This is a genomic window from Nocardia sp. NPDC057272 (assembly GCF_042668615.1).
Classification (GTDB): domain Bacteria; phylum Actinomycetota; class Actinomycetes; order Mycobacteriales; family Mycobacteriaceae; genus Nocardia.
In genome coordinates, this window is sequence record NZ_JBHUYK010000012.1 from 1 (window position 1) to 57,671 (window position 57,671).

Genomic DNA, 57,671 nt, shown 5'->3' on the forward strand with positions numbered 1-57,671 from the left:
GCCCCGAACGACATTCGTTCGGGGCCGGTCGCGCGAAAACCTCAGTGATCGAGTTCGCGAGCCACGGCCCGCACGACCTCGGAAATACGCTGGGACATCTTGCGATCCGGGTACTTGCCCCGCCGCAGATCCGGCTGCACAGTGCTCTCCAGCAGCGTGATCATGTCCTCGACCAGGCCGTGCAGTTCGTCGGGCGACTTGCGCGGCCCGGCGTCCTTGCGCGCGGGCGCCTGCCCACGGTCACGATCGCGGGCGACGGTCGGCGGCGCCTCGAGCACCGTCACGCTGAGCGCCTGCGGCCCACGGCGACCGGCGGCCATGCCGAATTCGACACGCTGTCCGGGCTTGAGTCCCTCGACGCCCTCGGGCAGCGCGGACGAGCGGACATAGACGTCCTCGCCCTCGTCTTGAGACAGGAAGCCGAAGCCCTTCTCGACGTCGTACCACTTCACCCGGCCGGTCGGCACTGCGCTCACCCGTTCATCATTCGGCACCCGAACCCTTGTGGCCCGGGTTACACAATCTTGCTTGTCGCGAAAAGAACGCGCCCCCCAACAAGGCGGGACGCGATGTGCTGCGAGTCTACCCCGGTGGCTATATCGCGAGCACATCAGTTTTACGGTTCATCGGTGACGAACTCACCAGATCCGGCCTCGCCCGGTCCGCGACGCTCCGGCGATCGCCTGCTGCACGTGGCCCTCGTCCTGTTCGGTATCGGAATTCTGGCGGTGGTCGCGATCTTCGTGACGCCGATCGTGTCCGACAGCGATCCGGGGCTGTGGCTCTACGGCCTGGCGATGCTCGCACCCGTCGGCTTCCTGCTCGCGCTGGTTTTCGCGCTGTGGTCGGGCCGACGCGCGCGTTGACGCGTCAACCGAATACCCCACCGAATGTCATCCAGCCAAACATGTGACCTTCGTCACATAACGGCGCGGTCACGAAGTGAGCGCACAGCTGTCGCGCACATTCGGCACCGCGACTACCTGCGCGGACACATCAGGGATCACCCTGAGACGACCCCGAGACCCACCGGGACCCGCCGGTTACCAAATAGTGACATTCGCCGCTGACCGTCGTACCGTTTCTCTCAGCCGGGGTAACCCCCGGAACCACCGGCCCGCCGCACCGAACCTCACCCCGCGGGTACCGGACCCCGATTGGAAACAAGGGATGAGGGCGGACCGGGAGACCTCTCAGTCCGGGCCACATGCAGGTGCGAACGAGAGGAAGAAACCCGATATGAGTGGACGCCACCGCAAGCCGACTTCCACCGGGCGCACTGCTGCCAAGGTCGCCGTCACCGGCGCGATCTTCGGCACCGCAGCCGCTGCCCTCGCAGGAAACGCCAGCGCGGCCCCTGACTCCGACTGGGATCGCCTCGCACAGTGTGAAGCCGGCGGCAACTGGGGCATCAACACCGGCAACGGTTTTCAGGGTGGGCTGCAGTTCTCGCCCTCCACCTGGACCGCACACGGCGGTGGCGAGTACGCCGCCTCCGCCAACCAGGCCACCCGCGAACAGCAGATCGTGGTCGCCGAAAAGGTTCTCGCTTCCCAGGGTTGGGGCGCTTGGCCGTCCTGCTCCTCGCAGCTGGGTCTGAGCAGCGGACCGTCCGAGCGTGTCGCTCCCTCGGCGCCGAGCTGGGCTCCGCAGGTCAACGTGCCGCAGGTCCAGGATCCGAGCCAGGAAGTGTTCTCGGCCGTCGACCGCGCACTCACCGTCGTGCAGCAGCAGGGCATCGCCGTGCCGCAGCAGGCTCTCGACTTCGTCAACTCCGCCAAGGGTTCTCAGCTGGACCCGGCCGTGATCGACTTCTTCCAGGCGAACAAGGGTCTGCTGCCCTCCTGATCGCCCGCATACACAACAAGAGCCCGCATCCTCGAGGATGCGGGCTCTTGTTTTTCTCGTCCGAATTACACCCGGTTGATGGTGGTCTGAGGGTGTACGTACGGCAGCGTCGCGGCCGGGACGGGAAACTCGGTGTCCTCACCGAAAGGCGAGAGATTACCGGCGCGGGTCGACGACAGTTCGGTCACGGCGTGCTCGCCGTCGGCCACCTCGGGCCAGCCGTTGTCGACGTAGGGTTTCTTCGATTTGTTCACCACCGGCTCATTCTGGCATACCCAACCACGTAGGCTCGATCGGTGATCGCGACAGACTCTCTCGCCGATTGGCTCGGTGCGCGCACCGATGCCCAGCTGGTGAAATTGCTGCAGTTGCGGCCGGACCTGGCGGTACCGCTGCCCGCGTCGATGTCGGTGCTCGCCGTGCGCGCTCAGCAGCGCGCATCGGTGTTGCGTGCCGCCGACGATCTGGACACCCTCGAGTTCGCGATCATCGAGGCGCTGACGGCCAATGAGGACGCCCGCACGATCGGCGCCGAACTCACGCCGCTGACTCGCACCACCCTGCACGCGCAGCTCAAGGATCGCGTCACCAAGACCGCGTTCACCGCCGCGCTGACCCGCCTGCTCGACCGCGCCCTCGTGTGGCAGGTCGGCGACCACCTCGACCTGACACCCAGCGCCGCCGAAGCCCTGCCCTGGCCGCTGGGCGCGACGACAGCGCTCCCCGACGCGCTCACCGAGCCCGAGGTATCGGCCGCGCTGGCCAGGGTGAGCCCGCCCGAACGCGCGCTGCTGGACAAACTCGCCACCACCGGGCCCCGAGGCCGTACCAGGGACGCCGCCCCCGGCACCGATCCCGACCGGCCCGTGCCGCGCCTGCTCGCCGCCCGGCTGCTGCATCGGATCGACGACGAGACCGTGGAGTTGCCCGTCACCGTGGGCCAGATCCTGCGCGGCGAACCCGTCACCGACCCGCACGCGCTCGCCCCGCCCAAACCCGCCCTCGTCAAGAACGCCGCCACCGAGGTGAACGCGGTCGGCGCGGGGGAGGTCGGCGAACTGCTGCGCGACGCGGGCGACCTGATCGACGCGCTCGGCGCGCTGCCCGCCCCCGCCCTGCGCGCGGGCGGACTCGGCGTGCGCGAACTGCGCAGGCTGGCCAAGCAGACCGGCATCGACGAACAACGCACCGGCCTGCTGCTCGAATTGCTGGCCGCCGCGAAACTCGTCGAGAAGGGCCTGCCCGAACCGACCCCCGACCTCGACTCCACCGACGACTTCTGGGCCCCGACGCCCGCCGCGGATTCCTGGCTCGACGCCCCGCCCGCGACCCGCTGGGTGACACTCGCGCAGGCGTGGCTGGAGCTGGATCGGATGCCGTGGATGATCGGCCTGCGCGATGCCGCGGACAAGCCGATCGCGGCCCTGTCGGCGGAGCTGCGCGTGCCCCACGCGGTGCGCGATCGTGCGGCGATCCTCGGCCTGCTCGCCGAGTATCCGACCGGCACCGCGGTGACTCCCGCCGATATCGGCAAACTGCTGGCTTGGCGAATGCCGCGTCGGCGCAGGCACTTCCGCCTCGATGCCGTCACCGCGACCCTCGCCGAGGCGGCGGTCGTCGGCCTGCTCGGCCGTGGTGCCCTCGACTCGGCGGGCCGGGCCCTGCTGCACGGTTCTGTCGCCGACGCCGAATCGGAAATGGCCGCGGCGCTGCCGAAACCGGTCGACCATGTCCTGGTCCAAGCCGACCTCACGGTGATCGCCCCCGGCCCGCTGGTATCGGAACTGCGCGCCAAGATCGGCCTGGTCGCCGATGTCGAATCAGCGGGCGCGGCAACGGTGTACCGGGTCAGCGACGCGACGGTCCGCCGCGCGCTCGACGCCGGCCTCACCGCCGCCGAACTGCACGCGTTGTTCGCCACCCACTCCCGCACCCCCGTGCCACAGTCGCTGACCTACCTCATCGACGACGTGGCCCGCCGCCACGGCCAGCTCCGGGTCGGCATGGCCCAGTCGTTCCTGCGCAGCGACGACCCGGCGCTGCTGGCCCAGGTCCTCGCCGCTCCCGTGGCCGAAACCCTGGCGCTGCGCGCTATCGCCCCCACCGTGGCGATTGCGCTGGCGCCCCTGGCCGAGATGCTCGACCAGCTCCGCAAAGCGGGCTTCGCCCCCGCGGGCGAGGATTCCGGCGGCGCCATCGTCGACCTGCGTCCTCGCGGCGCGCGGATTTCGGTCCGTCCGCTGGCCCGCAGGCCCTACCGCCCCACCCCGCCGAACGACGACCAGCTCTCCCAGCTGGTCACCGAACTCCGCGCGGGCGAACGCGCCGCGGGTGCCCGCACCGGTCGCTCGGTGCGCACCGACGGCACCCGCACCGGCACCGCGGCCACCCTCGCGCTGCTCCAGCTGGCGGCGAGAGTCGGCCGCCCGGTGAACATCGGCTACGTGGACGCCCAGGGCGTGGCCACCCAGCGGGTGGTCGAGCCGCTGCGGGTCGGCAACGGCCAACTGGACGCGGTGGACCCGGTGAGCGGGGCAACCCGCCATTTCACCCTCCACCGCATCGCGTCGGTGGCCCTGCTCGATTAGGGCTTGGCCATGCAGAAGGTCGTCTTCGGGTCGGGAACCGTCCGGAACTGCGTGGCGTCCGCGCCACACAGCAGTTCGTCGGTCTGCCCGTCGATCCGCTTGACCACCTTGAACGAAGCCTCGGCCGCCGTACAGTCGACCGACTCCGCGGGCCGCTTCCCCGCCTCCGCGTAGCAGCTGCCCTCGGCGAAATTCGGCGCCAAGCACAGCGTGCTCTTCGCGTCCCCGACCGTGCCGTTGAACGCGGCGTTGTCGGCGGCGCAGTCCGCCCCGACCTTCACGATCCGGTAGTTCGACTTCGCCGACGAGCAGTCACCGACCGTCGCCTTCATCGCGTCGGCAGCGTTGTCACTGACCTCCACGCACGACCCCACCGCGACAGCACCGGCCGACGACGAATCATCGGAGGAGCACGAAACCACCGCTCCGACCAGGGCCATCGCGGCCACCGGCCCGAGCACGATCCGCGCCAACAGCCGCTTCTCCGGGAAAATCACTGAAAACCTCACTCACCGAACGGTTCAGGGTGAACACAACCGCCGGTGACGATACCCAAGTGCCCCGCGCCCGCGCTCCCCCCTAGCGCAACCTGTCTACCATCACAAAGATGACCCTCGACGACGTCGCAGGCGAGCTGTACACCCTCGACCCCGGCGACTTCGTGTCGACCCGCGCCGAACGCGCCGCCCAGGCCCGCGCCGACGGTGACCGCGACCTGGCCAAGGCCATCACCGCCCTGCGCAAACCCACGGTCGCGGCCTGGACGGTCAACCTGCTGGCCCGGCACGCACCGCAGGAGATCGCCGCCCTGCTCGATCTGGGCGACGCCCTGCGGTCGGCCCAGCGTCAGCTCTCCGCCGACAAGCTGCGCGCGCTGGGCACCCAGCGTCAACAGGTCGTGAACGCGATGACCAAGCGCGCCGCCGAACTGGCCGCCGAGCACGATCGCCCGGCGAGTGAGCAGGTGCTGCGCGAGGTCGGTCAAACTCTCACCGCGGCGCTGGCCGACCCCGATGTCGCCGATCTGGTTCGCGCCGGAGTGCTGCCCACCACGGTCACCTATGACGGCTTCGGCCCGGCCGGTCTGGTCGCGATCACCGGCGGCAAGGCCACCCCCAAGCGCGCGAGCACACCCCGCACCGCACCGAAGGACACCGAAGCCGAGCGTCGCGCGCAGGCCCAGCAGGAACTCGACGACGCCGAATCCGGTCTGGCAGCCGCCCGCACCGATCGCGATGAGGCCGAGGCCGCTGCCGCGCGGGCGAAGTCTGACCTCGACGAGATCGAAACCCGCATCGCCGACCTCCGCGCCGAACTCGAGCACGCGGAGCAGCAACGCCACTTCGCCCACACCGCCGAACATCGAGCGCGCGGCGAATTCACGGCTGCGCGCAGTCAATTCGATCGCATGCAACGCTGGGTCGAGCGCGCCCGTGCTCGGCTCACCGACGACTAGGGATGCAGGGTGCCCGGGTAGAGGAACGCGTCGCGCGGTGGTCTCGTCCCGTCCAGCCATTCGGCCAGGAACTCGCCCAGCGGCATCGAGGTCCGGCTCTGCAGGAACTCGCGGAACTCCGGCATCGAGGCGTGGCCGTCGCGATGCGCGTTCACGAAATCCTTGATCGCGGCGAAGAACACGTCCTCACCGAGCAACTTGCGAAGGGCGTGCAGGAACAGCGGCCCGCGATAGTAGACGGACGTGAATTCGTCGCCCGCGCCCGGCGCGGCCAGCGCGATCTTCCAGAACTTGGAATCGTCCAGGTATTTCGCGATGGTCTCGCGATACTCGGTGTCCACGTCGGCCTGGTCGATCCGCTCCGGCCACAGGTAATCGGCGGTATAGCTGGCGAAGCATTCGTTGAGACAGATGTCGGACCATTGCCGCACCGACATGGTGTCGCCCCACCATTGATGGGCCAGCTCGTGCACCACGGTGTTCAGATCGGTCCACGGCGCGTAGGTCGGCCGGGTCTGGGTCTCCAGCGAGAACGGCAGCTCGGTATCCACATAGATCCCACCGGCCACATCGAACGGGTAAGGACCGTACAGACTTTCGAGGAAGTCGAGGATCTCGGGCAGCCGCTGCTCGTCTTCGCGATTGTCGCCGGATTCCGGCGCGAATGCGCTCAGCACCGCGGTGCCGTTCGCGCGCCGCTGTTCGAGGAAGGTGAAGTGGTCCACCGCGACCGTGGTCAGATAGCCGATCGTGGGCTGTCGGGTCTCCCACGTGGTGTGCAACCGGCCGTCGCGCACCACGTGCTCGGTGCGGTCGCCGATCGACATGATCTCCCAGTCGGCGGGCACCGTGGCGTGCAGCGTGAAAGTCGCCTTGTCCAAGGGGGTGTCGTTGAGCGGGTACCAGGTGCTCGCGCTGTGCGGCTCGCCGACGGCGAATGCACCACCGTTGGGCGCGTGCGTCCAGCCTTCGCCCTCGGTGTCGGCGGCCGCGCCGGCGTAGTCGACGATGACCCGCATCGGCAGCCCCGGCGGCAGCGGTAGCAGTGGTGTGACCACGAGCTCGTGCTCACCGTCATGGGCGAACCCCGCGGGCTGACCGTTGACGGTCACCATCAGCACCTCGGGTCCGCTGTAGTCGAGGTTGAACTGTGTCAGCGGCTGGGTGACGCGGCCGTCGATGCTGGCCGTGCCGCGCAGGTGGTGAGCACCGGGTTCGTAGTCGATCGACACGTCGTAGTGGGTGACGTCGTAGCCGCCGTTCCCGTCCAGCGGATAGTACGGATCACCCAGTCCCGGAGCCCCGATCAAGGCCGAATCCGCCGCTACCGGAGGAACTCCCAGCGCCACCAGCGCGAACACCACGCACAACCCGGCCGACCAGCGCATGTCGAGGACACCTTTCGTCGACCGGATCGCACGAACCGAACCATCGTCGCAGGTGCGCCCCTAGCCCAGGTCGGAGGGCAGGTGCTGTGGGTCGAGCAGCAGGCGCTTGGTCGCGGTGCGTTTCACCCGCGATGCCAGTGCCAGGTTCTGTGCGAGCAGCCGCCATTCGACCTCGTTGATGGCGTCGCACGCGCGCTCGATCACCGCGTCGTCGCGCGTGCCCCAGGCGATCGGCATGGCGGTGACCAGCTGCCAGCGTTCGCCGACCTGACGCGGAGCACGGTCGGTGCGCACCGCGACGGCGGGCACCCGCTCACCGCGCTGCGGCGTGTGTCCGGGCAGCGTGCGCACCTTGCGGGTGATCAGGGCCCAACTGCGCTCCGGCGCAGCGGGTTCGGCGATATCGACCAGGGCGAGCAAGACGATCGCGCCCGGCTCGGCATCGCTGACGACAGCGGGGACGAGCACCCCGTCGTGGTAGAGCTTTTCGATGCTGGAGCGATGCGGCGTCCACAACGCCACCCACAGCGCGATGCCCGCGATGAGCACGCACACCACCGCGAGCAGAAATCCCCACGCCTGTCCGCTCCACACCAGCGCCGCCGTGGCCGCGATGGCGAGACCGGCGACCAGCAGGGCCACCAGGCGCAACCTGCGTAATCCGGTGAACGTCTCGTTCACCGCATGAGCGTGTTCACGGTCGACCACGAATTCGAAGCGGCGCACGCCTTCCTTCCTAGCACAAGTTGCGGAGGAATTGCCTCCACTTATCTGCCGAGGGGTTCACACACCGCACGCTACCCCCCTTTGACCTGGCGAACAGTGCTACACGCCGTCCCCGATCGGCGGACCGAGCAGGTCGTCGGCATCGACAATGCGGTAGGCATAGCCCTGCTCGGCCAGGAAGCGCTGCCGGTGCGCGGCGTATTCGGCGTCGAGCGTGTCGCGCGCGACCACCGAATAGAAATGCGCCTGTCCCCCATCCTGTTTCGGCCGCAACAGCCGGCCGAGGCGCTGGGCCTCTTCCTGCCGGGAACCGAAGGTGCCCGAAACCTGCACCGCCACCGAGGCTTCCGGCAGATCGATGGAGAAGTTGGCGACCTTGCTCACCACCAGCACGGGGATCTCACCGGAGCGGAAGGCGTCGAACAGCGCCTCACGTTCCCTGTTCTTGGTGGCACCGGTGATGACCGGGGCGTTCAGGTCGACACCGAGCTCGTCGAGCTGATCCAGGTAGGCGCCGATCACCAGGGTCGGCGCACCCGGGTGCCGGGCCAGGATGGACTCGACCACCGGGATCTTGGTGCGCGCGGTGGAACACAGCTTGTAGCGTTCCTCCGGCTCGGCGGTGGCGTAGGCCATCCGCTCCGCGTCGGTGAGCGTCACCCGCACCTCGACGCAGTCGGCAGGCGCGATCCAGCCCTGCGCCTCGATGTCCTTCCACGGCGCGTCGTAGCGCTTCGGGCCGATCAGCGAGAACACATCGCCCTCGCGACCGTCCTCACGCACGAGCGTGGCGGTGAGACCGAGCCTGCGGCGCGACTGGAGGTCGGCGGTCATCCGGAAGACCGGCGCGGGCAGCAGGTGCACCTCGTCGTAGATCACCAGGCCCCAGTCGCGGCTGTCGAACAGCTCGAGGTGCTTGTACTCGCCCTTCGACTTGCGCGTGATGACCTGATAGGTGGCGATGGTGACCGGGCGGATCTCCTTGCGCTCGCCGGAGTACTCACCGATCTCCTCCTCGGTGAGGGTGGTCCGCGCCAGCAGCTCGCGCCGCCACTGCCTGCCCGCCACGGTATTGGTGACCAGGATCAACGTCGTCGCCTTGGCCTTGGCCATCGCGGCCGCGCCGACCATCGTCTTGCCCGCGCCACACGGCAGCACGACCACACCGGAACCGCCCGCCCAGAACGAATCGGCGGCCATCTCCTGGTAGTCGCGCAGGTGCCACTTGCCCTCGGTGTAGTCGAGGCCGATGTCGTGCGCCTCGCCGTCGACATAACCGGCCAGGTCCTCCGCGGGCCAGCCGATCTTCAACAGCATCTGCTTGATGTGGCCGCGCTCGGAGGGGTGCACGATCACGGTGTCGTCGTCGATGCGGGCGCCGAGCATGGGCGCGATCTTCTTGTGCCGCAGTACTTCCGCGAGGACCGCGCGATCCAAGCTGACCAGGCACAACCCGTGCGCGGGATGTTTGACCAGCTGCAACCGGCCGTAGCGGCCCATCGTGTCGACGATGTCGACCAGCAGCGGCTGCGGCACGGCGTACCGCGAGAAGTTCACCAGCGCGTCGACGACCTGCTCGGCATCGTGGCCTGCCGCGCGGGCATTCCAGAGCGCCAGCGGCGTGATCCGATAGGTGTGCACATGCTCGGGGGCGCGTTCCAGCTCCGCGAACGGGGCAATGGCCTGCCGGGCGTTACCTGCCAGCTCGTGGTCGACCTCGAGCAGCAGAGTCTTGTCACTTTGCACGATCAGCGGACCGTCGGTCACACGTTGCTCCTGTGATTGTCGGCGGCGGGCGCCGCGGGTTTTCGGCCTCGTAACCCCGGATCCGAGGGGCGATACTCCGGCTTCGCCGTTACGTCTCGCCCCTCGGATCCGGGGCGGCCGAAAACGTGGTGGGCGAGTTGGGAGTCCGTAGGTGGGCTCGTCGGGTGCGGCGTTTCACTCGGGAGGGAACCCCGGATCCCGGGTGAGGAAACGTGGCTTTTGTCGATTGTACGGACCAGGACCGACATGACCTGGGCGGACAAACAGGGACAGCGATGGTCGGCCGGTCCAGCAGGTGTCGACTGGACCGCGACAAGGCGTTCCTGACCGGGGCAAACTCGGTGCATGCTTCAGACAACGGCGGTTCTCGGGGTGGCGGCGGCGGCGCTCGGCATGGTGCTGACGCCGGGACCGAACATGATGTATCTGGTCTCGCGCACCGTCGCGCAGGGCCGCCGGGCGGGGATGATCTCGCTGATGGGGGTCGCGGCGGGCTTCGGTGTGTACCTGATGGCGGCCGCGGCGGGGATCACTGCGGTGTTCGCTGTTGTTCCCGGGTTGTATCTGGCGGTGAAGCTGGCGGGTGCGGCGTATCTGCTGTGGCTGGCCTGGCAGGCGATCCGGCCGGGTGGGGTGTCGGTGTTCGCGCCCGCCGACCTGCCGCACGACCCCGCACGGCGCCTGTTCACGATGGGGTTGGCCACCAACCTGCTCAATCCGAAGATCGCGATCATGTACATGGCGTTGATCCCCCAGTTCGTCGATCCCGCTCGCGGCGCCCTCTGGTTGCAGAGCCTGTCGCTGGGCGCCATCCAGATCACGGTCGCGCTCACCGTCAACGCCATGATCGTCCTCGGCGCCGCGGGCCTGGCCACCTTCCTCACCGCCCGCCCCCTGTGGCTGCGCACCCAGCGCTACCTCATGGGCACCGCTCTCGGCACCATCGCCGTCCTGCTCGCCACCGACAAGGCCCGCCCCACCCCCGCCTGAGAAACGTGCCGCCGTCGCGTTCACTCGCGGAATCGGATCGCCACCAGTGTGTGGGCCGGTCGCCGTCGCCGCGCGCCTGCGTGTCACGCTGCTTCGGAGTAGCGAGGCGGAAGGATTGCGTGGTGAGCGTTGGTGTGCTGGTGGCGGCGTTGGCCGGGCCTTCGGTCAGCGAGCTGGACTCGGCCGTGAACGCGGTGCATCGGGGCGGCGAGATGATGGGGGTCATCTCCTTCGCCGCGTCGGGTGCGCTGGTCGCGGTGCGCAAGCGGCTCGATCTGTTCGGGATGGTGGTGCTGGCGTGTGCGACCGCGCTCGGCGGCGGCATCGTGCGTGACCTGCTGATCGGGCGAACTCCCCCGGCCGCGTTCACCGACCTGACCTACCTGTCCGCGTCGATAGTCACCGCGCTGGTCCTGTACTTCATCGCGCCATCGCGCCGGCTCACCAAGGGACCGCTCGAAATCGCCGACGCGATCGGGCTCGGACTGTTCTGCGTCACCGGGACCGTGATCGCCGACTCGGCCGGGCTCGGCGCACCCACCGCCGCCCTGCTCGGCATGACGACCGCCATCGGCGGCGGGGTGATCCGCGATGTGCTCAGTGGCGAGGTGCCCACCGTCCTGCGCCCGGACCAGGACCTCTACGCGATCCCGGCCCTGTTCGGCGCGGCCGCGACCGCCGCACTGCTCTCGTTCGACCTGTACCAGGCCTGGACGGGACTTCTCGCCGCTGCGGGCGCGGTGGGTTTTCGCCTGCTCGCCCGCCATTACCAGTGGCACGCGCCGCTGGCCCGCCACGCCCGCGACTGACCGGCACCGGCGACCCAGCGCCAGCTGTCAGCGCACCATCATTCCGGCCCGAAGCCGCCGTACCCCTTCGTCGATCGTCTCGTCGCGCTTGCTGAAGGTGAAGCGCACCAGGTGTTTCCAGTCAGCGGGGTGATCGGCGAAGACGCTGACCGGTACGGCGGCAACGCCGAGTCGCGCCGGTAGCTCACGGCAGAACGTCAGCCCGTCCTGCGCGCCGAGCGGCCGGATGTCGGCGCAGACGAAGTAGCCGCCATCGCTGGCCGAGACCGTGAACCCGGTGTCGCGCAACGCCGCCGAGAGCCGTGTTCGCTTGTCCGCCAGACCGTCCCGCTGGGCATGCACCCAGTCCAGTTCCTCATCGATCGCCTGGGCGACAGCAGGCTGGAACGGCCCGCCGCCGACGAACGTGAGGAACTGCTTGGCCGCAAGCACACCGTCGAGCAGCGGCGCGGGCGCACAGGCCCACCCGATCTTCCACCCGGTGACATTGAACGTCTTCGCCGCGCTGGACACCACGACGGTGCGCTCACGCATCCCGGGCAGCGTGGAGATGCTGATGTGCTCGGCGCCGTCGTAGACGAGATGCTCGTACACCTCGTCGGTCAGCACGAGCAGATCGTGTTCGACAGCCAGCTCGGCGATCGCGGTGAGGTCGGCGCGGTCGAGTACGGCTCCGGTGGGGTTGTGCGGCGAATTGACCATCAGCATGCGGGTTTTCGGTGTGATCACGGCACGCAAACTGTCCAGGTCGAGCACGAACCGGTCGCCGTCGGGCACCAGGCGAGCCGTTCGTCGCTGTGCGCCGGCGAGGGCGATCGCGGCGGCGTAGGAGTCGTAATACGGCTCGATCAGCACCACTTCCTGGCCGGGCTCCACCAGACCGAGTACGGCGGCGCTGATCGCCTCGGTCGCGCCGACGGTCACCAGAATTTCGGTGGCCGGGTCGTAGGCGGTGCCGTAGCGGCGGGCGCGGTCGTCGGCGATCGCTCGACGCAGCACCGGCATCCCGCGGCCGGGCGGGTACTGGTTGAGCCCGTCGGCGATGGCCGCGCGGGCCACCTCGAGCATGCGCGCGGGTCCGTCGGTATCGGGAAAGCCCTGGCCCAGATTCACCGCGTCGTGGCGGACCGCCAGTTCGGTCATCTCGGCGAAGATGGTCGATCCGAAGGGGCGCAGGCGGGCGACGGTGGGCGGCACAGGCGGCATCTCCGCAGCGTATCCCACTATTCGCCGACGTTGCCCAGCGATAGCGAACACGCATGTTTCACAAACGTTTTACTGCTTTGACCTGCGCTATTGTGCGTTTCCCCAACCTCAGCTAGCCTCGCCGTGTTCTACCTCACACACCACTGCGTGGTGGTATATCGAAAGGGGCTCACATGGCCTCACCTCTGCTCGACTTCATCCTGCAACCGGCTGCGTCGGAGGTAGCCGGTTCGGCCCTGCGATTCATCCACGATCACGTCGCCAGTCCGATCGTCGACTGGTTCACCGGTTCGGCGACGCCGGACAACAACATGGGTTCCTCGACGGGGGACTTCAACCTCGGGTCGTCGACCGGCGATCACAACTGGGGCTCCACTTACCCGTAGAAAGTCCGCGATGCACGCTGGTCCGCATCGCTACGCCGATCAGCTCAGCGCTGTGAAGTGAACCGCTGACCTCGCACGCCTCGACGGTGCTGCGGGGTCAGCGGAGGCGGGCGCCGGACAGTTTCGTCACGTTGGCGAAATCGTAAGCCGCCCAGATCTTTCCGTCTCGAACCGAGAAGGCGAGCACCCGCACCGGTCGCCCGAACGGGGAGTTGGGATCGGTGAGCACCAGCCCTGATTGCCCGTTCACCGTGGCCGCGCCCAATTCCAGGCCGGGTTCTTCCTGATGCTTGCGCCAGAGGCCGAGCGCCAATCGGGCGACCTTATCCTGTCCGGCAACAATATTCAGCGCGGTCTTGGTGGTGCCGCCCGCGTCGGCGGTGAATGTCGTGTCCGGATGCAGCGTCGCGGCTACCGCGGCGACATCACCGGTGGCCAGTGCGGCGAGGAACCGCTGCACCGCCCGATCGTGCACATCGTCGGCGACCGGTTCCGGCGCCTTGGCCACCGCCCGGCGCGCGCGGACCGCCAATTGTCTTGCGGCATCGGCGGAGACGCCGAGGACCTCGGCGATCTCGTCGAAGGGCACACCCAATCCCTCGTGGAGCACCAGCGCCACCCGCTGCTGCGGCGTCAACGCGTCGAGCACCACCATCGCCGCCATCCGGCTGTCCTGATCGCGCACCACCACGTCCAGGGGATCGGGTGTGCGCGAAGACGAGGCCGCCGAGACGATCGGTTCCGGAAGCCACTGCCCCACATAGGTTTCGCGGCGCACGGCGGCGCTTCGCAAGTGGTCGAGGCAGATTCGGCTGACCACGGTCGTCAGCCAGGCACGCAGATCGTCGATCTCGGACTGGTGCACCCCCGCCATCCGCAGCCAGCTCTCCTGCACCGCGTCCTCGGCGTCGCCGACGCTTCCGGTGAGCCGGTAGGCGACCGAAAGCAAGTGCGTTCGATGCGATTCGAACAGGTCGGCGAGAAACGGGGAAACCATCGGGTCAGATCCTACGGAGTACCCACTCGCGCTCCGCCCCACGGGTCGGCACCGGTGATTTCGCACACGTCATCTCGTCTGTACAACTACTACTGCCTACGCGAAGGACGGCGCTGCGTGACTACACCCGAGGTTGTGCTGGAGGGAATCGTGTTCGGCGAGTCACCGCGCTGGCACGACGGTCGACTGTGGTTCTCGGACTGGGGCGCGAACCAGGTGATCGTCCTCGACGAGGATCGCCGACCCGAGGTCGTCGCCCAGATCCCGTCGTTTCCGATGTGCATCGATTTTCTCCCCGACGGGCGATTGGTGATCGTCGACTCCGCGGCCCGCAGACTCCTGCGCCGCGACCCCGGCGGATCGCTGGTGGCCTACGCCGATCTCTCACCGGTCTCGGACAAGCCGTGGAACGACATCGTCATCGACGATCGGGGCAACGCCTACGTCGACAACATCGGCTTCGACTTCCCCGGCGGGGAGTTCGCGCCCGGCTTCATCGCGCGCGTCACGCCTGCCGGTGAGGTGCGGCAGGTCGCCGACGGGCTCGCCTTTCCCAACGGCATGGCGATCACCCCGGACGGCGCGACGCTGATCGTGGCCGAGTCGTACGCGAATCAGCTCACCGCTTACGCCATCGCGGCCGACGGTGGGCTGAGCGATCGCCGGGTGTGGGCGGCGACTCCGGGTGACCACCCCGACGGGATCTGCCTCGATACCGAAGGGCAGATCTGGTACGCGGATGTGGGCAACCAGCACTGCGTGCGGGTTCGGGAAGGCGGCGAGGTGTCGGCGCGGGTCCGGCTCGACCGTGGTGCGTTCTCGTGCACGCTGAGCCGGGACGGGGATCCTCGGTTGTACGTCGTCGGGCAGAGCTGGGGTGATGCCGAAGCGACCGGCCCCACCGGACAGGTCGTCGTCTTTCCCGCGCCCGCGCCCGGTGCGGGCAGGCCGTGAAAATCCGGCGAGAATTTCGGCGTCGACTGTCAGGATGGCCGGATGTACGAGCACACGCTCACCGACGGAACCGTCTGGCTCACCCGCCCGACCGGGGCCGATATCGACCGCATCGTCGAGTGCTGTCAGGACCCCGATGTGCAGCGCTGGACCACGGTCCCCGTCCCGTACCACCGCTCCGATACCGAGGAATTCCTCGACCGGGTCGTGGCCCCCGGCTGGGCGGACAACGCGCCGGTCTGGGCGATCCGCACCGCCGAGGACGGCCGGGTCGAGGGCATGGTCGGCCTGCATACGCGCGGGCCCGGCGCCTGCGAGATCGGCTTCTGGCTCACCCCGGCGCACCGTGGGCGCGGGCTGATGTCGCGGACGATCAACCTGGTCTGCGACTTCGGTTTCGCCGCCGACGGTCTCGCTCTCGACCGGATCATGTGGCGCGCGATCGTGGGCAACATCGCCTCCGCCGCCGCCGTCCGCCGCAACGGCTTCCACTACGAGGGCGTGGCTCGATCGGGCGGGGTGCAGCGCGGAGCGCGGGTCGACGAATGGGTCGCGGCGCGCCTGCCCACCGACCCCGCCGTGCCGGTCGACGGGTGGCCGACCGAGGTCGGCGCCGATGGCCGATGACGCGCGGTTCGACTGGTTCGCCGACACCATGGGCGTGCGGGCGGGCGAGCATGTGCTCGAGTTGGGGCCGGGTTCCGGCGCCTCGCTGACACGGATCGCGGCCCGGCTGGGAAGCGGCCGGATCGTCGGCGTCGACCGTTCGGCGACCGCGCTCGCGCAGGCCGGGCGCCGCTGCGCCACGGAGATCGCCGACGGACGCGTCCGCCTGGTCGATGGTGAGATCGGAAAGGTCAGGGCAGACCGGCTACTGGACCAGCTCGACCCCGGCCGGCGATTCGATCTGATCTTCGCCGTCAACGTCAACCTGTTCTGGACCGGCCCCGCCACCGCCGCCTGGTCGACGATCCGCGAATGCCTCGCCCCCGGCGGCCGCATCTGGCTCTGCTACGGCTACGGCACCACCGACAGCCCCACCCCACCCACCGCGAAACTCACCGAACGCCTCGCCGCCGCCGGCTACCAGTGCACTACGGTCACCACCGACACCCTCCTGGCCGCCCGAGCCACACCGCTCTCTTGACGATCAAGATCAACAGCACCATTCGCGGAAACCCCACCCGGGCAATGCTTGCGCCAATGCCTGGTGATCGATCGCCCAGCGGCGAAGCAGCCCTCTCGCGTGGCTCGCGTCCGGCGGCAGTGGCGGCCTCGGCGAAACCCTGCGGTGAACGGTCAGGTCGGGCGGTTGGTGGCTCGGCGGGCCGTTCCCCGGTGCGCGGAGATCGTGGTGGGGTCTTCGGGCCAGGCGTGTTTGGGGTAGCGGCCGCGTAGGTCGGCGCGGACCTGGGGCCAGCCGTTCTTCCAGAAGGAGGCCAGGTCGGCGGTGACGGCGACGGGGCGCTGAGCTGGGGACAGCAGGTGCAGCAGGATGGGGGGCTCGGCCGTCGGCGAGGATGGGCGGGTCGGTCCAGCCGAAGATCTCCTGGACCTTGACGGCGAGGATCGGCTGATCGGCGGAGTAGTCGAGGCGGACGCGGCTGCCGGAGGGGACTTCCAGTCGTTCGGGGGCCAATTCGTCCAGGCGTGCGGCGGCGGGCCACGGGAGCAGGCGGCGCAGCGCGGTGCCCGCGTCGACGCGGGCGAGGTCGGCACGGCGGCGGGCGCTGGACAGTTCGGGCCCGAGCCAGGTGTCGAGGTCGGCGAGGAGTGCGTCGTCGTCGACGGCGGGCCATGGCGCGCCGAGGGTGCGGTGCAGGAAGTCGAGACGTTGGCGCAGGCTCCGCGCGTCATCGCTCCAGCGCAGCAGGCCCAGGCCTTCCACCTGAAGCCCTTGCCGCACAGCCTGTTCCACCAGTGCCTTCGGTGGCTGACGTAACGGCTTCTCCGACAGGATGATCGCGCCCAATCGCTCCACCCGCCGGGCCACCACATCACCGCCATCCCACCGCACCTCATCGGCCACGACCACCAACCCCGGCGCGGCTTCCCGAGCGAGATCTTCATCGGCGACGGCCGCCAACCGAATTCGCCCCTCGGCCCGACCGGGGTCACGATCGGCGACCGCCACCGCGAGCCACTCCGCCGCCGCAAGCCCCGACCCCGGCGGCAGCGTCACCGCGGTACCACCCGCCATGAGAAAGGTGGACGACCCGCTCGCCCGCCGTCGAGCCAGCCGCTCCGGCTGCGCCAGCGCGATCAACAGCGCCGCGACATCCGTTCCGGAACCAGCACTTTCGTCACCATCACCCGGCCGACCGGCCACCGAGCCCGAGTTCGATACACCGGACGAGACATCGACCCGCGGCCCGCCGGAGCTCGACCCCGCACGCCGACCCGCCCCACGCGCGACGTCGGCCTGTGCGCCGCCGGCAGGCGGTTGGCCGGGATCGTCGCCGGACGATGTGTTCGTGACGAGTCGTGTCAGCCGCTGGACTTCGCGGGTCCAGCGAGGTGGGCGTTCGATGCGGAGGCTACGCAGGGCCGCCGCCGCGTCGGCGGTGTCGGCGAGGGAGTCGTCGTCCATCAGGACGACCATTTCCGCGGCGGCTTTCGCACCGACGCGGGCGGCGCCGTCGAGGAGCGCGCGGGCGAGGCGGGGGTGGAGGCCGAGGTCGGCCATGGCCTTGCCGCGCGGGGTGATGTGGTCGGCATCGTCGAGGGCGCCGAGGGCGCGCAGAACGGTGCGGGCGGCCGCGAGGCCACCTTCGGGCGGTGCGTCCCACCAGGCGAGGCCGGTGCCGTCGGGGGTGCCCCAGCAGGCCAATTCCAGTGCGAGACGGGTGAGTTCGGCGGTGCGGATCTCGGGTTCGGGATAGGCGGGCAGGGTTTGGTGTTCGTATTCGGGCCAGCAACGCCACGCGTGGCCGGGTGCTTCGCGGCCCGCCCGGCCCGTGCGCTGCTCGGCCACGGCTGCCGAAACACGCACTGTCGCAAGGCCGGAAAGCCCGCGCCGGTGATCGACACGGGAGACACGGGACAGGCCCGAGTCGACCACAGCGCGCACGCCGGGAACAGTGAGGCTGGATTCGGCTACGGCGGTGGACAAGACGACTCGCCGCCGCGATCCCGGCCGGAGCGCGAGGTCCTGGGCCGCGCCCGCGAGTCTGCCGTGCAGCGGGACTACGTCGACCCCGTCGAGCTCGCGCAACAGTCCTGCCGTGCGGTTGATCTCGCCGACACCGGGCAGGAAGACGAGCACATCACCGTCGATGGTGGCCAGCGCCGTGCGGGCAGCCCGCGCGACCTGCGCTTCGATCCGCTCGCGGGGCAGGGCGGGCAGGTAGTCGACCTCGACCGGATAGGTCCGCCCGTGTACTTCCAGAACCGGGGCACGCCAATCTCCGGGCCCGGTCTCCCCGGCGCCGAGCAGCTGTGCCAGACGATCCGCGGCCACTGTCGCCGACGTTGCCAGCACCCGCAGATCCGGTCGCAACCCCGACCGTGCGTCGAGCAGCAGCGCCAACAGCAGATCGGCGTCCAGATGCCGCTCGTGACATTCGTCGAGCACCACCGTGCCGACCCCCGCCAATTCCGGATCGCTCTGCAACCGACGCACCAACAACCCCGAGGTCACCACTTCGATCCGCGTCCGCGCGCCGACCTTCCGATCCCCGCGGACCGCGTACCCCACGGTCTCTCCCACCCGCTCCCCCAGCAATGCCGCCATTCGCGCCGCCGCCGCCCGCGCCGCCAACCGCCGCGGCTCGGCCACCACGATCCGCCCCGCCGACCCGGCTGCCAGCGCCAACGGCACCAACGTGGTCTTGCCGGTGCCGGGCGGCGCGACCAGCACCGCGACACCGCGCTCGGCCAGCGTCGCGGTGATCCGGTCCAGCGCCGACCGCACCGGAAGGTCAGGAAGTTCGGGAAGCTTCATCACCGACCAGTCTGCCGGAAGGGTATTTCCCGATCCGCGATCGCTGGTTACCCTGCGGGAGATGAGCATCGAGTTCGCGTTGACCACGCTTGTCATCGTCGCCACGCCGGGTACCGGCGTCCTGTTCACCCTGGCGGCGGGGCTTTCCCGAGGGACGAGGGCGAGCGTGATCGCCGCCTTCGGGTGCACGTTGGGGATCGTTCCACACATGATCGCGGCGGTCACGGGGCTCGCCGCGCTGCTGAACACCAGCGCGGTCGCGTTCCAGACCTTGAAGTACCTGGGTGTCGCGTATCTGCTGTACATGGCGTGGAATACGTTGCGGGACAAGGGCGCACTGGCGATTCCGGAGGAGCGCACCGCGGTGGAGCCCTCGGCGCGGCAGGTCGTCACCTCGGCGGTGTTGCTCAATATCCTGAACCCGAAGCTGACGATCTTCTTCTTCGCGTTCCTGCCGCAGTTCGTGCCGACCGGCGCACCGAACGCGCTGGGCCGCATGCTCGAGCTCAGCGGACTGTTCATGCTGGCCACGTTCGTGGTGTTCGCGGGCTACGGGGCAGTCGCCGCCGCGATGCGCACCTATGTGCTGTCGCGACCGGTGGTGGTCCGGTGGATGCGGCGGGTGTTCGGTGTCTCCTTCGTCGCCCTCGCGGGACGCCTCGCGGTACAGAACCAGTAGACACAGCAGTGCGGGCCCCGGAATCCGAGGCCCGCACAGTCGATCGACGGTATTACCCGCGGCGGGTGGCCACCGCGTCGGCCAGACGGTCGAGCTGGGTAGCGGTGGTGTTCCAGTCGATGCACGCGTCGGTGATGGACTGGCCGTAGGTCAGGTCGCCTGCCTTGCCGAGAGTCAGGTCCTGGCGACCCGCGACGAGGAACGACTCCAGCATCACGCCGACCACGCCCTGCTCGCCCGCGGCGATCCGGTCGGCGATGTCGGTGACGACGTCGACCTGCTTGTTGTGGTCCTTGTTGCTGTTGCCGTGGCTGGCATCGACAACCAGGCGCTGAGCCAGCGACGACTTCTCCAGGCGCAGCTTGGCCTCGGCGCAGGAGGCGGCGTCGAAGTTGGTGCCGTTGCTGCCACCGCGCAGGATGACGTGGCAGTCGGGGTTGCCCGAGGTGCGGATCAGCGCGGAGCGGCCGTCGAGGTCGGTGCCGGGGAAGACGTGGCTGGCGGCAGCGGCGCGCACACCGTCGACCGCGACCTGCACGTCACCGTCGGTGCCGTTCTTGATGCCGACCGGCATGGACAGCGCCGAGGACAGCTGCCGGTGTACCTGGCTGGCGGCGGTGCGGGCACCGATCGCGCCGTAGGAGACCAGGTCGGCGATGTACTGCGGGGTGATCGGGTCGAGGAACTCACACGCGACCGGCAGGCCGAGGGCGGTGATGTCGACGAGCACCTTGCGGCCGATGCCGAGGCCGGTGTTCACGTCGAACGAGCCGTCCAGGTGGGGATCGTTGATCAGACCCTTCCAGCCCAGCGTGGTGCGCGGCTTCTCGAAGTACACCCGCATCACGATGTGCAGCCGGTCGCTCAGCTCGGCGGCCTTCTCGGCCAGCTTGCGGGCGTATTCCAGCGCGGCGGCGGGGTCGTGCACCGAGCACGGGCCGACGATCACCATGAGGCGGTCGTCGTCGCCGTTGAGCACGTCGACGGTGGCCTTGCGGCCCGAACGGACGGTGTCGGCGAGGGCGTCGGTGATCTGGTGGACCATGCGGACCTCGGCGGGCGAGCGCAGAGGGCTCACGCTGAGGGTGCGCTGGTCGTCGAGATCGGAATGCCGCGAGTCGACATCGGCTGCGGTGGTCATGAGATGTGGGTCCTTTGCGTTAAGAGGCCGACCCACGGAAATCGCTACCGTCGAGCCGGGCGTTATCCGGCTCGAGGTGGAGGAAGTCAGCGCGCAGGGTCGCAGACCGGCCCACCCAGGGCCGGATAGCTAAACCAGAAATATGCGCGCTGCATGCCGTGGACTGTACCACCGGTAAAACGCCGAAAGGTGAGCCATGGTTGCCCGAAGTGTGGACCGTCACATCGCGCCCCTCCGCCGAACCGGCGCGAAGTCCTTGACCTCTACCTTGCTCGAGCTTCTAGCGTCGGTGGCCGAGGAAAGGAAAACGACTGTGACAACACTGGTTACGGGCGCGACCGGCAACACCGGCCGCCAGGTGGTACGGGAACTCGTCAGCCGGGGCGAGAAGGTCAGGGCAGTGACCCGCGACGCCGACGCCGCGCACGCACTGCTCGGCCCGGGGGTGGAACTGTTCACCGGGACGCACACCGTGCCGTCGACGCTCGACGATGCGTGGCACGGCGTCGACCGGTTGCATGTGACGGTGACCAACGGTCTCGCCGACGTGGGGACCGAGCTGATCGGCAAGGCGATCGACGCCGGCGTACGCCGCATCACCGTCGTCTGGGGTGGCGGGGTCGGCCCGGTCGAGCGGGCGATCGCGGAGTCCGGCGTGGAGTGGACGCGGCTCGAGCCACAGGAGTTCATGTCGAACACGCTGACCTGGCTCGATCCGATCCGCACCGACGGCGTGGTGCGTGAGCCGTACGCCCATCCGAGCGCGCTGGTGCACGAGGCCGATATCGGCGCGGTGGCCGCCGTCGCACTGCTGGAAGACGGGCACGCGGGCCGCGCGTACAACCTCACCGGCCCACAGGCGCTCACCCCGCACGAACGGTTGGCGATCCTGTCGAAGGCCGCGGGCCGCGAGATCGGCTTCACCACGATCAGCCACCAGCAGGCGGTCGAGCGGCTGATGGCGACGGGTGTCTCACAGGCCGACGCCGACTACGTGATCGGCTGGTACGCCGAGTCGAGTCCCGAGTCGTACACGGTCGACCCGACAGTGGAACAGGTGCTCGGCCGACCCGCGCGCACCTTCGCGCAGTGGGCGGCCGAGCACGGGCACCGATTCGGTTGATCAGCTCCACTGACCGGGGACGTAGTCACCGGCGGGGGTGTGGGCGATCGCGTTGAGCCGGTTCCAGGCGTTGATCATCGCGATGGCGGCGATCAGACCCGCGATCTGGTCGTCGTCGTAGTGCTTGCGGACCTGGTCGAAGGTGTCGTCGCTGACGTGACCGCCGTCGGCGGTGCGGGTCGCTTCCTCGGTGAGGGCGAGGGCGGCCCGCTCCGCCTCGGTGAAGACGTTGGCCTCCCGCCAGGCGGCGACCAGGTTGATCCGCACCGCGGTCTCGCCCGCGTGGGCGGCGTCCTTGGTGTGCATGTCCACGCAGTAACTGCAGCCGTTGATCTGCGAAGCCCGGATCTTCACCAGTTCGTAGGTGGCCTTGGGCAGCGGTGAATCGTCGATGACCTTGCCCGCCATGACCATTCGCTTGCTGAAGCTCGCGGCGATGGCGTTGCCGTAGAGGTTGAAGCGCGCTTCCATGATGACTCCTTCGTCGTGGGGTTCACAGAGACGACGAGGCAGCCGCGCGCGGTGTGACATCGGCGCGTGTGACGCCGATCACCGAATCAGATCAGGCCGCAGAGCTTCTCGGAGAGCTCCCACAATTCGGTGGCGACCTTGCGATCCTTCGCCGAGCGCGCACTGCCCGCGGGGGCAGGGTTGCCGCGTAGCCCGAGGAAGCCGTCGGGGCCGTAGAACGCGCCGGGCACTACGTCGGCGGTGGCGGCGAACAGCGTGGGCAGCGCACCCTCGGCCGCCGTGGGAGCGAGCGTGCGGTTACCCAGCCACATGATCGCGTCCTGGATGGACTCGGTGTGCGACATGAGTTCGGTCGCGGCGTAGCCGGGATGGGCGGCCACCGAGATCACCGCGGCGCCCTCACCCGCGAGGCGGCGCTGGAGCTCGAAGGCGAACATCAGATTGGCCAGCTTGGACTGGCCGTACGCGAGCCAGCGGTCGTAGCGGCGCTGCTCCCAGTTGGGATCGGCCAGATCGATCCTGCCGATCCGGTGCGCGACGCTCGACACCGTCACCACACGATCGGTGAGGCGATCCAGCAACAGGTTGGTGAGCGCGAAGTGGCCGAGATGGTTGGTGCCGAACTGCATTTCGAAACCGTCGGCGGTACGCCGCAACGGCAGAGCCATGACACCGGCGTTGTTGATCAGCACGTCCACGCGCTCGATCGAATCGGCGAAGGCGCGCACCGAGTTCAGGTTCGCCAGGTCGAGTTCACGGACTTCGGTCGCACCGCGCAACCCCGCCGCCACCCGCTCGGCCTTGGCGGTGTCGCGACAGGCCAGGATCACGCGCGCACCCGCCTCGGACAGCGCCCGCGCGGTGGCGGCGCCGAGACCGCTGTTGGCACCGGTGACGATGATCGTGCGGCCGGTCTGGTCCGGCAGGTTCGCGGTAGTCCACTTGCTCACTGGCGAAAGTCTAGCGACGCTGGGGAAATGCGCGAATCGGCAAGTGCCGGTGCGGGGTTCGCCCCAGCGTCGCGTGCCGTCATCAGGACTGCGCGAGGATCTCGTCGTCGGTCATCGCGGCGACCTCCAGGTACATCGTGGCGACCGTGTCCAGCCTGCCGCTGTCACCGGATTCCGCTTCCCGCCGCAACATCCGTGCCGCGAGACCTTCGATGGTGCGGGCGGTGAACAGGTCGGCGACGATGGTGTCAGGGGCATCGAGCCATTCGCGGATGCGGGCCACCGCGGTGGTGGCGAGCACCGAATCGCCACCGAGCGCGAAGAAATCGTCGGTGACACCGAGCTGCTCGGTGACCAGTACCTCGGCGACGACCGCGGCGAGCGCGCGTTCGAGATCGGTGCGCGGCGCGACGAACTCCTCGCTGCCCTCGCCCTTGTCGAGGACCGCGCGGATGGCCTTGCGATCCGGCTTGGCGTTCGAGGTGAGCGGCAGCTCGGCCAGCAGTTCGAGCCGGGTCGGCACCATGTAGACCGGCACCAGCTCGGCGGTCGCGGCGAGCACCGTGTCGACGTCGAGGACCGTGCCCGGGGTCGGCACCACCAGCGCGACGAGTTTCGGGGCGGCCGTTCCGACCACCGCGGCGACCGCGTGGCGAACACCGGGCACGGCGCGCAGTGCGCTCTCCACCTCACCCAGCTCCACCCGGTAGCCCCGGATCTTGACCTGGTGATCGGCGCGACCGAGGAACTCGAGACCGCCGTCGGGCAGGTAGCGGGCCAGGTCGCCGGTGCGGTACCAGCGCAGACCCTCGTGGGTGACGAAACGGTCGGCGGTGCGTTCCGGGTCGCCGCGATAACCGGTGGCCACACCGTCCCCACCGATCCACAGCTCGCCGCTGACCCAGTCGGGGCAGTCGTTGCCCGCCGGGCCGACGACGCGGCACTGCACGTTGCGCAACGGGGTGCCGTAGGGGACGGCGGTCCATTCGACGGGGACCCGCGCGTCGACGACCTCGCAGATGGTGGAGTGGATCGCGGTTTCGGTGGCGCCGCCGAGACCGGCGAAACGGCTGTTCGGGGCCACTGCGGCCAGACGTGCGGGGAGGGCGACGTCAACCCAGTCACCGCCGAGGATCACCGTGCGTAGTGAGGTGAGGGGCTCGGCCGGCGTGGCGGTAGTGGACCCGATGCGCGGGTCGGGCTGCGACGCCGGGGCGGCGGTGAGCAGCATGTCGAGCAGGCTCGGTACACAGTTGAGCAGCGAAATCTGGTGGCGGCGAACGAGCTCGACCCAGACGGCGGGGTCGGTGCGCTGCGCGTCGTCGACGGTGACCACCGCACCACCCGCGGCGAGCAGACCGAAGATGTCGTAGACGGAGAGGTCGAATTCGAGCGCCGAGAGGGCGAGCGCCCGGTCGGCCGGGCCGAGGCCGAAGCGCTCGTTGAGGTCGTCGATCGTGTTCATCGCGGCGCGATGCGGCACCTCGACGCCCTTGGGCTTGCCGGTGGAGCCGGAGGTGAACAGCACATAGGCGATGTTCTCCGGATCGCCGAAGACGGGGCGCGCCAACGGTTCCGCGTGCGTACGTGCCTGGGCGAGGTCGATCGCGCGCGCGTCGGGAATCCGCGCACCGCCGACCGTGAGCACGGCGACAGCGTCTGCGGTGCTGAGGATTTCGGCGCGACGAGCGCCAGGCTGATCGAACCCGATCGGCACGTACACCGCACCCGCCGCGAGCACACCGAGCACCGCGACGACCTGGTCGGGACCCTTCGGAAGCTGTACCGCGACCGAATCACCAGGCGTCACACCGGCTTCCCGCAACGCACCGGCCACCGCCAGCGCGTCGGCGGCCAGCTCGCCATAGGTCAGCTGCCCGGTCGGCTCCCACAGCACGGCGGGCGCGGACGGATTCGTGGCCGCGTTCGCGAAGAACCCGGTGTGCAGCAGCCCGCCGCTCACCGGCCCCGCGGTGGCGTTCACGCGCGCCCGAGTAGCGGCCTGCTCCACCGGAATTCGCACACCGGCCTCGGCCTGCCACCCCGCTCCCCCCGCGAATCGAGTGCGCCCGGCCGACCCAGCGGCAGCGTCAGCGGGCACCACCGGTGAGGTCTCCTCGGTCCCAGTGGGCTCGACTGCTGTCGGCTGCGCACCGCCGGACTCCGATGAATCGGCCGAGGCGTCGGCGAGTTCGGCAGGCTGGCCGCCGAGACGTTCGATCGCTTCGATGTAGCGGGCGAACATGGCGTCGACGACGCCGGCGGGGAACGCGGATTCACGAATGTCCCAGTTCAGCAGCAGACCGCCACGGACCTCGGTGATCTGGGCGTCGAGGAGGACCTGCGGGCCCTGGGAGATGATCCAGACGGGGTCGCCGAAGGTGTCGGTGACGGTGTCGGGGAAGAGTTCGCCGAGGTTGAGGGCGCTGGTGTACACGATGGGAGCCAGGACCGGTTCCCCGCGATGACGGCCGAGGTCACGCAGGACCTCCAGGCCCGAGTACGCGGAGTGCGCCCCTGCCTCGTGCAGGCGTTGCTGCAGGGCGCGGGCACGGTCGGCGACGGTGGCGGGCGCGGTGACATCGACTTCCAGCAGGACCGAGGAGGTGAAGTCGCCGACGACACCGTCGACCTGCGGGTGCACCGGTTCACGGTGGAACAGCGGCAGATTCAGCAGGAAGCGGCGCTGGGCCGACCAGCCGCCGATGGTTTCGGCGAACACCGAGGCCAGGGCCATCGCCGGGGTGATGCCGCGGGCGTGGGCGGCGTCGAAGACCTGCGCTTTGGCCTGCGGGGAGAGCCAGCGGTGCAGGCGGATCGTCCGGTTGGGTTCCGAGATGTGCTGGGCCAGTGGCAGTTCCGGCGCACCCGGCAGCTCGCTCAGGCGATCCTGCCACCAGGCACGGTCACGGGCCCGCTCGTCGGCGAGGGCGCTCGCGCCCTGCCCGTGCTCGGCCAGGTACTGACGGAAGGTGTAGTCCTGCGGCGGAAGCTGTTCGCCGTGGTAGAGCCGGGCGAGGTCGGTGATGAGGATGCGGTAGCTCATCGCGTCGGCGGCGAGCATGTCGACATCGAGGTGCAGGCGGGTGCGGCCGTCGGCGAGGCGGGTGAGCGCGATATCGATCACTTGGCCGTCCTCCACCGCCATCCGCTGATGCGTCCGCGCGCTGCGCAACTGTGCCAGCCGCCGCTCGGCTTCGTCGGCGGAGGCCTCGCGCAGATCGGTCACGCCGAACACCGCGCGGCCGGGCCGGTCGAGAGTCTGCTGGGTGCCGTCGGGCAGGAACCTGGTGCGTAGCATGGGATGGCGAGACAGCAGCTGCTCGACCGCCTGCTCGAGCCGCTCGGGATACACATCGGCACCGTCGAATTCGACGTAGAGATGTGCCGCGACACCGCCGAGTTCCTGCGCGTCGGAGCGCCCGATCCAGTACGCGTGCTGCATGGGCGCGAGCGCGAACGGCGTGCCGTCGTCGGGAACGATCAGGGGTTCGCTCGCGGACGTGTCGACCGCGTGGGCGGATTCCCCGGCGGCCGGATCGACGGCGTCCGGGACGCCGCCACGTGCTGCGAGGTCCTCGGGGTCCGCCCCGTTGAGCAGGGCGTGCCAGGCGTCGACCGTGGGATGGGCGGCTAAGAGGGCGAAGTTCACGGCGATGCCGCGCTTGCGCCAGGCGCCCGCGAGCTTCATGGTGCGGATGGAGTCGAGGCCGAGCTGGATCAGGTCGTCGGCCTCGGCGACGGCCTCGGGGGTGATGTCGAGATGGCGGGCGATCGCGGCACGGATCTCGGCGCGGTCGATCCCGGCGCCGCCTGCGGGTGCTGTCTCCATCTGCCGATCACTCCTTGCTCGCCGCCCAGCCGGGACGGATTCGGTACTGCCCGGCGGCAGCCTACTCCATTGAGATAGGGTTGCCTAACCTTTGCAAGTGTAGCGAGACTCGAGTGAGGCAGTACGTGACGTCGACATCGGCAACCGGCCACCGCGAGGGCTACGTCCCATTTCCCGAAGCCGCCGCGCAGGAGTACCGGGCCGCGGGCTATTGGACCGGGCGAACGCTCGGCGACCTCCTCCGCGACACCGCGCGGACCCAGCCGCAGCGACCCGCGGTGCTCAGCGACGCCGGTGCGCAGACCTACGCCGAACTCGATGCCGCCGCCGATCGGATGGCGCACGGATTGCTGGCCCTCGGCATCAATCCCGGCGACCGCGTGATCGTGCAGCTGCCGAACATCCCCGAGTTCGCGACGGCCCTGTTCGGTGTGCTGCGCGCGGGGATCATCCCCGTCCTCACCCTGCCCGCGCACCGCCGCGCCGAGATCGAGCACCTGGCCGCGCTGTCCGAAGCGGTCGCCTACCTCATCCCCGACCACCTCGGCGACTTCGACTACCGCGAACTGGCCACCACCGTGCAGCAGGCGGTGCCGAGCCTGCGCCACGTACTGGTAGCGGGAGATCCGAACACCGGGGACGGCACCACATCCGGATTCCTCGCCCTGGATTCGGTTGCTCGCGACGGTGATTCGCTGCCCGAGATCGATCCGTCCGATATCGCGGTGATGCTGGTCTCCGGCGGCACCACCGGCCTGCCGAAGCTGATCGCGCGTACCCACGACGACTACGTCTACAACGCGACCGCCAGCGCGCAGATCTGCGAGCTCACCCCAGACGACGTCTACCTCACGACACTGCCCGCGGCGCACAACTTTCCGCTGGCCTGCCCCGGCATCCTCGGCACTGTCGCGACCGGCGGCGCCATCGCCTTCACCCTCGACCCGAGCCCCGAGGCCGCCTTCGCCGCGATCGAGAAGCACCGGGTGAGCGTCACCGGCGTCGTACCGCCGCTGGCCCAATTGTGGAGCGCGGCAGTGGATTGGGAAGACGCCGAACTGAGCTCGCTGCGGTTGCTGCAGGTGGGCGGCGCGCGACTGGCCGAGGTGAACGCCCGCGAGGTCGAGCCCGCGCTGGGCTGCACCTTGCAGCAGGTGTTCGGGATGGCCGAGGGGCTGCTCAACTACACCCGTCTCGACGACGACAAAGAACTGGTGTACACCACCCAGGGCCGCCCGCTCTCCCCCGCCGACGAACTGCGCGTCGTCGACGCCGACGGCAACGACGTCGCCCAGGGCGAAGAGGGCGAACTGCTCACCCGTGGCCCCTACACGCTGCGCGGGTATTACCGTGCGCCCGAGCACAACGCGCGCGCCTTCACTCCCGACGGCTTCTACCGCAGCGGCGACCTCGTCCGCCAACTGCCCAGCGGCCACCTCGTCGTGAGCGGCCGGATCAAAGATGTGATCAACCGCGGTGGCGAGAACATCTCCTGCGATGAGCTCGAGGAGCACCTGCTCGCCCACCCCGCCGTCCGCCATGCCGCCGCGGTGGGCCTGCCCGACGCCTCGCTGGGCGAAAAGGCCTGTGTGGTCCTGGTAGTCACCGGCGAACTGCCCGCCCTCGGGGAGATCAAGACCTTCCTCACCGAACGCGGCCTGGCCACCTACAAGCTCCCCGACCTGGTCCGGCAGGCGGACGCGCTGCCGATCACCGCGGTCGGCAAGATCGACAAGAAGGCCCTGCGCGCCCTGCACAGTTGAGTGACAACTGATTTCGCAAGAACATGGGTAACTCGCCGGGTACGCCCGGCAAGTTACCCATGATTCCGTCGGCCCGGCGCCCAAGCCTCACGCACCCCACGGCCGGCAGAAGTCACGGAGAGGCGGTATGAGCCTTGACCACGTAAGGCGCCACGCTGCCCAGCTTCTCGCAGGTCTCCTCGAACTCACGCTCGGGACGCGACTGCCCCACGATTCCGGCGCCGGCGCGCAACCACGCACCCTCACCGGTCTGGTAGATCGCCCGCAGCACCAGCGTCGCCTCCAACGCGCCGGTCGGCGAAACGCAGACCACCGCACCGGAGTACAGCCCACGCGGATCGTGATCGTTGCGGAACACCGAGTCGACGCCCGCGCGCTTGGGGATACCGGAGGCGGTCACCGACGGGAACAGCACCTCGAGCGCGTCCCACGCGGTGCGGTCGGCGGCCAGGGTGCCACGCACGGTGGACGCCAGGTGCTGCACACTGCCGCGCTCGCGCACGGCCATGAAATCGGAGACCGCGGACGTGCCCGGCACGGCCACCTCCGCGATCTCTGCGAAGGAGGTCTGCACCGAGATCGCGTGCTCCACGATCTCCTTCGGGTCCGCGAGCAGGTCGGCGCGGGCGGCATCATCGGCTTCGGCACCGAGCCCGAACGCCCGCGTACCCGCCAGCGGTTCGGTGGTGACGATGCGATCGTCGTCGACCGAGGCCACCAGCTCGGGGCTGAACCCGGCCGCTTCGAGCCCGCCCAGCCGCAGCAGGAAGGAGCGGGCGGGGGTGTTGTTGGCCCGGCCGAGGCGATAGGTCGCCGGCACGTCCACCGGGAACGGCAGCTCGACCTTGCGCGACAGAATCACCTTCTGGTAGCTGCCGGAACGGATTTCGGCGACCGCCGTGGCCACGCGCTGTTCGTAGTTCGTCGAGTCGGATCGCACGTCGACCGGCGTCGGCACCGGCAGGTCCACGCCCTGCGAGCCGGCGATCAGATCGTGGATGTCGCACGCCTCGCTCGGGGTGGCGCCGCTGATCCGCACGCCGGTGGCGTCGACGCGCACCTCGATTCGCGGAATCATCAGGTGCGCCAACGAGGTCAGCGGATTGAGATAGTGCGTCGCCGACAGCGAGTAGGCGCAGAATTCGAAGCCGATCCAGCCGTAGGCGTTGCGGCCGTCGAGCGGCAGGCCGGCCAGCGCGGAATCGATGGCGGTGGCCGGGCTGCCGGTCCAGGCGCGTGCGGTGGTCTCACCGCCCCAGACAGTGCGCAGCTCACCGGCATCGAGCTCGACGCTGCCGAGCGGATCGGCGGCAAACACCCACACACCGGGCTGTTCGTACATCACGTACTCACCGAATCGATCCGAGACGGCCAGACGTGACATCGCTGCCGCCGGGTCGGTCACATACTCCACCCGTACGGGTTGTTCCGTCGACGACAACGATCCTCCAAGGTAAAGCTGACCTAACTTTGCTTGGTTAGGTTAGCATTACCTCGCCGTTTGACCAGACCCGTGTTGGGTATTCTTCGCCACTTCCGCTCCAGCGGGCAAACCACCAGCACTGCCGCGCGCACCGGACATCGCCCGCTGCCCGCGCGTCGCGCAACGCGCTGTGGACCGAGTTCGGTGCGCCGAACCAGATCTGCGGCTTGAATGGAGCAATGATCGACAAAGGTGGGCGGCGCGGCCCGCAGGCAGACTCGGTGGTCGCCCTGGTCGACGCGGCCTCCGGCGTGGAACGCGCAGTGATCGGCGACTGGATCGCCCAGGGTGGTCTCGGCAGGGAGATCGACTCCACGGCCCCGGTGACCCAGCTCGACCTCGACGCCAAGGCCATCACCAAACGCCTTGTCGGCAGGCACGACGACCCGCTGGTGGTGCCGGTCCGGGTGTTGTGGCTGCCGCCCGAACGCGACGGCGTGCGCCGGGTGACCTTCGCCGACCTGGCGATGCTCACCAATCCGCGCAAACCCAACCGGCTCGTCCAGCGCAGGCTGCTGCGCACCGAACCCGACCGCCACCGCGTGCTGGTCGGCGCACCCGCCCGGCTCAGCGCGCTGCGCACCAACAATCCCGAGGCCGCGGCACTGTTGCGCGCGGGCTCGGCGGATCCGTTCGCGCGTGCGGTCGTGCGCGCCGCCGTGGTCGCGCTCGAACGTGCCGAACGCACCGTCATCGGCGATCGCTACAAGGTGCCCCAGCTGGTGGCCGAGGAGATCCTCGACTCCCCCGAATTCCAGCGCAAGCTCGACTACATCGCCGACGAGATCGGCTCCGAACCCGACCAGGTGTACCGCAACGCGGAGAAGGCGCTGCGCGAGCTGGTCGCCGCGCAGAGCCGGCTGGTCTCGGACCTGTTCACCCAGGCGATGCGACCGGTACACGCCTCGACCTGGAAGGTCGACACCGATCTACGCGGCCTCGACGCGTTGCGCAAGCTCAACCGCAAGCACCCGCTGGTGTTCCTGCCTTCGCACCGCTCCTATGTCGACGCGTTCGTGCTGGGTGACGTACTGGCGCGCAACGACTTTCCACCCAACCACGTGATCGGCGGCGCGAACCTCAACTTCTGGCCGATGGGACCGATCGCGCGACGCACAGGCACGGTGTTCATCCGGCGCAGCTTCGGCGACGACGAGGTCTACAAGGCGGTCGTCGAGGAGTACTTCGCCTACCTGCTGGCCAAGCGATTCAATATGGAGTGGTACTTCGAGGGCGGGCGCACCAGGACGGGCAAGCTTCGCCCGCCGCGTTACGGACTACTCAACTACCTTGCCGCCGCGGTCCGTTCGCGGCGCGTCGACGACGTGATGCTGGTGCCGGTCTCGATCACCTACGAGCGGCTCAACGAGCTCGGGGCGATCGCGAGCGAACAGGCAGGCGGCACGAAGAAGGCCGAGGGCATCGGCTGGCTCGCGAAATATGTCCGGCTTCAGCAGCACTCGGCGGGACGGGTGTATGTGCGCTTCGGCGAGGCTCTTTCGGCACGCGAGCGCCTCGGCGTGCACGGCGACCCCCTCGATCAACGCCCGGTGACCATTCCGCTGCGCGATACCGAGACCGGTTCCGCCACCGTTCCCGACGAGAAAGCCGTCGCCGACGCCGAGCACAAAGCGGTGCAGCGCCTGGCTTTCGACGTCGCGGTCGGCATCAACGCGGTCACCCCGATCACCGTCAACGCGCTGGTCACCCTGGCCCTGCTGGGCGTGCACGAACGCGCGCTCACCCTCGGGCAGGTGCGGACGGTGCTCGACCCGGTGCTGGGCTACATCGCCGTGCGCGGGCTGCCGAGCGGCGAATTGTCCACGCTGCGTGACGAACAGGGCCTGCGGGTAGTGCTCGAGCAGCTCGCGCTCGCGGGTGTTGTCACCGTGTACCGCGGCGGGTTGGAGCCGGTGTACGCGATCGAACCCGGGGTACACCTCGAGGCGGCGTTCTACCGCAACAGCGCGGTGCACTGGTTCGTCAACCGGGCCATCCTCGAGCTGGCCGCCCTGACCGCGGTGGAACAGCCGGGTGACGATCCGCTGCGGGCGGCATGGAAGGCGGCCTTCGCGCTGCGCGATCTGCTCAAGTTCGAATTCTTCTTCCCGGAACGGCAGGAGTTCGCCGAGCAGATCATCGAGGAAGTGCGCCTCATCGTGCCCGAATGGGACGAGCACACCCCCGACGATCGGCTGGATCGCCAATTCCTCGGCGCTGTCACCGAATCCGGGTTCGTGATGGCCCACCGGGTATTGCGATCGTTCTTCGACGCGCAGCTGGTGGTGGCCGAGCGTCTGGTCGCCCGCGCTGCCGACGCGACGATCGATCGCAAGGAATTCATCGACGAATGCGTGGCGGTCGGCAAGCAGATGCTGTTGCAGCAGCGGCTGCACAGCCCCGAATCGGTGTCGTCGGAACTGTTCACCAGTGCGTGGAAACTGGCCGACAACCACGGCCTCATCGCGCCCGCGGCCACAGGGGCCGAGGCCGAATTGATCGGCAAGCGCCAGGAATTCGCCGACCAGCTGCGTGATCTCGGAGAACGCATCGCCCGGGCGGCCTCGCTCGATCCGTCGAACAGGAACACGAACTGATGAGCACACTCGCCGAAGCAGTGTCCGCGATCCGGTCGGGTCCGCAGGGCGCGCGGATCGCCGCGGTGTTCGATTTCGGTGGCACCGTCGTCGACGGCCTGCCACGACGAGGACTGGCACGCAAGGTGTTCCGTCGTGGCGACGGACGCCTGGCCACCCTGCTCGGCGGCATCCAGCGCGGTGGCACCGATGGTGACTACGGACGCTTCCTGCACGCCGTGGAACAGACCTGGGCGGGCGCCACGGAATCCGAGCTCGAGCAGCTGGGCCGCAAGGCTTTCGCCAAAGAGATCTACGGGCGGCTGTTTCCCGAGGCGTGGCAGCTCGTCCGCGCGCACCAATTGGCCGGGCACACCGTGATCGTGGTCAGCGAGCTCACCCGATTCCAGGTCCGGCCCGTGGCCGAGCGGCTCGGCATCGACAACGTGGTGTGCACGGAGCTCGCCGTCCAGGACGGCGTTCTCACGGGCCACCCGGCGGGCGCCCCGGTGTGGCGCGCCGGAAAAGCCACGGCGGTAGCCGAATTCGCCGCGAACCTGGAGATCGGCTACGTCTATGCCGACAGCGTGACCGACCTGCCCCTGCTCGAACTCGCCACCCGGCCGACCGTGGTCGACCCGGACCCGGCGCTGGCCGCGATCGCCGTCGGCAACGACTGGCCCACCCTGACGTTCCGGCTGCGCCGGGCTCCACGCCCCGTCGACTACCTGCGCACCATCGCCGGATTCGCCGGGCTCATCGGCGGTGCGCTGATCGGCGTACTTCGCAAGTCCTACACCGGCAAACGCCAGACGATGGCCGACGCGCTCATGCACGACGCCACCACCGCCACCCTGCGCGCGATCGACGTACAGCTGCGCGTGGTCGGAGCCGAGAACGCCCGCGCACCCAGGCCCGCGGTGTTCCTGTTCAACCACCAGAGCCAGTTCGACGTGATCATCGTCCCGAAGGTGCTCGACGGTGCGGTAACCGGCATCGGCAAGAAGGAACTCGCCAACCATCCCCTGTTCGGCCCGCTGATGCGGTTCGTCGGGGTCACCTTCATCGACCGCACCGACACCGAGCGCGCGAAAGCCGCACTCGCCCCGGTCGTTTCGACCCTGCGCGACGGGCTCTCGATCGCGGTCGCCCCGGAGGGAACGCGCTCGTTCACCCCCGGCGTCGGTCCGTTCAAGAAGGGCGCCTTCCATATCGCCATCCAGGCGGGCGTGCCGGTGATCCCGGTGGTCGTCCGCAACGCCGGCGAGATCGCCTGGCGAGATTCACCGATCGCCCGGCCCGGCATCGTCGACGTGGCGGTGCTGGCGCCGATCGACGTCTCCGGCTGGGACCCGGCCGACATGGACGCCGAGGTGGAAGGTGTTCGGCAGCTGTTCGAAACCACCCTGCTGAACTGGCCGGAACCCGACTGAGATCCGGCCGGGCGTGGCATGCGCCCGGCCGGAATCTCTCAGCTCTCGAACAATTGCTGTCCGAGGTAGTTCCCGGCAGCGGGGACGCCGGGCGGGATCGCGAAGACGGCCGAGCCCACCGGTGTCGTCCATTCGTTCAGCGCGTCGAACTCCGCCAGCCGCTGCTGCACAGGCAGAAACTGGGCGTCGACGTCGCGCTGATAGGCGACGAACAGCAGTCCCGAATTCGACAGCTGCCCCGGGGCGGGCGCCTCGTCGTAGTTGAAACCGCGCCGCAGGAACCGTTCACCGTCGTGGGTGTGCCTGGCGCGGGCGACATGCGACGACGGCGGGATCACCGGGATGCCGTTGCGGTCTACCGCCGCCAGATCGGGTTCGTCGTTCTCGGCGGTGCCGGTGAGCGGCGCACCGGTGGTGACCTTCCTGCCGACGGTCAGTTCCCGGCCGTCGGCGTCGAGTTCGTCCCAGCGGTCCAGATCCATGGCGATCCGGCGCAGCACCAGCGAGGTGCCGCCCGTCAGCCACGGCGTCGACGCGCCGTCGTCCCACACCAGACGATCGAAGTCGACCGTGCGCGGGGCGATGTTGACGGTGCCGTCGACCTGGCCCATGAGGTTGCGCATGGTCTGGCCGCGTGGCGCGTCCCGGAAGCCGCGCTGCACCCACCGCACCGTCACCAGCGACTTCACATGCTTGGACAGCACCCGCACCGCGTGCGCGACCGTCGTCGCTTCCCCAGCGCAGACCTGGAGTACCAGGTCCGCGCCGGTGTAGGCGGGCTCCAGCCGGTCGACGGGAAACGGCGGCAGCTGCCGCAGCCACCTCGGTCGTCGTGCGGTGAGACCGGTGACGGTGAACAGCTCGGGACCGAAACCGACCGTGACCGTGAGCCCGGCAGGCCGGGCCGCGAGTTCCGGTTCGGTGTCGGCCAGCGCGGGAACGCCCTGGGTGAGCCGCGCTGCGTCGTCGGTCCAGATCCGGAGCAGGCCGATGACGTCCTCGCGTCCGACCCCGGGCGCGAGGTCGAAACCGGCGAAAGCCACGTGACCGGGTGGCGTCGTCTCGATGCCGGCCTGGTGCGTGCCGTAGAACGGAACAACCTCGCGCCCGACGTCGGGTTCTCGTTCCCGATCCCGGAGACCGGCCGCGCCCCAGCCGATTCCGGCCGCGCCGACGACACCCGCTGCCGCCGCTCCCCCGCCGAGCAACCGGCGGCGGGAGAGCCCGGCATGCGGATCAGCCACCGTGCGTGGGGTTCTCGGAGCCCGGCGTGTAATTCTCCTTGCCGCCGGCGAAATCGCGCACCTGGGCGCTGATGACGGTGCTCGAGCCGTCGGAGAAGGTCAGGGTCAGCGAGGTTTGCGCACCGGTACGCAATGGCTGCTTCAGGTCCATGAACATCAGATGCTCGGCGCCGGGCTTCAGTGTCACTTCACCGTGCGCCGGGATGGTGATGCCACCTTCCTTGGGACGCATGGTCTTGGCCCCGGTGCTGTCGGGCACGACCTCGTGGATCTCGACCCGGTCCGAGGACGGGCTGGTCGCGGCGACCAGGGTGACCGGCGCGTCCCCGGTGTTGCGCAGGTTGCCGAAAGCGGCGGACATGCCGGAGTCGGCGGCCTTGATCCACTGGTCGCTCATCGTGATCCGGTCACCCGCCGATGCGGGGGCAGCGGGTGCGGGTTCGGAACCCGAGCAGGCGGTGGCGAAGAAGGCGAGGACAGACAGTGCGGTCGCGGCGCCGAGACGGCGGGCGGCGCGGGGTGAACGCAGGTGGGTACGCGTGTACGCGGACATGGAGAACTCCGATCATCGGGTCAGGTGGGCCCCGGACCGGTCTGTCGGCACAGCGAATCATCCACCGGGACGGTGGAATTCAGCGGCGTCGAGCTACGCCGGTACGGGGGTGAGTGCGGTCGCGCCCCTTCGGGGCGGACCACGTAGCCCGATATCCGGTCGCAGGAGGAGTTGCCGGACTACCGCGCGCTCGTCGGCGGCGGGTAGCCGGACCGGACGCGCGGGAGGGCACCCGACCCCGGCCGCCACGAGAACCAGCTGACGCACGCTGGTGATCGCCCGGCGTACGCCGACTTCGGCGGCGCGAATCGCGATCGCGCCGACCGGGATCGCGACCAGGTGCGCGAGCACCATCGCGGCCGAAAGGGGATGGTGCTGGACATGTCCCAGCGACATCGCGGTGTGCCCGGCACACTGGCCGACAGCCAGCACCGCCATGGTCGAAACCGGACTGTGCCCGCGTGGCAGCGCGGAGACCACGACACCGATCAGGGCGCAGGCGGCGAACAGCAGGACCATCGACGAGCCGGCGGGAAGGGCGGTAGCGCCCCCGAGTCCGTGCGCGAGTACGGCGACCGCACCGGAGGCGGCACCCACCGCGGCGCCGCGTAAGCGCGCGGTGTGATCCGTCGGTGAACGCACGCAGCCATGCTACGACTACGTGTCGTAGATATCGGGATCAGGGCGTATGACCGGGATCTCATCGGCGCCGCACCCGAATTCCGAAGAAGGACTTGACCTTAACCATTGTTTGGGTTTGATGATGGTCTCACCACCGAATGAGGGAGAACATCATGACCACCACCACCGCCCCCGCCACCTACACCGTTCCCGCACTGAACCGGCCCGTGGCCGTGCTGGGCGCCGCTGCCACCGCCGTGGTGCTGAACCTGATCGTCTGGGCCGTCGGCGCCGCCGCGGGCGGGACGTTCACCACGATCGCCGACGGCAAGGTCACCGATGCCGCACCCGGCGGCGTGATCATGATGTCGGCGGTGCCGGTGCTGATCGGGCTGACCGTCGCCGTGCTGCTGTCCTACGTGTGGACCGGCGTGCTGCGGACCGCCGCCGTGGTCGGATCGGTGCTGTCGATCGCGACCATCGGGCTGACCGTGGCCGCCGACTTCGACACCGCCTCCACCATCGCCCTGTCGGTGATGCACGTGGTGCTGGTGCCGGTCATGGTGATCGCGCTGGAAGGTGTGCGTCGCGGCATCACCGCGAAGTGACCCGAACACACAGCGAAGGCCCCGCCGAGGAACGGCGGGGCCTTTCGCGTGCCGGGTTCTAGACCGAGCGACCGAACAGCAGCTTCCACGGCATGAGCGCCGATTCGAGCTGCACCTTCAGGCTCATCTTCGACGCGCCGACGGTGCGCTCCTCGAAGCGGATCGGCACCTCGGCGATCGTGTAGCCCTTCTTGATCGCGCGGTAGTTCATCTCGACCTGGAACGAATAGCCGTTGCTGCGGATCGACGCCACGTCGATCGCGCGCAGGGTGTCGGCCTTCCACGCCTTGAAACCGGCGGTCGCGTCCTTCACGCCCAGGCGCAGGATCAGGTTCACGTAGAAGTTGGCCCAGGCCGACAGGGCCTTGCGGTACCACTTCCACTCCGCGGCGGTGGAACCACCGGGCACGTAGCGCGACCCCAGCGCCACGCCGACATCGTCGGAGCTCAGCTTCTCGAGCATCGACGGGATCACCTCGGCGGGGTGCGACAGATCGGCGTCCATCTGGATCACCACGTCGGCACCCTCGTCGAGCGCCGCGGTGATGCCCGCGATGTAGGCGCGGCCGAGGCCGTCCTTCTCGGTGCGGTGCAGCACGCTCACCACATTCGGCAGCTCAGCGGCCAGTTTGTCGGCGACATCACCCGTGCCGTCGGGTGAATTGTCATCTACGACCAGCACGTGCAGATCGGACACCGGCAGAGCCGTCAGCCGCTCCACCGCCACCGGCAGATTTTCCCGCTCGTTGTAGGTCGGCACAACAACGGTAACCCTCAAGGGTCGCCCTCCCTGCTCACCTGGATAGCCCCGCGGCCCAGGATGCGGGCACGGGGCATGTCATCGATTCGTTATGACGGTACTCGATGGTCCTGACGCTTTCCTGAGTGGCCGTGCGGGCGCTCACCACAGCCGACCCGCGTGGACCAGCGCGTCGATGATCAATCCGAGGCCGAACACGACGAAAAGCACTCTGATGACCGGCGGCCCGAAGCGGGTGATGCCCCGCACGAGCAGGCGGTATACCCGCCGCGCGCGCGGTGTCCGCCGCATGGCGACCGCGAGCACGACCAGCGGCAGGATCAGGGCGATCGCGCAGTAGCCGGCCACGATCACCGGCCACACCACCGGAAGCGGGCGCTGTGCGGACAGCAGTGCCAGGGCCGCGAGGTAGGGCACCGAGGTCGGCACCTTCGCCAGACCCAGCGTGAAGCCGATCACGCCCATCAGCCACGGGTGTTTGCGCACCGGCTCGACCCAGCGACCACCGGTGGACACGGTGGTGTCCACCGGCAGCGCGGCGACCGCGATCAGCACCAGGCCGATCACCAGCTCACCCCAGTACCGCAGGGTGGGGGTCAGCTCGAAGTCGAGGAGCCGGACCAGGAAGTCGATGCCGAGTACGGTGCACACGCCGAAGACCACGGAGATCGCGAAAACACCGCCGAGGAAGCTGAGCACACCTGTCATCGGCGAGCGCCGGGTCAGCCTGGCGTCGGCGACCACGGCCGTGGTGATCGCCACCAGCAGCACGTCGAGCGCGTCGAGCAGAGCGAACCCGAGCAGGGCCAACAGTCGATACTCATCCATGACGTGGCTGACCCTACTCGCCGGTCATATTTCGATCGCCGACCCGTCAGTCACACCAGCACCACCCGGACATCGTGTGGAAAGTCCTTGACCTGCGCGGTCTCGAGATCGATCCTGCCATCTGGACTGGACTCCCCCGCAAACGGCGCTGGGTGGTTACGCTTTTCAGCACCGGCTGTGCCGGGATCCGCGATCGTGAAGGGGCAGACATCGTGGCAGAAATGTCATTCGACCCGTCAGCGCTCGACGCTTATCAGCGTGCGGCAGCTCGGGTTTCCGAACTTCTTGGCACAGCGGCCACAGATACGACGACCGCGGCCGGGGTCGACCTGTCCGGGCTCGGCGTGCTCGGGCGTGAATTCGCCGCCGCCTGGACACAGGCCGCGGGCGACCACGCGTCGACACTGAGCACGGCGGGCAACCTGGTCACCGCCTATCAGGACATCTTGAATCGCTTCGGCGCCAGCGTGACCGGGATCGATTCCGGGCTGGCGGGCGATCTGCGGGCAGCCGAGGGAGAGGTGGCGTGATGCGTTCCAAATCGCTGGTCACCGAGACCACGGTCAGCACGATCACCCCCGCCGAGGCCGAGGCGAAGATCGAGCCGGTGATCGCGCTGCTCGAAGTGCCGTTGCTCGAGTTGCGGAGATCGCTGGGCAGCAACACTTCCGCCGATCCCGACGCGTCCGTCGTCGCCGCGCTGACGTCGGCGTCCGCCGCGACCACGGCTACCGAAGACCCGCATCGGCTCGGGCTGTACGCGCTCGAGTCGACCGAGACCGCGGCGCCGGCCACGCCCGCGCTGCGGCAGACCGCGACCGAGGTCTCGGCCGCGGCCGATCGTGGGACCAGTTTGAGCTCGCTGCTCGGGCAGGCGTATTCGACACAGTCGACCGCGGCCGCCAAGGTCGACGCGATCATCGCCGACTTCCGGGCCAAGGCGAAGAAGGCCGCGCCCGCGGTGAACGAGAACAACCTGGACGCCATCGTCGAGCTGGCCGAGGAGGCCATTTCGGAAGCGGTCGGGGTGGTGGGCAATGCCAGCACCGAGATGGATCAGTACACCCGGGACACCAAGGGGCTCACCAGCGATCTCGGCGGGACCAACGGGGTAACCGTGCCCACCGGCGCGACGGAGGTGGCGCCCGGGGTCTATGTACTCGGCACCGGCGGATCCGATACGTCGTCGTGGGACGACTCCTCGTGGGATGACGAGGACGACAACATCGATCCGGCGACAGCGGCGCAGATCGCGTTGCAAGAGGCCCTGATCGACGGTGGGGTGTCCTTGGGAACCGCGGCGATCGACGCCGGTGTCACCTTCGGAACGCATCTGATCGACAAGATCGCCGAAGTCGCGATGCACGGGATCGACAAGGGCTCCGAGTTGGCGACGACCGGAATCGACACTCTCGCCGCGAATGCCACCGGTACCGAGGGCACCACCTCCACCTCCCCCGCGGGCACCACACCCGCCTCGCCGTCGACCAACGGCGGCGGCACCGGCACGAACACCTTGTTCGGCGGATTGGGTGGCGGCGCCAGCACCGGCGGTGGCGCCAACACCGGCGCCGGGGCGAACAGCGACAGTGGCGCGTCGGCGAAGCCGGATACCCCCGCGCCGTCCGCGCCGTTCCAGTCCAACCAGACGCCGAAAACCGAACAGCCCCAACAGGCTCCGAGCACACCGGCGCCGGCCCAGCAGCCGATGCAAGGCGGGGTGGTTCCGCCCGGCAGCCGTCCGCAGCAGGATCAGGAGACCGAGAAGCCCTCCGCCGCACCTAAACACGGTCAACCGGGAGTCGTCCCGGCGCCGGCGTAGGACCCCCGGATGGAGAATCCGTTCGGTGCCTACTTCACGTCGCCGGATGCCACGCCGCCCGGTCGCCGTCGCCCGCAGGGCAAACGGCGCCGCAGGCGGCGACGCGAGGCCGAGCCGCAGACGATCGGCACGAACCCCGAGACCTGGCCGCCACCCGACCCGGAACCGTTCGACAGCAACGACCCGTTCGAGCCCGCACCCGTCCAGCCGGTATATCGAAACCCCGCCGACGACGACGGGTTCACCGGCGACTGGAACGACTGGAACGACGGCGACGCGCCGGTCGAGACACAGCGCGGCGACGATGTCGACTGGAACGACTGGGCCACCGCCACCGCCACCGAACAGAGCGGCGACCACGTAGAGATGCCGGTATTGCCGCGACTCAAGGACTTCGGCGGCGGCGGCCAGATCGCACGGCGGCCCCGCAAGAACTTCGACGACGAACGCTACGACGACAGCGGCGGCCGGGCGAAGGCCGCCGCCGCGATCAAGGGTGTGGTCGGCGCGCTCGCCTTCGTCGTCGTGCTCGGCGTGGCCGCCACCATCTTTCTCGGCCCCGCCGACAAGACGAGCACCACCACCCAGGCCGCCGTCCCTGGCTCGCGGGCGACCACGTCCACCGTGGTTCCCCCGCTCCCCGCCCACGCTCTGTCCGGCTGCGAGTCCTTCCGCACTCCCTCGATCACCATCAGCGCCGAGCGCGGCGACACCGCCAGCCCCGAGGGCGCCATCCTCGGCTTCGAATACAGCTACTACGTCGACCGCGACGCCGCCAAGGCCCGTTCGTTCGTCACCGACAACGCGCATGTGGGCAATGCCTCGGCCTTGGCCGAAGGCATCGGCTCGCTGCCCCTCGACGTCAAATACTGCGTCCACATCACCAAAGCCGACGCCGCCGACCCCACCCTCTGGAACGTCACCATCCACCAGAAATGGCCGGGCGACGCCACCACCGAGAAGATCGACCAGGTCATGCGCACCACCGAGGTAGCCCCCGGCCGCCACCGCATCACCAGCATCGACCACCGCATCTGACCACGTCCTCGAACGCGAAAGTCCCCCGCACCGGGATCGGTGTGGGGGACTTTGCCGTGTTGCGACCCTGACGGGACTCGAACCCGCGACCTCCGCCGTGACAGGGCGGCGCGCTAACCAACTGCGCTACAGGGCCTTGCATCGTTACGTCGGGGGATATTACCCGGTGGGCATCGGTTTCGGTAACCGAACAGGTCAGGCGGCGAATCGCATGTTGACACTGACGTCAACATCAATAACACTTGTGACGGTAACCACAAGCGAGGCGCGGGCCGGATCGGCACGCAAGGGCAGCGCAGGTCCGTGTTCGCCGATGGCGCGCTGGTGGCGCTGATCGAGCACCGGGCGGGGAGCGATCCCGCGATCGGCGCGAGTGGTTCATCACCGACCACATCGCCATCGCCGAACGACTGATCGCTTTCCCCGGCCCGACCCGCACCGCCACCGAATCCGAGGACATCCAGTGAAGCTGCTCATCGCCAACCGCGGCGAGATCGCCCTGCGCGTCCTGCGCACCGCCGCCGAGCTCGGTATCGACACCGTGGCGGTGTACGCCGAGGACGACGCCGACAATCCCGATGTGCACGCGGCGGGCGAGGCGATCCTGCTGGCGGGCACCGGCGCGACGCCCTACCTCGACCACTCCGCGATCCTGGCCGCCGCCAAGGAATCCGGCGCCGACTACTTGCATCCCGGCTATGGATTCCTCAGCGAGAACGCCGAGTTCGCCCGTGCGTGCGCGGCCGACGGCGTCACGTTCGTCGGCCCCGATCCCTCGGTGCTCGACCTGTTCGGCGACAAGTCCTCGGCCCGCGCGACCGCCGTGGCCGCCGGCGTCCCCGTCTTGCCCGCGACCGAGGGACCGACCACCGTCGAGCAGGTTCACGCGTTCTTCGGCACGCGTCCCGGCGCGATCATGATCAAGGCGCTGGCCGGTGGTGGCGGCCGCGGCATGCGGGTGGTGCGGAGCGCGCAGGAGATCGACGACGCGTACCGGCAGTGCGCCGCGGAAGCGCGGCTCGGTTTCGGCAATCCGGCGGTCTTCGCCGAGACGCTGTTCGAGAACGCCCGGCACATCGAAGTCCAGGTCGTCGCCACCGGCGGCACAGCGCTGGCACTGGGCGATCGCGATTGCAGTGTGCAGCGCAGGCATCAGAAGCTGCTCGAAATCGCGCCCGCGCAGGGACTTTCGGACACCCAGCGCCGAGAACTCCACGCGGCGGCGGCCCGACTGTGCGCCCACGTCGACTATCGCGGGCTGGCCACCGTCGAATTCCTGGTCTCCGACAGCGAATTCGCTTTCCTCGAGGTGAATCCGCGAATCCAGGTGGAGCACACCGTGACCGAGGAGGTCACCGGCGTGGATCTGGTCGCCGTGCAGCTCGCGATCGCCCAGGGCACGCCCTTCGGCGAACTGGGGTTGCCGAGCGGAATCGTCTCCACCGGAACTGGATCCACCGGTGATCCGGCCGCCGCCGACGGCATCGCGATCCAGGCCAGGGTCAACATGGAAACGATGACGGCCGACGGTTCGACGGTGCCGACCGCGGGCACCCTGACCACCTTCGCACCGCCGACCGGCCCCGGCGTGCGGGTCGACACCTTCGGCCGCTCCGGGCTGACCCCGAGCCCGCGCTACGACTCGCTGCTGGCCAAGGTGATCACCCGCACCCGCGGACAGTCCTTCCCCGCCGCCGCCCGCAAGGCCGCGACAGCACTCGCCGAGTTCACCGTGACCGGCATCGGTACGAACATCTCGTTCCTGCGCGAGATCCTCGCCGACAGCACCTTCCAGTCAGGACTCGCCACCACCGGCTTCCTCACCGAGCGGCTGACCGAACTGGCGGCAGCGGCGCAGACCGATCAGCCCGAGGTCGCGATCACCGCGATCGAGCTGTATCCAGGGCAGGAGGCCGTGCACGCTCAGCTCGCGGGCACGGTGGTCGAGGTGACCGAGGAGGGTGCCGACGTCGGCGCGGGCGGTCAGCTCGCCGTGCTCGAGGCCATGAAGATGCAGCACGTGGCCGCCTCACCCGATGCCGCCAGGACCGTCCGGGTGCTGGTCCGCCCCGGCCAGGTCGTCGCGCCGGGCGATCCGCTGGTCATCATCACCCGCACCGGCGCGGACGAGTCCGGCGGCGCGCACACCGAGCTGGATCCCGACCGCGTTCGCGCCGATGTCGACGAGATCCGCGCCAGACACCTCGTGACGCTGGACGAGTCCCGCCCGGCGGCCGTGGACAAACGGCACCGGCTCGGTCGCCGCACGGCCAGGGAGAACATCGCCGACCTGGTCGACGAGGGCAGTTTCGTCGAATACGGCGCGCTCGCGTTCGCCGCGCAACGCAGCAGACGCGCCGAAGCGGACCTGATCGCCAACACCCCCGCCGACGGCCTGGTCACCGGCTTGGCGACCATCGGCGCCGACCGCTTCGGCAACGCCGAGGCGGTGGTGGTCTCCTACGACTACACCGTGCTCGCCGGCACCCAGGGCAAGAACAACCACGCCAAGACCGACCGCGCCTTCGAACTCGCCGAACGCAAGCGGATTCCGGTGGTGCTGTTCGCCGAGGGCGGCGGCGGCAGGCCGGGCGACACCGACGGGACCGGCATGGGCCTGGATGTGACGACCTTCCGCGCGCTCGGCGCGCTACGCGGCAAGGTACCGCTGGTGACGATCGTGTCCGGCCGCTGCTTCGCGGGCAACGCCGCCCTGGCCGGTGTCTGCGACGTGATCATCGCGACGCCGGACGCCAATATCGGCATGGGCGGACCGGCGATGATCGAGGGCGGCGGGCTCGGCGCCTGCCGCCCGGAGGACATCGGCCCGGTCGAGGTGCAGCGACGCAACGGTGTCGTCGACCTGGTCGCCCGCGACGAGGCGCACGCGGTGGCACTGGCCAAGCAGTACCTGGGCTACTTCCAGGGCAGGGTCGACGATGTCCAGGCACCGGATCCACGGCTGGCCCGGCACGTGGTGCCGGAGAACCGGTTGCGCGCCTACGACATCCACCGCGCCATCGACGCGATCGTCGACGTGGGCTCGGCGCTGGAGCTGCGGCCGGACTACGGGGTCGGCGTCGTCACCGCGCTGGTGCGGGTACACGGCGAACCGTTCGGCTTGATCGCCAACAGCAGCCACCACCTGGGCGGTGCGATCGATGCCGAGGCCGCCGACAAGATGGGCGAGTTCCTCACGCTGTGCCAGTCGTTCGGGCTGCCGGTCGTCTCCCTGTGTGACACACCGGGTTTCATGGTCGGACCGGAGGCTGAGAAAACCGCGACGGTGCGCCGGTTCAGCAAGCTGTTCGTACTCGGCGCGCAACTGAGCGTGCCGTTCGGCACCATCATCCTGCGCAAGGGCTACGGACTCGGCGCGATGGCGATGGCGGCGGGCCACTTCCACGCGCCGCGGTTCACCGTCGCCTGGCCCACCGGCGAGATCGGGCCCATGGGCCTGGAGGGCGCCGTTCGCCTCGGCTTCAGCAAAGAGCTCGCCGCCGTTACGGATCCGGACGAGCGCGAGACGCTGTTCCAGCAATTGCTCGCCATGGCCTACCAGCAGGGCAAGGCGCTCACCGCTGCCACGGGTTTCGAACTCGACGATGTGATCGACCCCGCCGACACCCGCACCTGGATCGCCACCCTCGTCGACGGCCGGGCGCGCGGAGGGTCGTGGGACAGCTCGGCCACTTGATACCCCCTTCGCTCTCTGTGTGATTTACGGCATATTTCCAGCCGGTCACACCGAGCATGCGCTCAGACTTGAAGTTGACGTCAACTTTCAATAGATTCAGGACTGCGGATTCACCGAGCAGCCACTGATCGAACGGAAGGATTCTCATGAGAGTTACCGACAAAGTGGCCATCGTGACCGGTGGCGGCGCGGGCATCGGCGCCGCGCTGGCCGCCGCACTGGCCGCGGCGGGCGCGAAGGTAGTGGTGGCCGACCTCGACGAGCCCGCCGCGCTGGCGGTGTCGGAGCGGATCAACGCCGATCACCCCGGCACTACCGTCGGCGTCGGCGCCGACGCCGCTGTCACCGAGGAGATCCGCGGTCTGATCGCGGTGGCGCAGCAGCACTTCGGGCCCGTCGATCTGTACTTCGCCAACGCGGGCATCGTCGGCGCCGCCGGACTCGACGTCACCGACGACGAGTGGGACCGCTCGCTGGACGTGAACCTGCGCGCCCACATCCGTGCCGCGCGGCTGCTGGTGCCCGAGTGGGTCGAACGCGGTGCGGGCTATTTCGTCAGCACCGCGTCGGCCGCCGGACTGCTCACCCAGATCGGTTCGGCCACCTACTCGGTGAGCAAGCACGCCGCGGTCGGGTTCGCCGAGTGGCTCAGTGTCACCTACGGCGACCAGGGCGTGCGCGTCAGTTGCCTGTGCCCGATGGGTGTCAACACGAAACTGCTGTACGAGGGCCAGAATTCGGGCGAGGAGCTCGGCGCCACGGCGACCCGCGCCGTCGTCTCGGCGGGCGATGTCCTCGAACCCGCCGACGTGGCCGACATCGTGCTCACGGCCGTCGCCGCCGAGGAATTCCTGATCCTGCCCCATCCACAGGTGCTGGACATGTACCGCCACAAAGGCGCCGACTACGACCGCTGGCTGCGCGGCATGCGTCGCTACCAGTCGTCGCTGCTGGCCGAAACCCACTGAGCGAGAGACAAAGCCATGTCACTGTTCGATCTGAGCGATCGCGCGAAGAAGTATTCCGAAGACCTGCTCGACTTCATGGACGCGCACGTCTACCCGGCCGAGGCCGTCTACGAGACGCAGATGCGCGAATCCGGCGACCCCCATTTCCAGCCGCCCGTCCTCGAAGAGCTCAAAGCCGAGGCCAAGCGGCGCGGCCTGTGGAACCTCTTCCACCCACACCCCGGGCGCGGCCCCGGCCTCACCAACCTCGAGTACGCGCCGCTGGCCGAGATCATGGGCCGCAGCCACCTCGCCGCCGAGGCCTGCAACTGCAACGCCCCCGACACCGGCAATATGGAAGTGCTCGAGCTGTTCGGCACCGAGGAGCACAAAGAGAAGTACCTGAAGCCGCTGCTCGACGGCACCATGGCGTCGGCGTTCGCGATGACCGAACCGCGGGTGGCCAGCTCCGACGCCACCAATATCGAACTGTCGATGGTGCGCGACGGCGGCGACTACCTGCTCAACGGCCGAAAGTGGTTCGCCACCAACGCCTTGCACAAGAACTGTCGAGTGATGATCGTGATGGGCAAGACCGATCCCACCGCGGCGCCGCACCGTCAGCAGACCATGATGGTGGTCCCGATCGACGCGCCGGGCGTCACGATCCTGCGCGGGCTGCCGGTCTTCGGCTATCAGGAACGCGAAGGCCACGCCGAGATCGACTTCGCCGACGTGCGCGTGCCCGCCACCGACGTGCTCAAAGGCGAGGGCGAGGGTTTCGCGATCAGCCAGGCCCGGCTCGGACCCGGCCGCATCCACCACTGCATGCGCAGCATCGGGATGGCCGAACGCGCGCTGGAGATGATGTGCAAGCGCGCGCAGGCGCGGGTCACCTTCGGCACGCCCATCGCCGACAACGCCAACATCCAGGACTGGATCGCCGAGTCGCGCATCGAGATCGAGATGATCCGGCTGCTCACGCTCAAGGCCGCGCATCTGATGGACACCGTCGGCAACAAGGCCGCGCGCACCGAGATCGCCGCCATCAAGGTGGCCGCGCCGAACATCGCGCTGAAGGTCGTCGACCGAGCCATTCAGGTACACGGCGCCGGCGGTGTCACCGACGACTTCCCGCTCGCGGCCGCGTGGGCGCACCTGCGCACTCTCCGGCTCGCCGACGGCCCCGACGAAGTCCACAAGCGTGCCATCGCACGGCAGGAACTGCGCAAGTACAAGGAGAGCAACTGATATGACCGGACTGGATCTCACCGGCCGCACCGCCATCGTCACCGGCGCCTCACGGGGCATCGGACTGGCGATCGCCCAGTCGCTGGCCACCGCGGGCGCGAACGTCGTGTTGACCGCGCGCACACAGGAATCCGCTGACGCGGCCGCGGCACAGATCGGCGGCACCGCGATCGGCGTCGGCGCGCACGTCGTGGACGAAGACGCCGCGCGGCGCTGCGTCGAGCTGACCATCGAACGGTTCGGCAGCGTCGACATCCTGGTCAACAACGCGGGCACCAACCCGGCGTTCGGCCCGACGATCGACCAGGATCACGCCCGCTTCGCGAAGATCTTCGACGTGAATCTGTGGGCTCCCGTGCTGTGGACGCAGCTGGTCACCCGCGCGTGGATGGGCGAGCACGGCGGCGCCGTGGTCAACACCACCTCGATCGGCGGCCTGAGTCTCGAGCCGAACATCGGGCTGTACAACGCGTCCAAGGCGGCGCTGATCCACCTGACCAAGCAGTTGGCGATGGAACTGTCGCCGAAGGTGCGCGTCAACGCGATCGCGCCGGGCGTGGTGCGGACCAAGCTGGCCGAAGCGCTGTGGCAGGAGCAGGAACAGGAGCTCGCGGCCTCGACCGCGCTGGACCGGATCGGCGAGCCCGACGACGTCGCCGCCGCGGTGGCCTTCCTGGTCTCCGACGCGGCGAGCTGGATCACCGGCGAAACCATGGTGATCGACGGCGGCCAGCGGCTCGGCGACGTCGCCCCGTTCCGCAGCGGAGCCTCGGTCGGTGCCTGACGCGCACGAGGTGGTCGGCGTCGACCCGGTCGCCATCGGACGATGGTTCGCCGCGATCGGCGTCGAGCACACCGCGCCACTGCGTTTCGACCGGATCGGCCTGGGCCAATCGAACCTGACCTACCTGGTGCGCGACGACGCGGACCGCCGATGGGTGCTGCGCAGGCCGCCGCTGGGGCACCTGCTCGCCTCCGCGCACGATGTGGTGCGCGAGGCCAGGATCATGGCGGCGCTCGAATCCACCGATGTCCCGGCGCCGCGGATTCTCGGTGTCGTCGACGATCCGGCGGTGTCGGAGGTACCGATGGTGCTGATGGAATTCGTCGACGGGCAGGTGGTCGACACCATGGCGATCGTGGAATCGCTGGCCCCACAGCGTCGCCGGGCCATCGCCGAATCACTGCCGCGCACGCTGGCGAAGATCCACGCGGTCGACCTGACCGCCGTCGGCCTCGCCGATCTGGCGAGTCACAAGCCCTACGCCGCCCGCCAGCTCAAACGGTGGGGCGGGCAATGGGAGCAATCCAAGACCCGGGAGCTGCCGGAGCTCGACGAGCTCACCCGCAGGCTGACCGCCGACATCCCGGAGCAGCGGGAGGTGACCCTCGTGCACGGCGACTTCCACCTGCGCAACGTGATCACCAGCCACGACACCGGCGAAGTCGTGGCCGCGCTGGACTGGGAACTGTCCACCCTCGGCGATCCGCTGGCCGACATGGGCAGCCTGCTCGCCTACTGGACCGAACCGGGCGAGAACACCGGCGGCGACTTTCCCGCGTCGGCGCTGCCCGGTTTCCCGAACCGCGCGCAGATGTCGGCGGCCTACCTCGCGCTGACCGGGCGCGACCCGGCCGCCCTGCGCTACTGGCACGCCTTCGGGCTGTGGAAACTCGCCGTCATCGCCGAGGGCGTGCTGCGCCGAGCGCGGGACACGCCGCAGAACAGGGCCGCTGCGGGCACCCCGACCGTCGAACGCATCGACGCGATCGTGCACAAGGCACTCGACCTCACGAGCACATCCGGACAGGAGCAGACATGACACGCACGGCTATCGAGACCGTCGCCGGCCAGGTCGTCTTCGTCGCCGACGGACCGAAGGACTGATCGACGATGAAAGCATGGCAGGTAACCGAACTCGGCGAACCACGGGATGTGCTGCAGTTCAACGACATCGACGATCCGGTCGCCGGACCGGGGCAGGTGCTGGTGCGTGTCCTCGCGGCGCCGGCCAACTTCCCCGACGTGCTGCTGTGTCGTGGGCAGTACCAGGTCAAGCCGCCGCTGCCGTTCACGCCCGGCGTCGAACTGTGCGGTGAGGTGGTGGCGGTCGGCGACGGCGCCGATTTCGCGGTCGGTGACCGGATCGTCGGCACCACGAACCTGCCCGGTGGCGCGTTCGCCGAGCTGGCCATGCTCGATGCCGACAGCGCGTTTCCCGCACCGGACTCCCTCGACGACGCCGAGGCCGCCGCACTGGTCATCGGTTATCAGACGAGCTGGTTCGCCCTGCACCGGCGCACTCGGGTGCAACCCGGCGAGACGCTGCTGGTGCACGCCGCCGCGGGTGGCGTGGGCAGTTCCGCCGTGCAGCTGGGCAAGGCGGCGGGCGCGCGGGTGATCGGTGTCGTCGGCGGGCCGGACAAGGCCGACTACTGCCGCCGCCTCGGCGCCGACCTCGTGATCAACCGGCGCACAGAGGATTTCGTGCCGATCGTCAAGGAGTTCACCGGCGGCCGTGGCGCCGACGTGATCTACGACCCGGTCGGCGGCGACGCCTACGCCAAGTCCACCAAATGCATCGCCTTCGAGGGTCGCATCCTGGTGATCGGCTTCGCGGGCGGCACGATCCCCCAGCCCGCGCTCAACCACGCGCTGATCAAGAACTACTCGATCATCGGCCTGCACTGGGGGCTCTACAAGCAGTACAACCAGCAGGCGATCGCCGACTGCCACGCCGAGCTGTCGCGGCTGGCCGCGGCGGGTGAGGTGAGACCACTGATCAGCGAACGCCTTTCGCTCGGCGACGTCCCCGACGGCCTCGGCCGCCTCGGCGACGGCGACACCGTCGGCAGGCTCGTCTTCCACCCCCGGCTATAAATAGGGCATGGAACGACGTGCGGAGACCGCAGGCGACAGCGCGCCACCCTCGATGGCGCGCACCTCGCTGCTGCGCGAGCTGCCCGCCACGCCGCGCGGGCTGCGAACCAGGACAGCGCTGATCGACGCGGGACGGAAGGTGTTCGAGCGCATGGGGTATCTCGATGCCCGGCTCGTGGACATCACCCAGGAGGCCAAATGCTCCTCGGGCACCTTCTACACCTATTTCGCCGGGAAAGAGGAGATCTTCGCGGCGATCCTGGAGCACGCCCAGGAAGACATGATGCATCCCGGGATGGAGCACGTGACGGGTGACGACGATCCCGTGTCGATCATCGAGGCCAGCAATCTGGCGTACTTCGAGGCCTACAAGCGCAATGCGAAGTTGATGGGACTGCTCGAACAGGTCGCCAATATCGATCCCGAGTTCAGCAAGCTCCGCCAGGAACGGGCCGACGCGTTCATCCGCCGCAACGCCCGCAGCATCGCCGATCTCCAGCAGCGCGGTCTCGCCGATCCCGAACTGGACCCGATGCTGTCCTCACGGGCTCTGTCGGGGATGGTCAGCAGGCTGGCCTTCAACTATTTCGTCACCGGCGACGGGCTCCTCGACGGCAAGCCGCTCCCGATCGAGGAGCTCGTCTTCACGGTGACCCGGCTCTGGGCGAACGCGCTGCGGATGCCGCTGAAGAACTGACCGACCGGCGCGGTCGAACGAAAAAATCCCCTCACCGAGTTGTCTGGTGAGGGGATCGAAGGTGGCCAGAGCCGGGATCGAACCGGCGACCTACCGCTTTTCAGGCGGTCGCTCGTACCAACTGAGCTACCTGGCCGGAAGTACCGGATTGCTCTGGTACTACGTGCGACCCTGACGGGACTCGAACCCGCGACCTCCGCCGTGACAGGGCGGCGCGCTAACCAACTGCGCTACAGGGCCATGCTTCTGCAGTACTGCTAGACACAGTCCGAAGACTGTACCCCCTACGGGATTCGAACCCGCGCTACCGCCTTGAAAGGGCGGCGTCCTAGGCCGCTAGACGAAGGGGGCTCGTTCCGAATCTCTCCGGGGCGGCTTCAACGTTTCCGTTGGGAGCTCGCATAGCTTATGACAGGTGTGCGCAGAGTTCCAAATCGCCTGGTCAGGCGCCCAAACCGAGGTCATCCAGGCGTGCTTGCTCCCGCCAGCCCTCGGTGCGGAAGTTCTGGATCCACAGCGGGGTGGCCATCGCCTCCACGATAACCTCCAGCACCTCGGCGAAGCGGGCGCGCAGGTCGGCGGCGGAGCCGTTGGAGATCGGGTCGACCAGATAGCGCTGGCCTGCCAGCGCCGCGGACAGAGTCCGGGTGAAGCGGTCGGGGTCGGCGTCGGCGCGCAGCTGGCCGTCGTCGATGGCGCGGACCGCGAGCACGCGGGTGGCGCGGCCGACGATGCGCCCGCCGCCGTTGCCGGTGTCGCGATGGAAGTCGGGTTCGATCACGAGGCGGTACTCGGCTTGCACGATGGTGTCGTGCTCCAGGCGAAGGGCGATCTCGTCGACCATGCCGTGCAGCACGTCGAGCGGACCCAGGTCTGCGCGCGCGAGCCAGCGCTCCGCGCAGATCCGGTACCGCTCGACCGCGGTCTCGAGGACCGCGCGCGCCAGGTCTTCCTTGGAGTCGAAGTGGAAGTACATCGCGCCCTTGGTGGCGCGCGAACCTTCCAGAATGCGGTTGAGCGATGCCGCGGCATATCCGCTCTTCCCGAACTCGACGGCCGCGGACTTGATTATCGCCGCGCGTGTCCGGCGCGCCCGCTCTTGCTGCCGTGCCATGCTCGAAACGCCTCCGAACCTTCTCGACGCCGACGGTCGAATACAGACCGTTGGTGCGAATTGTGGTTTTAATTCAAACTTTCGGTATGAAAGACCCGCGGTGCCTCGCACAGCGGCCCCGCCACCAGTGAGAACCGCCTCCTCCTGCGGTAACGACTACCCCTTTGCCGGAGTTCGCGCACCCATCGCGATCACCTCGGCCTGCGATCTGCCGGTGAATTCCCGAAACGCCACACCCTGCACCGGAGCCACGGAAAACGCGGCACCGGTGATTGTTTCGAAATTCACCAGGCGATCACCGTACCCGTATTCGCGAGTCGACACGCGGCGATTGGAGTACCCATCCGAACATCCGATCCGGTTATCCAAACCAGCAAACGAAGCGCAACCGGAATGATTACTTCGGGTACGAATTCCATAGGCGCGCAGCCCGGTTGACCACCGCGCCGGCACCGCCGACGTTCGCCGAACGGTCGCGAGACCGGCGCCCACCTTGGACCTCTCCATCGCTGCTGCACCCCTGCTTGTCGAAAGATGTTGCGATACAACAGTATTCGATGACCATACGCAACCCGTAACGCGAACACCGCTGGGGCACCGGGTGTTTACCGGGAATCGTCGCCCACGTCCACGTTGTTACCGGCCGCCACCAGCGGCGATCAGCCGCCCGCGACTCGACCCGGGGACCACTGTTCGGTCCTTCGGCACAGCGTCCGCTAGACTCCGCTGCGCGCCCCTTTAGCTCAGTTGGTAGAGCTGGTGACTTTTAATCACTAGGTCGTAGGTTCGAGTCCTACAGGGGGCACCACGACTACTACCGTGACCATCGTCACGTGGCGACGCGCCAACCCGCAGACGCCGCCGAAACCAGGGGTTTCGTGCGCGGATTCACCTACCCTGAGCGCGACCCGGGCTTCCGGGCGCCCACTACCTCAGGCGGAGTGAGATGACTTCCTTCGACGATTTGCTCTCCCAAGTACCCATCGCCCAGATCGCCGACCAGCTCGGCGTCGACCAGGCGACCGCCACCACGGCCGTGCAGGCCGCGCTGCCGACGCTGCTCGGCGGCCTCCAGGCCAACGCCGCCCAGCCGCAGGGCGCGGCCGCACTGCTCGGCGCGCTCGACAACCACGGCGGCCTCGTCGAGGGCGAAGGCGCGGTGAATCTGCAGCAGGTGGACGTCGGCGACGGCGAGAAGATCGTCGACAACGTCTTCGGTGACGAGAAGAACACCGTCATCAGCGCGCTCGGCGCGGGCGGCGGAACCGGCGGCAACGACCTCATCGGCAAGCTGCTGCCGATTCTCGCCCCGATCGTGCTCGCCTATCTGGCCAAACAGCTCACCGGCGGTGGCGGCGCCGCAGCACCGGCACCGCAGCAGACGCAGGCCTCCGGCGGCGGTCTCGGCGATCTGCTGGGCGGCCTGCTCGGCGGCAGCAGCAACACCGGCGGGCTCGGCGGCATGATCGGCGACGCCCTGTCGAAGAACGCGGGAGGTGCGCTGGGCAGCGTGCTCGGCGGCCTGCTCGGCGGCAAGCGCTGAGATGTTCATCTACCTGTAGTTAACGTCGCGAGGCCCGCGGCGATAGTCCCTATGCTGCGGGCCGAGCACCTAGACTCGTCAGCACCACCATCGGATCTACTGACGAGTTGTGGCGTTGCTCAACATCGTCGGAAAACCGCTCTGTTGCGTTTCGCATCACACCTACGGTGCCGTAAGGTATGGCCGCATCGCGACGTTCGACCGCAAGCACGACAGCGAAGGGTTTTTACATGGCAAGGGATCTGACTCAACTCGAACTGCTCACGGAGTTGGAGCCGGTTGCCGAGGAAAACGTCAACCGGCACATGTCGCTGGCCAAGGAGTGGCACCCCCACGACTATGTCCCGTGGGACGAGGGCCGCAACTTCGCCGCCATGGGCGGCATCGACTGGGATCCTGAGCAGTCCAAGCTCAGCGAGGTCGCCAAGGCGGCCATGATCACCAACCTGCTCACCGAGGACAATCTGCCGTCCTACCACCGTGAGATCGCCGAGAACTTCTCCCAGGACGGCGCCTGGGGCACCTGGGTGGGTCGCTGGACCGCCGAGGAGAACCGGCACGGCATCGTGATGCGCGATTACCTGGTTGTCACCCGCGGCGTGGACCCGGTCGCCCTCGAAGAGGCCCGGATGATCCACATGACCAACGGCTTCGCCTCCCCCGCCGAGGTCGACGCGGGCTTCCTGCACTCGGTCGCCTACGTGACCTTCCAGGAACTGGCCACCCGCGTGAGCCACCGCAACACCGGCAAGGTCTGTGACGACCCGATCGCCGACCGCATGCTGCAGCGCGTCGCCGCCGACGAGAACCTGCACATGATCTTCTACCGCAACCTCTGCGGCGCGGCGATGGACCTGAGCCCCGACCAGACCATCGAGGCCATCTCGATGATCGTCGAGAACTTCCAGATGCCCGGCGCGGGCATGCCGAACTTCCGTCGCAACGGCGTGCTGATGGCCAAGCACGGCATCTACGACCTGCGTCAGCACCTCGAAGAGGTCGTGCAGCCGGTGCTCAAGAAGTGGAACGTCTTCGACCGCACCGACTTCACCGCGCGTGGCGAGGCTACCCGTGAGCGGCTGGCGGGCTTCCTGGACAAGCTGGGCCAGGACGTGCTGAAGTTCGAGGAGCAGCGCGACAAGATGCTCGCTCGCGAAGCCAAGCGCCGCGAAATGGTCGCAGTTTAGGTTCAACAAAGCGCTGCGCACCTTGATCATCAAGGTGCGCAGCGCTTTTTGTGTGGATGTCTCCCGATGTCCGGCGATCCAGGTTCGCGAACTATTTCATCGGGAGGGCGCCGTCGGCGCTGCCGACGTCGGTGATCTTCCAGTCCTGGCCCGCGTCGACGGTGATGTTGTAGGTGACCGTGTTGCGCAGGCCGTCGGGGTTCTGCGCGTTGGTGGTGCTCACGTCCACGAACGCCGCGACCTTGTAGACCTCGCCCTCGTGTGAGAGCACCTTGGCGGTGATCGGCGTGGCGGTGGAGGTCCACTTCAGCGGGATGATGATCTGCTCGAGCTTCGCGCCGGTGGCATCGAACTTCTTCGACAGCTCGGGCGACGTTCCGGCCTTGAGCTTGGCGACCCAGGCGTCGACGTCCTGGTAGTTCAGGGTCGCCGAGCCGACCGAGTAGTCGAGGGCGATCTGTTCGGCCTTCGCGTCGTCGGCGGCCTGCTCCTTCATGTCGGAGATCTCGGAACGGGCCGAGCCGAGCAGCACGCCGAGCACCAGCGCGAGAATCGCGAGGACGGCGATCACGGCACCGCCCACCAGCGACGAGACGCGCACGGCGACCGTGCCCTTGTCGGGCGTGGCAGGGGTTTTCGTCAGGTCGGTGGCGTCTTCCATGGGGGTCTTCTCCGATTACGTGGGGACAGCGCACCGCCGGAGGCGACGATGCCAGCAGAGTAAGGCTACTGACGTCGCGGACCTGTTCCGGACACGGCGTAGCAGGTAAACGGTGTCATCTCGGTCGCAGTGGCGGCGATGACCCGCGGATAAGCAGCAGGACGCGAGATCGATCACATCGGGGCGGATGAGACAATCGTGTGCGTGACTACCACGCTGCCCCAGGCGCCCACCGCGCTGCGGATCGGGCCCTACCCGGTCGATCCGCCGGTTGTGCTCGCGCCGATGGCGGGCATCACCAACCGTGCCTTCCGCAGGCTGTGCCGGGAGTTCGGTAGCGCGACCTCGATCTACGTGTGCGAGATGATCACCGCCCGCGCGGTGGTCGAGCGCAACGAGAAGACGCTGCACATGATGTCGTTCGACGCCGACGAACATCCGCGCTCGATGCAGCTCTACGGGGTGGATCCCAAGACGCTCGGCGAGGCCGTGCGGATCATCGTCGGCGAGGGCTGGGCCGACCACATCGACCTCAACCTGGGCTGCCCCGTCCGCAAGGTGACCAAGCTCGGCGGCGGTTCGGCGCTGCCGTACAAGCGCAGGCTGTTCGCCAATATCGTCCGTGAGATGGTGGCCGCGGCCGAACCGGCCGGCGTTCCGGTGACCTTCAAGTTCCGCATCGGCATCGACGACGACCACCACACCTACCTCGACACCGGCCGCATCGCCGAGGCCGAGGGCGCCGCCGCCGTGGCGCTGCACGCGCGCACCGCGGCCCAGCTCTACTCGGGCGCGGCCGACTGGTCGGCCATCGCCCGGCTCAAGGAAGCCGTCACCTCCATCCCGGTTCTCGGCAACGGCGACATCTTCACCGCCGACGACGCCCTGCGGATGATGGACGAGACCGGCTGCGACGGCGTGGTCGTCGGTCGCGGCTGCCTCGGCCGGCCGTGGCTGTTCGCCGAACTCAGCGCGGCCCTGCGCGGCGAACCGATCCCGGAGGGGCCGACGCTCGGTCGCGTCGGAGAGATCCTGGTGCGCCACGCCACCCTGCTCACCGAGCACGACGGTGAGGACAAGGCCATGCGCGATATCCGCAAGCACATGGCCTGGTACCTGATGGGTTTCCCGGTCGGCTCGCAGCTGCGGCGCAGCTTCGCCACCGTGTCGAAGCTGTCGCAGATCGAGGACCTGGTCGGGCAGCTCGACCCGGCCGTGCCGTTCCCCACCGACGCGCTCGGGCCGCGCGGACGGCAGGGCTCGCCGCAGACCAAGGTGGTGCTTCCGGAGGGCTGGCTCGACGACCCGGAGGACGACACCGTCCCGGCCGCGGCCGATGTGATGCACAGCGGCGGCTGACCAGCCACCGATAACGGGTCGACATCAATTCGTAAGCCGCTGCGGTTTCCTCCGAACACACTGTCTCGAGCAGGGCTTTTCGTCGGCGATTCGAGCTTCGCAATCAAATCGTCAGCGATTCCCGTGTGCACTGGAGTGGCCTCTCGTGGCGGAATCGTTATCATTGCGGGATCGTTCGACTCTGGTTCGAATCGGAGCCGGGCGGTGACGCGCAGGCTGCGCCAGATAGAGAAGTGAGGTTCGTTGGTGGGTGACGATCGGCGCGGGCGTACGCCCCGGCCTGGAAATCGCGCCCCCTGGGAGCGATACCCGACGGCCGAACCCACCGAGCAACCGGAAAACGGCTCGCGA

The 57,671-nt window shown here is 68.7% G+C and carries 51 protein-coding genes, 5 tRNA genes and 1 pseudogene (1 of these 57 running past the window's edge); 31 read left to right on the plus strand and 26 right to left on the minus strand.

Annotated features, from left to right (window positions below):
• Positions 1-41: 41 nt before the first annotated feature.
• On the minus strand, positions 42-467 hold the full coding sequence (locus ACFULV_RS17745) for a cold-shock protein (RefSeq protein WP_358071059.1): 426 nt from the start codon (positions 465-467) through the stop codon (positions 42-44).
• Positions 468-629: 162 nt separating this feature from the next.
• Between ACFULV_RS17745 and ACFULV_RS17750 the strand changes: the two genes are divergently transcribed.
• On the plus strand, positions 630-866 hold the full coding sequence (locus ACFULV_RS17750; protein ID WP_378657918.1) for a hypothetical protein: 237 nt from the start codon (positions 630-632) through the stop codon (positions 864-866).
• 373 nt (positions 867-1,239) lie between these two features.
• Positions 1,240-1,848, plus strand: coding sequence for a transglycosylase family protein (locus ACFULV_RS17755; protein WP_378631954.1), 609 nt, complete (start codon positions 1,240-1,242; stop codon positions 1,846-1,848).
• Positions 1,849-1,913: 65 nt separating this feature from the next.
• Here the strand turns inward: ACFULV_RS17755 and ACFULV_RS17760 are convergent, their stop codons facing one another.
• Positions 1,914-2,105, minus strand: a complete 192-nt coding sequence (locus tag ACFULV_RS17760) for a hypothetical protein (protein WP_056818634.1) — start codon at positions 2,103-2,105, stop codon at positions 1,914-1,916.
• A gap of 39 nt (positions 2,106-2,144) precedes the next feature.
• Here ACFULV_RS17760 and ACFULV_RS17765 point away from each other — a divergent pair, with 39 nt between their 5' ends.
• The gene (locus tag ACFULV_RS17765) at positions 2,145-4,436 is read left to right on the plus strand and encodes a helicase-associated domain-containing protein (protein WP_378657921.1); all 2,292 of its coding nucleotides are present in this window, start codon (positions 2,145-2,147) and stop codon (positions 4,434-4,436) included.
• Here the strand turns inward: ACFULV_RS17765 and ACFULV_RS17770 are convergent.
• On the minus strand, positions 4,433-4,945 hold the full coding sequence (locus tag ACFULV_RS17770) for a hypothetical protein (RefSeq protein ID WP_378657923.1): 513 nt from the start codon (positions 4,943-4,945) through the stop codon (positions 4,433-4,435). The genes ACFULV_RS17765 and ACFULV_RS17770 overlap by 4 nt on opposite strands.
• A gap of 98 nt (positions 4,946-5,043) precedes the next feature.
• Here ACFULV_RS17770 and ACFULV_RS17775 point away from each other — a divergent pair, with 98 nt between their 5' ends.
• Positions 5,044-5,892 (plus strand): hypothetical protein, encoded by an 849-nt coding sequence (locus ACFULV_RS17775; protein WP_378657926.1) that lies wholly within the window; start codon positions 5,044-5,046, stop codon positions 5,890-5,892.
• Here the strand turns inward: ACFULV_RS17775 and ACFULV_RS17780 are convergent.
• The 3 genes from ACFULV_RS17780 to ACFULV_RS17790 all read right to left on the minus strand — a co-directional run bounded on the left by ACFULV_RS17780 (position 5,889) and on the right by ACFULV_RS17790 (position 9,773).
• Positions 5,889-7,280, minus strand: a complete 1,392-nt coding sequence (locus ACFULV_RS17780) for a M1 family metallopeptidase (protein ID WP_378657929.1) — start codon at positions 7,278-7,280, stop codon at positions 5,889-5,891. The two genes, ACFULV_RS17775 and ACFULV_RS17780, sit on opposite strands and share 4 nt — an antisense overlap.
• 60 nt (positions 7,281-7,340) lie before the next feature.
• Complete coding sequence (locus ACFULV_RS17785) at positions 7,341-8,006, minus strand: DUF3239 domain-containing protein (RefSeq protein WP_378631943.1); 666 nt, start codon at positions 8,004-8,006, stop codon at positions 7,341-7,343.
• 99 nt (positions 8,007-8,105) lie between these two features.
• Positions 8,106-9,773 (minus strand): DNA repair helicase XPB, encoded by a 1,668-nt coding sequence (locus ACFULV_RS17790; RefSeq protein WP_101464529.1) that lies wholly within the window; start codon positions 9,771-9,773, stop codon positions 8,106-8,108.
• 345 nt (positions 9,774-10,118) lie between these two features.
• On the opposite strand from ACFULV_RS17790, the gene ACFULV_RS17795 reads away from it, so the two are divergent.
• On the plus strand, positions 10,119-10,763 hold the full coding sequence (locus tag ACFULV_RS17795; protein ID WP_378657931.1) for a LysE family translocator: 645 nt from the start codon (positions 10,119-10,121) through the stop codon (positions 10,761-10,763).
• 212 nt (positions 10,764-10,975) lie between these two features.
• Positions 10,976-11,572, plus strand: coding sequence for a trimeric intracellular cation channel family protein (locus tag ACFULV_RS17800; RefSeq protein WP_378658200.1), 597 nt, complete (start codon positions 10,976-10,978; stop codon positions 11,570-11,572).
• Positions 11,573-11,599: 27 nt separating this feature from the next.
• On the opposite strand, the gene ACFULV_RS17805 is transcribed toward ACFULV_RS17800, so the two are convergent.
• Complete coding sequence (locus tag ACFULV_RS17805) at positions 11,600-12,778, minus strand: pyridoxal phosphate-dependent aminotransferase (RefSeq protein WP_378657933.1); 1,179 nt, start codon at positions 12,776-12,778, stop codon at positions 11,600-11,602.
• 173 nt (positions 12,779-12,951) lie between these two features.
• Here ACFULV_RS17805 and ACFULV_RS17810 point away from each other — a divergent pair, with 173 nt between their 5' ends.
• On the plus strand, positions 12,952-13,164 hold the full coding sequence (locus ACFULV_RS17810; protein ID WP_056818652.1) for a hypothetical protein: 213 nt from the start codon (positions 12,952-12,954) through the stop codon (positions 13,162-13,164).
• Between the two features lie 97 nt (positions 13,165-13,261).
• On the opposite strand, the gene sigJ is transcribed toward ACFULV_RS17810, so the two are convergent.
• A complete protein-coding gene (sigJ, locus tag ACFULV_RS17815; RefSeq protein WP_378657935.1) occupies positions 13,262-14,161 on the minus strand; it encodes an RNA polymerase sigma factor SigJ in 900 nt (299 codons plus the stop codon).
• Between the two features lie 117 nt (positions 14,162-14,278).
• Between sigJ and ACFULV_RS17820 the strand changes: the two genes are divergently transcribed.
• From ACFULV_RS17820 to ACFULV_RS17830, 3 genes are read left to right on the plus strand one after another with little or no spacing between them, the layout of a single operon-like run.
• Entirely contained in the window at positions 14,279-15,115 is an 837-nt protein-coding gene (locus ACFULV_RS17820; protein WP_378657937.1) for an SMP-30/gluconolactonase/LRE family protein, read from the plus strand.
• A 42-nt stretch (positions 15,116-15,157) separates the two neighbouring features.
• The gene (locus tag ACFULV_RS17825) at positions 15,158-15,742 is read left to right on the plus strand and encodes a GNAT family N-acetyltransferase (protein WP_378657940.1); all 585 of its coding nucleotides are present in this window, start codon (positions 15,158-15,160) and stop codon (positions 15,740-15,742) included.
• Positions 15,732-16,262: a class I SAM-dependent methyltransferase gene (locus ACFULV_RS17830; protein ID WP_378657943.1), complete on the plus strand. Its 531-nt coding sequence runs from the start codon at positions 15,732-15,734 to the stop codon at positions 16,260-16,262. Before ACFULV_RS17825 ends, ACFULV_RS17830 begins: the two co-directional genes overlap by 11 nt.
• A gap of 152 nt (positions 16,263-16,414) precedes the next feature.
• On the opposite strand, the pseudogene ACFULV_RS17835 reads toward ACFULV_RS17830, so the two are convergent.
• Positions 16,415-19,058: pseudogene (locus ACFULV_RS17835) on the minus strand (ATP-dependent RNA helicase).
• A 61-nt stretch (positions 19,059-19,119) separates the two neighbouring features.
• On the opposite strand from ACFULV_RS17835, the gene ACFULV_RS17840 reads away from it, so the two are divergent.
• Complete coding sequence (locus ACFULV_RS17840) at positions 19,120-19,737, plus strand: LysE family translocator (RefSeq protein ID WP_378631923.1); 618 nt, start codon at positions 19,120-19,122, stop codon at positions 19,735-19,737.
• 52 nt (positions 19,738-19,789) lie between these two features.
• Here the strand turns inward: ACFULV_RS17840 and ACFULV_RS17845 are convergent, their stop codons facing one another.
• On the minus strand, positions 19,790-20,878 hold the full coding sequence (locus tag ACFULV_RS17845) for a 3-deoxy-7-phosphoheptulonate synthase (RefSeq protein ID WP_378631921.1): 1,089 nt from the start codon (positions 20,876-20,878) through the stop codon (positions 19,790-19,792).
• A gap of 313 nt (positions 20,879-21,191) precedes the next feature.
• Here ACFULV_RS17845 and ACFULV_RS17850 point away from each other — a divergent pair, with 313 nt between their 5' ends.
• Complete coding sequence (locus tag ACFULV_RS17850; protein WP_378657946.1) at positions 21,192-22,001, plus strand: NmrA family NAD(P)-binding protein; 810 nt, start codon at positions 21,192-21,194, stop codon at positions 21,999-22,001.
• Here the strand turns inward: ACFULV_RS17850 and ACFULV_RS17855 are convergent, their stop codons facing one another.
• From ACFULV_RS17855 to ACFULV_RS17865, 3 genes are all read right to left on the minus strand, one after another.
• Positions 22,002-22,472, minus strand: a complete 471-nt coding sequence (locus tag ACFULV_RS17855) for a carboxymuconolactone decarboxylase family protein (protein WP_378631916.1) — start codon at positions 22,470-22,472, stop codon at positions 22,002-22,004.
• A gap of 86 nt (positions 22,473-22,558) precedes the next feature.
• Positions 22,559-23,422 (minus strand): oxidoreductase, encoded by an 864-nt coding sequence (locus ACFULV_RS17860; RefSeq protein ID WP_378657949.1) that lies wholly within the window; start codon positions 23,420-23,422, stop codon positions 22,559-22,561.
• 82 nt (positions 23,423-23,504) lie between these two features.
• Entirely contained in the window at positions 23,505-27,254 is a 3,750-nt protein-coding gene (locus tag ACFULV_RS17865) for an amino acid adenylation domain-containing protein (protein WP_378657952.1), read from the minus strand.
• Positions 27,255-27,379: 125 nt separating this feature from the next.
• On the opposite strand from ACFULV_RS17865, the gene ACFULV_RS17870 reads away from it, so the two are divergent.
• Positions 27,380-29,017: a (2,3-dihydroxybenzoyl)adenylate synthase gene (locus ACFULV_RS17870; protein WP_378657955.1), complete on the plus strand. Its 1,638-nt coding sequence runs from the start codon at positions 27,380-27,382 to the stop codon at positions 29,015-29,017.
• A 112-nt stretch (positions 29,018-29,129) separates the two neighbouring features.
• On the opposite strand, the gene ACFULV_RS17875 is transcribed toward ACFULV_RS17870, so the two are convergent.
• Positions 29,130-30,431: a salicylate synthase gene (locus ACFULV_RS17875; protein ID WP_378657958.1), complete on the minus strand. Its 1,302-nt coding sequence runs from the start codon at positions 30,429-30,431 to the stop codon at positions 29,130-29,132.
• A gap of 248 nt (positions 30,432-30,679) precedes the next feature.
• Between ACFULV_RS17875 and ACFULV_RS17880 the strand changes: the two genes are divergently transcribed.
• On the plus strand, positions 30,680-33,097 hold the full coding sequence (locus tag ACFULV_RS17880; protein WP_378657960.1) for a glycerol-3-phosphate 1-O-acyltransferase: 2,418 nt from the start codon (positions 30,680-30,682) through the stop codon (positions 33,095-33,097).
• Positions 33,097-34,509, plus strand: a complete 1,413-nt coding sequence (locus ACFULV_RS17885; protein WP_378657962.1) for an HAD-IB family hydrolase — start codon at positions 33,097-33,099, stop codon at positions 34,507-34,509. The genes ACFULV_RS17880 and ACFULV_RS17885 overlap by 1 nt, the downstream gene beginning before the upstream one ends.
• 38 nt (positions 34,510-34,547) lie before the next feature.
• Here ACFULV_RS17885 and ACFULV_RS17890 read toward each other — a convergent pair whose 3' ends face one another.
• The 3 genes from ACFULV_RS17890 to ACFULV_RS17900 form a co-directional block, all read right to left on the minus strand.
• Positions 34,548-35,753, minus strand: a complete 1,206-nt coding sequence (locus ACFULV_RS17890; RefSeq protein ID WP_378657964.1) for a Dyp-type peroxidase — start codon at positions 35,751-35,753, stop codon at positions 34,548-34,550.
• Positions 35,746-36,306, minus strand: a complete 561-nt coding sequence (locus ACFULV_RS17895) for a copper chaperone PCu(A)C (protein WP_378657965.1) — start codon at positions 36,304-36,306, stop codon at positions 35,746-35,748. Before ACFULV_RS17895 ends, ACFULV_RS17890 begins: the two co-directional genes overlap by 8 nt.
• A 93-nt stretch (positions 36,307-36,399) precedes the next feature.
• Positions 36,400-36,948, minus strand: a complete 549-nt coding sequence (locus tag ACFULV_RS17900) for a hypothetical protein (RefSeq protein WP_378657968.1) — start codon at positions 36,946-36,948, stop codon at positions 36,400-36,402.
• A 152-nt stretch (positions 36,949-37,100) separates the two neighbouring features.
• Between ACFULV_RS17900 and ACFULV_RS17905 the strand changes: the two genes are divergently transcribed.
• A complete protein-coding gene (locus tag ACFULV_RS17905; protein ID WP_378631873.1) occupies positions 37,101-37,535 on the plus strand; it encodes a DUF6069 family protein in 435 nt (144 codons plus the stop codon).
• A 58-nt stretch (positions 37,536-37,593) separates the two neighbouring features.
• On the opposite strand, the gene ACFULV_RS17910 is transcribed toward ACFULV_RS17905, so the two are convergent.
• Complete coding sequence (locus ACFULV_RS17910) at positions 37,594-38,313, minus strand: polyprenol monophosphomannose synthase (protein ID WP_228536832.1); 720 nt, start codon at positions 38,311-38,313, stop codon at positions 37,594-37,596.
• A gap of 123 nt (positions 38,314-38,436) precedes the next feature.
• Positions 38,437-39,123, minus strand: a complete 687-nt coding sequence (locus ACFULV_RS17915) for a GAP family protein (protein ID WP_378657970.1) — start codon at positions 39,121-39,123, stop codon at positions 38,437-38,439.
• 212 nt (positions 39,124-39,335) lie between these two features.
• Between ACFULV_RS17915 and ACFULV_RS17920 the strand changes: the two genes are divergently transcribed.
• Genes ACFULV_RS17920 through ACFULV_RS17930 form a run of 3 tightly spaced genes read left to right on the plus strand, consistent with a single transcriptional unit; the run spans position 39,336 to position 41,983 of the window.
• A complete protein-coding gene (locus ACFULV_RS17920) occupies positions 39,336-39,653 on the plus strand; it encodes a hypothetical protein (RefSeq protein WP_378631867.1) in 318 nt (105 codons plus the stop codon).
• Positions 39,653-40,945 (plus strand): hypothetical protein, encoded by a 1,293-nt coding sequence (locus tag ACFULV_RS17925; protein ID WP_378657973.1) that lies wholly within the window; start codon positions 39,653-39,655, stop codon positions 40,943-40,945. Before ACFULV_RS17920 ends, ACFULV_RS17925 begins: the two co-directional genes overlap by 1 nt.
• 9 nt (positions 40,946-40,954) lie before the next feature.
• Positions 40,955-41,983: a hypothetical protein gene (locus ACFULV_RS17930; protein ID WP_378657975.1), complete on the plus strand. Its 1,029-nt coding sequence runs from the start codon at positions 40,955-40,957 to the stop codon at positions 41,981-41,983.
• A gap of 62 nt (positions 41,984-42,045) precedes the next feature.
• Here the strand turns inward: ACFULV_RS17930 and ACFULV_RS17935 are convergent.
• A tRNA-Asp gene (locus tag ACFULV_RS17935) sits at positions 42,046-42,119 on the minus strand.
• A 327-nt stretch (positions 42,120-42,446) separates the two neighbouring features.
• On the opposite strand from ACFULV_RS17935, the gene ACFULV_RS17940 reads away from it, so the two are divergent.
• From ACFULV_RS17940 to ACFULV_RS17970, 7 genes are all read left to right on the plus strand, one after another.
• Positions 42,447-45,680, plus strand: coding sequence for a carboxyl transferase domain-containing protein (locus ACFULV_RS17940; RefSeq protein ID WP_378657977.1), 3,234 nt, complete (start codon positions 42,447-42,449; stop codon positions 45,678-45,680).
• 146 nt (positions 45,681-45,826) lie between these two features.
• Entirely contained in the window at positions 45,827-46,648 is an 822-nt protein-coding gene (locus ACFULV_RS17945) for an SDR family oxidoreductase (protein ID WP_378657980.1), read from the plus strand.
• A 15-nt stretch (positions 46,649-46,663) separates the two neighbouring features.
• Positions 46,664-47,878 (plus strand): acyl-CoA dehydrogenase family protein, encoded by a 1,215-nt coding sequence (locus ACFULV_RS17950; protein WP_378657981.1) that lies wholly within the window; start codon positions 46,664-46,666, stop codon positions 47,876-47,878.
• A gap of 1 nt (position 47,879) precedes the next feature.
• Complete coding sequence (locus ACFULV_RS17955) at positions 47,880-48,662, plus strand: SDR family oxidoreductase (protein WP_378657984.1); 783 nt, start codon at positions 47,880-47,882, stop codon at positions 48,660-48,662.
• Positions 48,655-49,701, plus strand: a complete 1,047-nt coding sequence (locus ACFULV_RS17960) for a phosphotransferase family protein (protein WP_378657986.1) — start codon at positions 48,655-48,657, stop codon at positions 49,699-49,701. Before ACFULV_RS17955 ends, ACFULV_RS17960 begins: the two co-directional genes overlap by 8 nt.
• Before the next feature lie 71 nt (positions 49,702-49,772).
• Positions 49,773-50,759: an NADPH:quinone oxidoreductase family protein gene (locus ACFULV_RS17965; RefSeq protein ID WP_378657989.1), complete on the plus strand. Its 987-nt coding sequence runs from the start codon at positions 49,773-49,775 to the stop codon at positions 50,757-50,759.
• 7 nt (positions 50,760-50,766) lie between these two features.
• Positions 50,767-51,456, plus strand: a complete 690-nt coding sequence (locus ACFULV_RS17970) for a TetR/AcrR family transcriptional regulator (RefSeq protein ID WP_378631844.1) — start codon at positions 50,767-50,769, stop codon at positions 51,454-51,456.
• Positions 51,457-51,518: 62 nt separating this feature from the next.
• Here ACFULV_RS17970 and ACFULV_RS17975 read toward each other — a convergent pair.
• From ACFULV_RS17975 to ACFULV_RS17995, 5 genes are all read right to left on the minus strand, one after another.
• A tRNA-Phe gene (locus tag ACFULV_RS17975) sits at positions 51,519-51,592 on the minus strand.
• Between the two features lie 30 nt (positions 51,593-51,622).
• A tRNA-Asp gene (locus ACFULV_RS17980) sits at positions 51,623-51,696 on the minus strand.
• 38 nt (positions 51,697-51,734) lie between these two features.
• Positions 51,735-51,807, minus strand: a tRNA-Glu gene (locus ACFULV_RS17985).
• Positions 51,808-51,898: 91 nt separating this feature from the next.
• Complete coding sequence (locus ACFULV_RS17990; protein ID WP_378657991.1) at positions 51,899-52,570, minus strand: TetR family transcriptional regulator; 672 nt, start codon at positions 52,568-52,570, stop codon at positions 51,899-51,901.
• Positions 52,571-52,726: 156 nt separating this feature from the next.
• Positions 52,727-53,077 (minus strand): hypothetical protein, encoded by a 351-nt coding sequence (locus ACFULV_RS17995; protein WP_378657994.1) that lies wholly within the window; start codon positions 53,075-53,077, stop codon positions 52,727-52,729.
• A gap of 225 nt (positions 53,078-53,302) precedes the next feature.
• On the opposite strand from ACFULV_RS17995, the gene ACFULV_RS18000 reads away from it, so the two are divergent.
• The 3 genes from ACFULV_RS18000 (at position 53,303) to ACFULV_RS18010 (ending at position 55,300) form a co-directional block, all read left to right on the plus strand.
• Positions 53,303-53,378 (plus strand) — tRNA-Lys (locus ACFULV_RS18000).
• Positions 53,379-53,516: 138 nt separating this feature from the next.
• Entirely contained in the window at positions 53,517-54,113 is a 597-nt protein-coding gene (locus ACFULV_RS18005) for a DUF937 domain-containing protein (protein WP_378657997.1), read from the plus strand.
• 230 nt (positions 54,114-54,343) lie between these two features.
• Entirely contained in the window at positions 54,344-55,300 is a 957-nt protein-coding gene (locus ACFULV_RS18010; RefSeq protein ID WP_378631836.1) for an acyl-ACP desaturase, read from the plus strand.
• Between the two features lie 91 nt (positions 55,301-55,391).
• Here ACFULV_RS18010 and ACFULV_RS18015 read toward each other — a convergent pair whose 3' ends face one another.
• The gene (locus tag ACFULV_RS18015) at positions 55,392-55,961 is read right to left on the minus strand and encodes a hypothetical protein (protein ID WP_378657999.1); all 570 of its coding nucleotides are present in this window, start codon (positions 55,959-55,961) and stop codon (positions 55,392-55,394) included.
• A 204-nt stretch (positions 55,962-56,165) separates the two neighbouring features.
• Between ACFULV_RS18015 and dusB the strand changes: the two genes are divergently transcribed.
• Both dusB and ACFULV_RS18025 read left to right on the plus strand, forming a co-directional pair.
• Positions 56,166-57,320, plus strand: coding sequence for a tRNA dihydrouridine synthase DusB (gene dusB / locus ACFULV_RS18020; protein WP_378658002.1), 1,155 nt, complete (start codon positions 56,166-56,168; stop codon positions 57,318-57,320).
• A 246-nt stretch (positions 57,321-57,566) separates the two neighbouring features.
• Positions 57,567-57,671: the beginning of an LCP family protein gene (locus ACFULV_RS18025; RefSeq protein WP_378631828.1), read on the plus strand. 1,983 nt of this gene lie beyond the right edge of the window; only the first 105 of its 2,088 coding nucleotides appear in the window; its start codon is at positions 57,567-57,569; its stop codon lies off the right edge, out of view.

Bases quoted from the DNA above. Each gene is read 5' to 3' on its own strand.
- ACFULV_RS17805 (WP_378657933.1), bottom strand. From the start codon at position 12,778: ATGCCGCCTGTGCCGCCCACCGTCGCCCGCCTGCGCCCCTTCGGATCG.
- ACFULV_RS17990 (WP_378657991.1), bottom strand. From the start codon at position 52,570: ATGGCACGGCAGCAAGAGCGGGCGCGCCGGACACGCGCGGCGATAATC.
- ACFULV_RS18005 (WP_378657997.1), top strand. From the start codon at position 53,517: ATGACTTCCTTCGACGATTTGCTCTCCCAAGTACCCATCGCCCAGATC.
- ACFULV_RS17755 (WP_378631954.1), top strand. From the start codon at position 1,240: ATGAGTGGACGCCACCGCAAGCCGACTTCCACCGGGCGCACTGCTGCC.
- sigJ (WP_378657935.1), bottom strand. From the start codon at position 14,161: ATGGTTTCCCCGTTTCTCGCCGACCTGTTCGAATCGCATCGAACGCAC.
- ACFULV_RS17905 (WP_378631873.1), top strand. From the start codon at position 37,101: ATGACCACCACCACCGCCCCCGCCACCTACACCGTTCCCGCACTGAAC.
- ACFULV_RS17825 (WP_378657940.1), top strand. From the start codon at position 15,158: ATGTACGAGCACACGCTCACCGACGGAACCGTCTGGCTCACCCGCCCG.
- ACFULV_RS17950 (WP_378657981.1), top strand. From the start codon at position 46,664: ATGTCACTGTTCGATCTGAGCGATCGCGCGAAGAAGTATTCCGAAGAC.
- ACFULV_RS17965 (WP_378657989.1), top strand. From the start codon at position 49,773: ATGAAAGCATGGCAGGTAACCGAACTCGGCGAACCACGGGATGTGCTG.
- ACFULV_RS17915 (WP_378657970.1), bottom strand. From the start codon at position 39,123: ATGGATGAGTATCGACTGTTGGCCCTGCTCGGGTTCGCTCTGCTCGAC.
- ACFULV_RS17930 (WP_378657975.1), top strand. From the start codon at position 40,955: ATGGAGAATCCGTTCGGTGCCTACTTCACGTCGCCGGATGCCACGCCG.
- ACFULV_RS17840 (WP_378631923.1), top strand. From the start codon at position 19,120: ATGAGCATCGAGTTCGCGTTGACCACGCTTGTCATCGTCGCCACGCCG.
- ACFULV_RS17845 (WP_378631921.1), bottom strand. From the start codon at position 20,878: ATGACCACCGCAGCCGATGTCGACTCGCGGCATTCCGATCTCGACGAC.
- ACFULV_RS17955 (WP_378657984.1), top strand. From the start codon at position 47,880: ATGACCGGACTGGATCTCACCGGCCGCACCGCCATCGTCACCGGCGCC.
- ACFULV_RS17795 (WP_378657931.1), top strand. From the start codon at position 10,119: ATGCTTCAGACAACGGCGGTTCTCGGGGTGGCGGCGGCGGCGCTCGGC.
- ACFULV_RS17830 (WP_378657943.1), top strand. From the start codon at position 15,732: ATGGCCGATGACGCGCGGTTCGACTGGTTCGCCGACACCATGGGCGTG.
- ACFULV_RS18015 (WP_378657999.1), bottom strand. From the start codon at position 55,961: ATGGAAGACGCCACCGACCTGACGAAAACCCCTGCCACGCCCGACAAG.
- ACFULV_RS17880 (WP_378657960.1), top strand. From the start codon at position 30,680: ATGATCGACAAAGGTGGGCGGCGCGGCCCGCAGGCAGACTCGGTGGTC.
- ACFULV_RS17945 (WP_378657980.1), top strand. From the start codon at position 45,827: ATGAGAGTTACCGACAAAGTGGCCATCGTGACCGGTGGCGGCGCGGGC.
- ACFULV_RS17810 (WP_056818652.1), top strand. From the start codon at position 12,952: ATGGCCTCACCTCTGCTCGACTTCATCCTGCAACCGGCTGCGTCGGAG.
- ACFULV_RS18010 (WP_378631836.1), top strand. From the start codon at position 54,344: ATGGCAAGGGATCTGACTCAACTCGAACTGCTCACGGAGTTGGAGCCG.
- ACFULV_RS17780 (WP_378657929.1), bottom strand. From the start codon at position 7,280: ATGCGCTGGTCGGCCGGGTTGTGCGTGGTGTTCGCGCTGGTGGCGCTG.
- ACFULV_RS17970 (WP_378631844.1), top strand. From the start codon at position 50,767: ATGGAACGACGTGCGGAGACCGCAGGCGACAGCGCGCCACCCTCGATG.
- ACFULV_RS17885 (WP_378657962.1), top strand. From the start codon at position 33,097: ATGAGCACACTCGCCGAAGCAGTGTCCGCGATCCGGTCGGGTCCGCAG.
- ACFULV_RS17895 (WP_378657965.1), bottom strand. From the start codon at position 36,306: ATGTCCGCGTACACGCGTACCCACCTGCGTTCACCCCGCGCCGCCCGC.
- ACFULV_RS17865 (WP_378657952.1), bottom strand. From the start codon at position 27,254: ATGGAGACAGCACCCGCAGGCGGCGCCGGGATCGACCGCGCCGAGATC.
- ACFULV_RS17925 (WP_378657973.1), top strand. From the start codon at position 39,653: ATGCGTTCCAAATCGCTGGTCACCGAGACCACGGTCAGCACGATCACC.
- ACFULV_RS17775 (WP_378657926.1), top strand. From the start codon at position 5,044: ATGACCCTCGACGACGTCGCAGGCGAGCTGTACACCCTCGACCCCGGC.
- ACFULV_RS17800 (WP_378658200.1), top strand. From the start codon at position 10,976: ATGATGGGGGTCATCTCCTTCGCCGCGTCGGGTGCGCTGGTCGCGGTG.
- ACFULV_RS17995 (WP_378657994.1), bottom strand. From the start codon at position 53,077: ATGGAGAGGTCCAAGGTGGGCGCCGGTCTCGCGACCGTTCGGCGAACG.
- ACFULV_RS17855 (WP_378631916.1), bottom strand. From the start codon at position 22,472: ATGGAAGCGCGCTTCAACCTCTACGGCAACGCCATCGCCGCGAGCTTC.